Raw genomic sequence first — 57,092 nt, 5'->3', positions numbered from 1 at the left:
GTTGATAGGCCGGATCTGGAAGCACCGTGAGGTGTGGAGGTGACCGGTACTAATAGGCCGAGGGCTTGTCCTCAGTTGCTCGCGTCCACTGTGTTGGTTCTGAAACCACGAACAGCCCCATGCCCTGGGCCACAGGGTGTGGTGCGGCTGAACAGTTTCATAGTGTTTCGGTGGTCATAGCGTGAGGGAAACGCCCGGTTACATTCCGAACCCGGAAGCTAAGCCTTACAGCGCCGATGGTACTGCAGGGGGGACCCTGTGGGAGAGTAGGACACCGCCGAACAAATTTTAGGAAAGAGCCCCACACCTCACGGTGTGGGGCTCTTTCGCGTTTAGGACGCTTTTTGTATTCGCGGGGGAATTGGCAGGCCCACCGGCGGGCCTGCCACCGATTTTCAGAGCCGGCCCGCCGCTTTCAAGGCCAGGTATGCGTCGGCCAGTGCGGGAGCGAGATCTTCAGGCGTCGCGTCCACAACCGTCACACCGTGCCGACGGAGTTGCTCCGCCGTGCGGTGCCGTTCGCTCTGCGCCTGCGCTGCTGCCGCCGCCTCGTACACCGCGTCGGCGTTTCCGCGTGCCGTCGCCATACGGGCGACATGCGGGTCGGCCACAGAAGCGAGCAGAATTGTATGGCGTTGGGTCAGTTGGGAGAGCACGGGAAGCAGACCCTGTTCGACCGGTGCCGCGTCGAGCGTCGTCAGAAGGACGATCAGGGAACGGCGTGGAGCCGTACGGAGCGCCGTGGCCGTGAGCCCGCGCGCGTCCGTTTCGACGAGCTCCGGCTCCAGCGTGGCCATCGCGTTGACCAGGGACGGAAGGACATCGCCCGCAGCGCGGCCCTGGACGACGGCACGGACCCGGCGGTCGTAGGCAAGCAGATCCACGCGGTCGCCCGCGCGGGAGGCGAGGGCACCGAGGAGGAGCGCCGCGTCCATCGAGGCGTCCAGACGGGGGGCGTCGCCGACACGGCCGGCGGAGGTGCGGCCGGTGTCGAGGACCAGGAGGATGTGCCGGTCACGTTCGGGGCGCCAGGTGCGTACGGCGACCGCCGACTGCCGAGCCGTGGCTCGCCAGTCGATGGAACGGGTGTCGTCGCCGGGAACGTACTCGCGCAGGCTGTCGAATTCCGTGCCCTCGCCGCGGGTCAGGACGCTCGTGCGGCCGTCGAGTTCACGCAATCGGGCGAGTTTCGACGGCAGGTGCTTGCGGCTGGTGAACGGGGGCAGAACCCGTACGGTCCAGGGCACTCTGTGGCCGCCCTGGCGGGAGAACAGGCCGAGGGGGCCGTAGGAGCGGATCGTGACGCGGTCTGCCTGGCGGTCGCCACGGCGGGTGGGGCGCAGGCGGGTTGTCACGCGCCGGCGTTCGCCCGGTGGGACGGTGAGGTGGTGGCGTGAAGCGTCGATCTCCGAGCCGGGCTGCCAACTGCTGGGCGGCCAGCCGTCCCTGAGCCGGGCCCGGAGGGTGCGTCCGGACGGGTTGGTCACGGTGAGGGCGATGTCGGCGGTCTCGCCGAGGCGCGCGGACGTGTCACCGGAGCGGGACAGCACGAGGCGCCGTACCGGAGCAGCCAGGGTGAAGTCGCAGGCGCAGGCCAGGGCGAGCGGGCCGTTGACGGCGAGGAAGCCCGTCCAGCTCGGTTCCCAGATGCCGATGGGGATCGATCCGATGGCCGCGAGGAGGGCGGCGCGTCCGGTGAGGGGCATCAGCGGGGGACCGGGACGTGGGCGAGGATCGCGTTGATGACGGAGTCGGCCGTCACGCCCTCCATCTCGGCCTCGGGGCGGAGTTGGACACGGTGGCGGAGGGTGGGCAGGGCGAGGGCCTTGACGTCGTCGGGGATGACGTAGTCGCGGCCGGTCAGCCACGCCCAGGCGCGCGAGGTGGCAAGAAGTGCGGTGGCGCCGCGCGGGGAGACGCCGAGGGTGAGGGACGGCGACTCACGGGTGGCACGGCAGATGTCCACCACGTAGGCGGTGATCTCGGGGGAGACGGTCGTCTTGGCGACCGCGGCGCGGGCGGACTCGAGGTCGGCGGGGCCGGCCACCGGGCGTACGCCGGCGGCACGCAGGTCGCGTGGGTTGAAGCCCTCTGCGTGGCGGGTGAGGACGTCGATCTCGTCCTGGCGGGAGGGGAGAGGGATCGTCAGTTTGAGGAGGAAGCGGTCGAGTTGGGCTTCGGGGAGAGGGTATGTGCCCTCGTACTCGACCGGGTTCTGGGTCGCGGCGACCAGGAACGGGTCAGGGAGCGGGCGCGGTGTGCCGTCCACCGTGACCTGGCGTTCCTCCATGGCTTCGAGGAGGGACGACTGGGTCTTGGGCGGGGTGCGGTTGATCTCGTCCGCGAGGAGGAGGTTGGTGAAGACCGGGCCGGCCTGGAAGGAGAACTCGGCGGTGCGGGTGTCGTAGACGAGGGAGCCCGTGATGTCGCTCGGCATGAGGTCGGGGGTGAACTGGACTCGTTTGGTGTCCAGTTCGAGTGCCGAGGCGAGGGCGCGCACGAGCAACGTTTTGGCGACTCCGGGGACTCCTTCAAGTAGCACGTGTCCGCGGCAGAGGAGGGCGACGACGAGGCCGGTCACGGCGGGGTCCTGGCCGACCACGGCTTTGGCGATCTCGGCGCGCAGGGCCTCCAGGGAGGCTCGGGCGTCGGCCGGGTTCCCGGTGTTCCCGGCGTTGTCGGTGGTCGGGTCCATCATGGACGGCGTACCTCTCTTTCGAGGGCGTCGAGTTGGTCGGTGAGGGCGATGAGGGCCGTGTCGTCGCCGGGCGGCGGTCCGAAGAGAAGGGAGTGCAGGGCCTGACCGTCGCCGTGGAGGTGGGCGGAGAGGGCGGGGAGCAGGGCCTCGGGCGCGTCCGCCTGGGAGGCGGGGACGCCGACGAGGGGGGCGAGGCGGGTGCGGGCGGTGGAGCGAAGAGCGGCGGCCGCGCGGTCGCGGGCGTTGGCCTTGCGGTAGAGGCGGGCGCGGCCTTCGACGGTTTCGGAGGCGCGGATCGCCACGGGGAGTTTCTCGGGTACCAGGGGGCCGAGTCGGCGTGCCCGCCAGAAGGCGGCCAGGACCGCGGCGAAGAAGAGCTGGAGTGTGCCCCAGAGCCAGCCGGAGGGGAGCAGGTCGAACAGGGACTTCTGGTCGCCCGTACCGGTGGCCGAGGCGTCGGAGAGCGAGGGGAGGTACCAGACCAGATGGTGGCGGGAGCCGAGGAGTTGCAGGGCGAGCGAGGCGTTGCCCTGTTCGTCGAGCCGGTCGTTGAGCAGGATGTCGGGCGCGCCGAGGACGATGGTGTCGCCGCCTCCGGAGGCCGCGGGGATGCGGAGCAGCGTGGCCAGACGCTGGCTGGGGTAGCAGGAGTCGGCGTCGAGGTGGGTGGTGGTGTAGCGGATGCCACCGGTGTCGGCGCTGCCCGCGCGGCGGGCCTCGGCCAGGCCGCAGTGGGGGTCGAGCGTGGACTTCAGGCTGGTGGCGGGGTCGGCGGTGACGCCGGGGGCGAGCCGTTCGACGGACGTGCTGCCGGCGGCGACCAGGATCGTGCGGCCGCCCGATCCGGCGGTCGACACCCGCAGTTGGGACTGCTGCCCCGGGGTGAGCAGGTCGGGGACGGCGACGAGCAGGGTGGTGTCGCGGCCGGCCGCGGCCCGGGCCTCGGCCAGGGTGGTGACCACACGGGTGGACACGCCCCGGTCGGCCAGGAGTTCGGCGACCGCGCGGCTGCCGTAGGGGTCGGCGGAGCGCGGGTCGAGGTCTCCGTGCCTGCTGTCGGAGCGGACGACCGCGATGGCCACGGCACCGGCCAGCAGGAGCACCACGGCGAGGACGATGCCCCGGGTCCGGGTCCACACCTGACGGGTGGTGGGTGCGGTGGAGGTGGGCGGAAGGGCTACGCCGGTGGTCATTCGGCGGCCCCCTGGCGGGTGTTGTGGGCCGTGCTCGGGGTACTGCTGGCGAGCATCGGTTTGGTGCGTTCCAGGTCGCGGTCGAGTTCGGCGATGCGTTCGTACGACGCCTGGGTCGCCCTGCGGCCGCCGTACGTCACGTCGTCGAAGTCCCGGGCGGCGGCGCGCAGCCGGTCCGTGTGGGCGGGCAGGACGCGGCCGGCTTCGGCGGCGGCCTCGTCTGCGGTGCGGCCCGGGCGGGCGTCGAGCAGGGCGCGTTCCTCCAGGGCGCGGACGACGGCGCGCATGCGTTCCTGGAGTGCCTGGTTCCAGTGGCCCTGGGCGGCGTGCGCCTCGGCGGCCGCGCGGTGTTCGGCGGCGCTGCGGGGGCGGTCGTCGAACAGGGCGGCGGCGGAGACGGGCCGGCGGCGTGGGGTGCCCAGGCGCCACCACAGGGCGCCGAGGACGGCGATGACGGCCAGGACCACGACGACGAGGCCCAGCGCGCCTCCGGGCGTCGCGGACGAGGCGGCGGAGAGCATGCGGCCGACCCAGTCCAGGAAGGCGTTCAGGGCGCGCTGGAACAGCCCGGGGTCGTTCTCGTGGTACATCCGCTTGGACAGCTCATGCCGTGCCGCCTCCCGTGCGGGGTCGCGCGGGATCGTCACGGGCGGTTCGTCGCCCGAGCCGGCCAGCGACAGCAGGGCCGTCTCCCGGGCCCGTAGCAGGCCGCGTACGGCCTCTTCGGCGGCGCGCGGCAGGGCCGCGGGCACCGCTGTGAGAACTCCCCCCGTCGGACTCACCGCATCAGCTCCCCGGGACGGTGCCGGGGGTGCTGGTGCCGTAGTTCTCGACACCGGCGGCGCGGGCCAGTTCGAGGTCGAGGGCCTCGCGGCGGATGCGCTGGTCGATGTAGAGGAGCACGGTGACGCCCGCGTTGATCGGGAAGGTGAGCATGGAGCCGATCACCGAGCCGATGCCGCTGACGATGAGGAACGTCCAGCCGACGTGGGCGTTGGTGCTCTCGAGGAAGCCGGAGAAGCCGTCGCCGCTGAGGATGGCGGCGGCTACGGCGAAGGGGATGACGGCGATCGAGGAGACGATGTTGGCGATGATCGTCGCCAGGATCTGGATGCCGAAGACCCGCCACCAGGAGCCACGGACCAGCTTGACGGAGCGCCCCATCGACTTCGTGATGCTCTGCTTCTCCAGCATCAGGGCGGGGGAGGCCAGGGAGAAGCGGATCAACAGCCAGAGGGTGACGACGCAGCCCGCGAGGAGGCCCACGACGAGCAGTGCGGCGATGGCGCCGCCGGGGCCGCCGGCGATCGCGACGACGATGCCGGGCAGTGCGCCGACGAGCAGGACGCCGACCGCGATGAGTCCCATCAGGACGATGAGGCCGAACAGCTTGACGACCTGTGGGCGCGCGTCGCGCCAGGCCTCGCCGGTGGTCACGGACTTGCCGAGCACGGCGCGGCTGGTGACGGTGGTCAGCAGGGCCGTCGCGATGATGGTGCCGACCAGCGTGATCAGCAGGACGGCGCCCGAACTGGCCATGACCTCGCCCGCGGCGCGGGACACCTCGCTGAAGGAGGCGCTCGGGTCGTTGAGGGTGTCGGTGGTCTCGGTGTCGTTCAGGACGAGGCCCTGGAGGAGGATCACCGCGACCTGGGTGACGACGGCGACCGTCAGCGAGATGCCGAGGACCGTGCGCCAGTAGGTGCGCATGGTGGAGACGGCGCCGTCGAGGATCTCGCCGACGCCGAGCGGGCGCAGCGGGATCACACCGGGCTTGGCCGCGGGCGGGGGGCCGCCCCAGCCGCCGCCCCAGGCTCCGTATCCGCCGGGCGGGCCGTAGCCGCCGCCCGGACCGCCGTAACCGCCGGGCCCACCGGGCCCGCCGTAACCTCCGTAGCCGCCGCCGGGGGGCTGATTGCCCCAGCCGGGGCCGGGGGGTGGGGGCGGCGGTGCCTGGCCTGGTGCCGGGGCGCCCGTGGGCGCGGACCACTGGCCGGGCGGGGGCTGGTCCGTGGACCACTTCGAGCCGGAGCCCTGTGGGTCCGTACCCGGTTGCTCGGTGGGCTGCTCGGCAGGGCCTGCGGGGACGGGGCGGTCGGCAGGGGCGGACGCGCCGGGTTCCCGCCCGTCGGACGGGGCGGATCCGGGCGAGGCCCAGCCCGGAGTGTCGTTCATCGAAGCTCCTTCACGGTGCCCGTCCGCGGTCGCGGTGGCAGGTTGGCTGCCATCGTGCCATGGGGCGGTCACCCAGTGACCTGCCGCGGTACAGGCTCCGCACCTTCAATTGTCCGCCGGATACGGGGCAGACTGACCGCATGGCTGATCAGTACGCGCAAACCGGCGAGGACAAGCGGCCGACAGGAATGCCCGTGATCCGGTGGGAGGAGCCGCCCGAGGGCCCCGTAGTGGTCCTTCTTGACCAGACCAGACTGCCGGCCGAGGAGGTCGAGCTGGTGTGCACGGATGCGTCCGCGCTGGTGGAGGCGATCCGGACGCTCGCGGTGCGCGGGGCGCCGCTGCTCGGGATAGCGGGGGCGTACGGCGTCGCGCTCGCCGCCGTGCGGGGTTTCGACGTGGACGAGGCCGCGGTGGCGCTGGCGGGTGCCCGGCCGACGGCCGTGAATCTTTCCGTCGGGGTGCGCAGGGCCGTATCGGCCTACCGGTCGGCTCTGGCCAAGGGCGGTGACAGCGGGGCCGCGGCCGTGGCGGCACTGGTCGCGGCGCGGGCTCTGCACCGGGAGGACGCCGAGGCCAGCGTCCGGATGGCCGGGCACGGGCTGGCGCTGCTGGACGAGTTGCTGCCGGGCGGAGGGCACCGGATCCTGACGCACTGCAACACCGGGTCGCTGGTGTCGGGAGGCGAGGGAACGGCGTTCGCGGTGGCCCTCCAGGCGCATCGCGTGGGGCGGCTGCGGCGGCTCTGGGTGGACGAAACGCGTCCGTTGCTGCAAGGCGCTCGCCTGACGGCATACGAGGCGGCTCGCAGCGGCATGGCGTACACCTTGCTCACCGACAACGCGGCGGGTTCGCTGTTCGCGGCGGGGGAGGTGGACGCGGTGCTGATCGGGGCGGACCGGATCGCGGCCGACGGATCGGTGGCGAACAAAGTGGGGAGCTATCCGCTCGCGGTGCTCGCGCGGTACCACCATGTGCCCTTCATCGTGGTGGCGCCGGTGACGACGGTGGATCTGGAGACGCCGGACGGTGCGTCCATCGAGGTCGAACAGCGCCCCGGATATGAGGTGACCGAGGTCACAGCACCACAGGTGCCGGTGACGGGAGCGGGGGGCGGGATTCCGGTGGCGCCGCTGGGGACCCAGGCGTACAACCCGGCGTTCGACGTGACGCCGCCCGAGCTGGTGACGGCGATCGTCACCGAGGAAGGCGCCGTTTCGCCCGTGACGGCCGAGGCTCTTGCCGAGCTGTGTGCCAGGTCACGCCGGGTGACGATCAGCTGATCGGACGATGGCGGCTCGATCGACGGCAACGGCCTCGACCTGCGGTGATTCGCAGACGAAGGGGCCGTGACGTCAGAGGGTGACATCCGCGGGATGCTCCATCACCCGGTCGCCCGTCTGCGAACGGGCCGACACCGTCACTGACATCGACGTCGGCGGGCGGGGGCAGACAGTGACGGCCCCCTGCGGCTATCGTCACTGGCCGGTGACCCTGGTCACCTGCGCAACCTTCACTGTTATGAGAATGGGATGATGTCGTTTATGAAGGGACGAGTCCTTGTCGTCGACGACGACACCGCACTGGCCGAGATGCTCGGCATTGTGTTGCGTGGTGAAGGTTTTGAGCCGTCTTTCGTAGCCGACGGCGACAAGGCGCTGGCCGCTTTCCGTGAGACCAAGCCCGATCTGGTGCTGCTGGACCTGATGCTGCCCGGTCGGGACGGTATCGAGGTCTGCCGTCTGATCAGGGCGGAGTCCGGGGTGCCGATCGTGATGCTCACGGCGAAGAGCGACACCGTCGATGTGGTCGTGGGCCTGGAGTCGGGCGCGGACGACTACATCGTGAAGCCGTTCAAGCCGAAGGAGCTGGTCGCCCGGATCCGGGCCAGGCTGCGGAGGTCCGAGGAGCCGGCGCCGGAGCAGCTCGCCATAGGTGACCTGGTCATCGACGTGGCCGGGCACTCGGTGAAGCGGGACGGGCAGTCGATCGCGCTGACCCCGCTGGAGTTCGACCTGCTGGTCGCGCTCGCCCGCAAGCCGTGGCAGGTGTTCACGCGTGAGGTGCTCCTGGAACAGGTCTGGGGCTACCGGCACGCGGCGGACACCCGTCTTGTCAACGTTCACGTCCAGCGGCTGCGCTCCAAGGTCGAGAAGGACCCGGAGCGGCCGGAGATCGTGGTGACCGTCCGTGGCGTCGGATACAAGGCCGGACCGAGCTGACATGTCCGGAGACAGTGCTGCTTCGGCCCCCGGCCGGTCCGGGGACCGTCCGGAGCGGCCTGTCGGCGGAAAGAGGCCCCGTTCGCGCTGGGCGACGCTCTTCGAGGGCGGCCTGCTGCAGGGCGGGGTCCAGGGCAGCCCGGTGCTAAGGCTGTTCATGCGCTGGGTGCGGCGGCCGTTGCTGCCGGTCATGCGGTTGTGGCGGCGCAACATCCAGCTCAAGGTCGTCGTCACCACCCTGCTGATGTCGCTGGGCGTCGTGCTGCTGCTCGGATTCGTCGTCATCGGGCAGGTGCGCAACGGCCTGCTGGACGCCAAGGTGAAGGCCTCGCAGAGCCAGGCCACCGGGGGTTTCGCGGTGGCCAAGCAGAAGGCCGACGAAGCCGCGGCCGGCACCGGTGACACCGCTGTGTCGGCGGACGGCCGGCAGTCGCAGAACCTCACCCCGTGGATGAGCGATCTCGTCGAGTCCCTCTCCAGCGGTGGTCAGGGCGCCTTCGACGTGGTGACGCTGCCCGCGGGCGACAACAGTGGCGGCGGGCGCGGACCACGTGCCTCCGGCCAGGTCGACCCGACATCCAGCGTCCCCGACGACCTGCGCACGCGGATCAACGCCAGCATGACGGCCGCGCAGAGCTACACGCGGATCGTCTACAAGGACAGCGACAAGGAGTCGCAGCCCGCCCTGGTCATCGGCAAGCAGGTCAACGACCCGAACAGCGACCCGTACGAGCTGTACTACCTCTTCCCGCTCACCCAGGAGGAGAAGTCCCTCAGCCTGGTCAAGGGCACGCTCGCGACCGCCGGGCTCTTCGTCGTCGTACTGCTCGGGGCCATCGCCTGGCTGGTGGTGCGGCAGGTCGTCACGCCGGTGCGGATGGCGGCCGGGATCGCCGAGCGGCTGTCCGCCGGGCGGCTCCAGGAGCGGATGAAGGTCACCGGCGAGGACGACATCGCGCGTCTCGGCGAGGCCTTCAACAAGATGGCGCAGAACCTCCAGTTGAAGATCCAGCAGCTGGAGGACCTGTCGCGGATGCAGCGCCGGTTCGTGTCGGACGTGTCGCACGAGCTGCGTACACCGTTGACGACCGTGCGGATGGCGGCCGACGTCATCCACGAGGCGCGCGAGGACTTCGACCCGGTGACCGCGCGGTCCGCGGAGCTCCTCGCCGACCAGCTGGACCGGTTCGAGTCGCTCCTCGCCGACCTGCTGGAGATCAGCCGCTTCGACGCGGGCGCGGCGGCGCTGGAGGCCGAGCCGATAGACCTCAGGGAGGTCGTACGGCGGGTGGTCAGCGGGGCCGCGCCGCTCGCGGAGCGCAAGGGCACGCACATACGGGTGCTCGGCGACCTGCAGCCCGTGGTCGCCGAGGCGGACGCCCGGCGCGTGGAGCGGGTACTGCGCAACCTGGTGGTCAACGCCGTCGAGCACGGCGAGGGTAAAGATGTCATCGTCAAGCTGGCGTCGGCCGGCGGGGCGGTCGCGATCGCGGTGCGCGACTACGGTGTCGGGCTCAAGCCCGGCGAGGCGACCCGGGTCTTCAGCCGCTTCTGGCGGGCGGACCCGGCACGCGCGCGTACCACCGGCGGTACGGGCCTGGGGCTGTCGATCGCCCTGGAGGACGCGCGGCTGCACGGCGGCTGGCTGCAGGCGTGGGGGGAACCGGGGGGCGGTTCGCAGTTCCGGCTGACGCTGCCGAGGACCGCTGACGAGCCGCTGCGAGGCTCGCCGATACCCCTGGAACCCAAGGACTCCCGGCGCAACCGGGGCCTCAGTGACGCCGGTCTGCCGAGCGGCGGCGAGGGCAAGCGGGCCACCGTGCCGGTGCAGTCCGGCGGCGGACAGGGGGCGGCACTCGCGCCCATGGCACAGCGGATGGCCACCGTGGCCCCGACCGCCGACCCGACCGCGCTGCCCGGCAACGGTGCGCGGGTGGTGCCCAGGCCCAGCGGAGGCGCCCGGCGCCAGGAGGGCACGCCCGGGACCGGCCCGGCGGACGACGGGAGCGTCGGCGGGCAGGACGAGTCGAACAAACCAGGGGAGGCATTTCGTGGTCGCTGACCGCGAGGGGAGCGCGCGGCCAGGACCGGTGCGCGCGGCGGCGTACGCCGCCTGCGGGGCCGTACTGCTGGCGGGCTGTGCCTCCATGCCGGACAGCGGCGACCTGCGGGATGTCGAGTCCACGCCCCGGCAGGACACGCAGGTGCGGGTGTTCGCCATGCCACCCCAGCAGGACGCCTCCTCCACCGAGATCGTCCAGGGCTTCCTGGAGGCTCTGACCAGCGACGACCCGCGCTATGACACGGCGCGCAAGTATCTGAGCACGGCCGCCGCGAAGAGCTGGCGGCCGGAGTCGCAGGCGACGGTGCTGGCGAACGGGCCGAGCATCCAGACCGACCCGCGCCCGGCCGGCCGGGACGGCACGAACAGCATCACCTACTCGCTGCAGGGCAGCCGGGTGGCCACGGTCGACGCGCAGCAGGCGTACACGCCCGTCGCCGGGGCGTACCAGCGGACGGTGCATCTGACGAAGGACGCCAAGAGCGGGCAGTGGCGGATCGACGCGCTGCCGCAGGGCGTCGTGATGGGCAAGTCCGACTTCCAGCGCAACTACACGTCCGTCAACAAGTACTACTTCGCCTCGGACACGTCGGCCGGGGAGACCGGGCAGCCGGTGGCGGTCGCCGATCCGGTCTTCGTCCGCAGCCCGGTGGATCCGACGACCCAGCTGGTGCGTTCGCTGATCAAGGGCCCCACCACCTGGCTCGGCCCGGTGGTCCGGTCGAGCTTCCCGACCGGTACGGCGCTGAAGAAGGGTGTGTCCGGGCTGACGCCGGACGACCAGAACCAGGTCACCGTGCCGCTGAACGTCAAGGCGTCCCGGATCGGGTCGGCCAAGTGCACCGAGATGGCGACCCAGTTGCTGTTCACGCTGCGGAGCCTGACGCCCACCGTGGAGTCGGTCGCGCTGCATTCCGTCAACGGCGGCCGGATGTGCGACGTCACCGAGGATCAGGCCGAGGCCACCGCCTGGCGCCCGTCCGCCAAGCGGCCCGACTACCTTTACTTCCTCGACGGCAAGCACCGGCTGGTGCGGATGACGACCGGCGGTACCGGCACCAGCGCGGTCGCCGTGCCGGGCCCGTTCGGCGCGGGCACCAAGTCGCTGCGGTCGGTGGCGGTCGCCCGCGACGAGCGGACCGCGGCCGGGGTCACCGGCGACGCCAAGTCGCTGTACGTCACCTCGCTCGCGTCGGACGGCTCGCTGGGCGACGCCGTGCTGACCAGCCACGGAGCGACCGAGGGCGAACGGCTGACGGCGCCGAGCTGGGACGCCCGGGGCGACCTGTGGGTGGCCGACCGGGATCCCGCCAAGCCGCAGCTGTACATGCTGGCGCAGGGCGTCGGACAGCCGCTGGCGGTGCAGATCCCCGAGCTGGACGGCCGTATCGAGGACGTGCGGGTCGCCGCCGACGGGGTGCGGATCGCACTCGTCGTGGAGAAGGACGGCAAGCAGTCGCTGCTCGTGGGGCGGATCGAGCGCACCAAGTCCGATGACCAGCAGGAGGTTTCGGTCCTCGAACTGCGTTCCGCCACTCCTGGTTCCGAGGAGGTCACCGCGATGTCCTGGGCCGGGGACAGCCGTCTCGTGGTGGTCGGGCGCGAACAGGGCGGCGTGCAGCAGACGCGGTACGTCCAGGTCGACGGCTCCACGCCGGACGGGCTGGCGCCCGCGGCCCTCACGGGTGTCCTGGCGATCGCCGCGTCCGAGGACGACCGGGTACCGCTGGTGGCCCGCTCGCAGGACGACGGGATCGTCCGGCTGCCGTCCGGGGCGCAGTGGCAGAAGGTGGTCAAGGACGGTTCGGCGCCGGTCTATCCGGGCTGAGCCCGAAGGTGGCGTGAGAGCGGCCGTCCCGGTCCGGCGCGGAGCCGGCGGGGCGGCCGTCCTGTTCGGACGGGGCGCCCGTTGTCCGGGCGGCCGGGACGACCTTGTGCGGAGCGCCCGGGCGCTGTGGGCCCAGGGCGACCGTTCTCGGGTGGAACACCGGTCACCTCACCCGTGTGGGTGACGCGTCGTACGGGTCGTCTGGAGTTGTCCACACGCAGTTGTCCACAGGGGTGGCCGGTGCGGCCGGGCATGGGCACAGTGGACACATGCGGGGGTGGTGGCAGGACCTCACCGACCTGGTGCTCCCGGCCGAGTGCGGAGGCTGCGGTTCGCCTCGCACGGTGCTCTGTGCCGAGTGCCGTGCCGCCCTGGACGGGGCCGTACCGCGCCGGGTGCGACCGGTGCCGGAGCCGCCCGGGCTGCCGTCGGTGTACGCGGCGGCGCTCTACGCGGACGAGGTACGGGCGGCTCTCCTCGCCCACAAGGAACGGGGCGCGCTGGCGCTCGCCGGGGCCCTGGGCACGGCTCTGGCGGGAGCGGTACGGGCCGGGCTACGGGAGAGCCGGACGGCCCGGACGGCCCGGACCGTCAGGATCGTGACGTCCTGGGCCGACGGCGCGACGGGTGACGTCGGTGGCCCCCTGCTGCTCGTGCCGGTGCCCTCCGCGCCGTGGGCCGTGCGGGCGCGGGGACACGATCCGGTGCGCCGGATCGCCCTCGCGGCGGCCACGGAGCTGCGCCGCACCGGGGTCGCGGCCCGGGTCGCCCCGGTGCTGCGGCAGCGGCGGGCCGTGGCCGACCAGTCGGGGCTCAACTCACGGCAGCGGCTGGTGAACCTCGACGGCGCGCTGGAGGTGACGTCCGGCGGTGCCCGGCTGCTCGCGGGTGGCCGTGTCGTCCTCGTCGACGACCTCGTCACGACCGGCGCGACCCTCGCGGAGGCGGCGCGTGCGGTACGGGAGGCGACAGGGCCTGGATGGGCAGGAGAGGAGACAACGGCTGTGTATCGGCGCGCGGCTTGGGAAGGAAGGGAGGAACGGACGGCCGGACCGAGAGAAGAACGAGCGAGGTGGACACGGGACGCACCGGGAATGGCCGAGGGGAACTCCCTCGCATGGCCGCTCCGTGCGGCTGTGGTCGCGGCCGTACCGGATTCTTTCGAAATGAACCGGAACTGACTGCGAACGCTCATCGTTGCAGGTAGTGACCGGGCCAATTCACCTGAATGGAGGTACGCATCAGTAGAGGGTGACGACATCCGTCCGGGCGAGATATGTTCGGTTGTGAGGGAGAAAGCCGCAGGCCGTGCCTCCCGTATCCGAATGCCGTGCCGCGGGTTTTCCGCAATCATCGCGGTGCTGGGGTGCAGATCTTGCCCATGGGGGAGGAGGAGGTGAAGTCGCCGAGTCCGAGGCTCCGGGGTTCACCGGAGTCGGGTGCAAAAAGGGAGATGCTCCGCCAGTGAAGCGGAGCGCTCCGGGAACGGAGTTCTGCGTGGACATCGTCGTCAAGGGCCGCAAGACCGAGGTGCCCGAGCGGTTCCGCAAGCACGTGGCCGAGAAGCTGAAGCTGGAGAAGATCCAGAAGCTCGACGGCAAGGTGATCAGCCTCGACGTCGAGGTGTCCAAGGAGCCCAACCCCCGACAGGCCGACCGTTGCGACCGAGTGGAGATCACGCTCCGCTCCCGCGGTCCGGTGATCCGGGCGGAGGCAGCGGCCAGCGACCCGTACGCGGCACTCGACCTGGCGGCGGAGAAGCTGGACGCGCGGCTGCGCAAGCAGCACGACAAGCGGTTCTCGCGCCGTGGCGCACAGCGGATCTCTGCCGCCGAGGTCCCCGACCACGTCCCGGACGCGGCGACGCTCAACGGGAACGGCAGCCCCGTCCGGGCGGAAGAGCCCGATGGTGTGCCCACCAAGAAGATCGGTTCCCTGGAGGTGAAGGGTGAAGGCCCCCTCATCGTCCGCGAGAAGACCCACGTCGCCTCCCCGATGAGCCTCGACCAGGCCCTCTACGAGATGGAACTGGTCGGACACGACTTCTATCTGTTCGTCGACTCCGAGACCAAGGAGCCGAGCGTCGTCTACCGGCGACACGCGTACGACTACGGCGTCATCCACCTCAGCACGGACCCGATGGTCGCCCAGGTGCAACCCCCGGCGGCGGGAGGCACGCTGGGCGGCTGACCCGCCCGCCCGGCAGCTGAGCCTGTGCCCCTGGAAGCGTGTGTGCGCCCCCGGGGGCACCGGTGTGCGACCACTTTGCGTCCCGCTCTGTCTCCGCGTTGCCGCCCGGGCATGGAATCATGGCCGCAACGGTCCAACCGGTGGGCCGCTGCCTTGGGTTGGCGATGGCACAGCACCACAGGCCACAGCCTTCAGGGGGAGGAACGATGGCGGACAGCTTCGGACCGATGCAGGACGACGCCGACGGCGGCGTCGTCGGCCTGGGCCCGGACGCGGGGGCCACTTCGCGCAAGGAACCGATCCGAGTCCTTGTCGTGGACGACCATGCCCTCTTCCGCCGCGGTCTGGAGATCGTGCTCGCCGCCGAGGAGGACATCCAGGTCGTCGGGGAGGCGGGCGACGGTGCCGAGGCCGTCGACAAGGCCGCCGACCTGCTGCCGGACATCGTGCTGATGGATGTCCGGATGCCCAAACGCGGTGGTATCGAGGCCTGCACCTCCATCAAGGAGGTCGCGCCCAGCGCGAAGATCATCATGCTGACGATCAGTGACGAAGAGGCCGATCTCTACGAGGCGATCAAGGCGGGCGCGACCGGATATCTCCTCAAGGAGATCTCGACGGACGAGGTGGCCACCGCCATTCGCGCGGTGGCCGACGGGCAGTCGCAGATCAGCCCTTCCATGGCGTCGAAACTCCTCACCGAGTTCAAGTCGATGATCCAGCGCACCGACGAGCGCCGGCTGGTGCCGGCGCCACGGCTCACCGACCGAGAACTCGAAGTACTCAAACTCGTCGCCACGGGCATGAACAACCGCGATATCGCGAAGGAGTTGTTCATCTCCGAGAACACCGTGAAGAACCATGTGCGCAACATCCTGGAGAAGCTGCAGCTGCACTCCAGGATGGAGGCGGTGGTCTACGCGATGCGGGAGAAGATCCTGGAGATCCGCTGAGTCCGCCGACCCCGGTCAGCGCAGCGCGGTCATCAGCGCGCGGGTGACGTCCCGGACGAGCGGCTCGCGCAGTTCCGGGGTGTCCACCCGCTCCACGCGCACCGTCGTGCAGTTCACCCAGCTCGCCGCTTCGGCGAGCGCCTCGGCCACCGCCGGAACCGCCTTCGGGCCGTCCAGCGTGACCTGGCGTGCCACCAGGATGCCGCCGGCCTCACGCGCCGGGTCGACCCGGCCCACCAGGCGGCCGCCGGCCAGCACCGGCATCGCGTAGTAGCCGTACACCCGCTTGGGCTTCGGGACGTACGCCTCCAGACGGTGGGTGAAGCCGAAGATCCGCTCGGTGCGAGCCCGGTCCCAGATCAGGGAGTCGAAGGGGGAGAGCAGAGTCGTACGGTGCCGGCCGCGCGGAGGTGTGGCCAGGGCCGCCGGGTCCGCCCAGGCGGGCTTGGACCAGCCCTCCACCTCCACCGGGACCAGGCCCGAGTCGGCGATCACCGCGTCGACCTGCTCGGCCTTGAGCCGGTGGTAGTCGGCGATGTCCGCGCGCGTGCCCACGCCCAGCGACTGACCGGCCAGCCGGACCAGGCGGCGCAGGCACTCGGTGTCGTCCAGATCGTCGTGCAGCAACGTGTCCGGGACCGCGCGCTCGGCGAGGTCGTACACCCGCTTCCAGCCGCGCCGCTGGACGCACACCACCTCGCCGTACATCAGCGCGCGCTCCACGGCGACCTTGGTGCCGGACCAGTCCCACCACTCGCTGGTCTTCTTCGCGCCGCCCAACTCCGTGGCGGTCAGCGGGCCTTCGGCGCGCAGCTGCTTGATGACCTGGTCGTAGGCGCCGTCGGGGAGTTCGTGGCTCCAGTGCGGGCGGTCGCGGTAGGCGCGGCGGCGGAAGGCGAAGTGCGGCCACTCCTCGATCGGCAGGATGCAGGCCGCGTGCGACCAGTACTCGAACGCGTGGGGTCGTGCCGGAGGCGCGCCGAGAGATCCTGCCGTCCAGTAGGCGGCCTCGACCGCCTTGCGGCCGACGGCGCCGAGGCGGGCGTACGGGATGAGTTCGTGGGAGCGGGCGAGGACCGAGATGGTGTCGAGCTGGACCGCGCCGAGGTGGCGGAGCACGCCCCGCACGCCCGCGCGGCGGTCGGGGGCGCCGAGGAAACCCTGTGCCCTCAGGGCGATACGGCGGGCTTCGTCCGCCGAGAGGGCGGCGGTGGGGCGCGGAAGGGTCGTCATGGCTCGGACGATAGAGGGTGGCACTGACAGTCCCGTACGACCTGGGGTTTCATCCCTGCGAAGGGCCCGGCAGGTACGGCGCGGCGGAGGGCAGGCCCAGGTCCGACGGCAGCAGGGAGCCCACCCAGCCGTCGCGTCGTACACCCTTGTTGTTGAGGGCGGAGCGGAGGGTGCCCTCGATGGTGAAACCGGCGCGTTCCGCGACCGCGCGGGAGCCCTGGTTGCCGACCTCGGCACGCCACTCGACCCGGTCGATCGCCAGTTGCGTGAACCCCCACCGGGCGGCCGCGAGGGTGGCCTCGGTGATGTAGCCGCGGCCGCGGAACTCCTTGGCGGCCCAGAAACCCACCTCGGCCGTCCCCAGGGAGCGCATGGTCAGGCCGAGCATCCCGGCCAGCTCCCCCGTCGGCAGGAAGACGCCGAAGGTGAACATCGAACCCTCGGCCCAGCCGTCGGGGACCAGCTGCTCGGTGAAGCTCCGGGCGTGTTCCGGGAGATAGGGCGAGGGAATCGTCGTCCAGCGCTGGATGTCCGGGTCCTGGACGGCCGTGTACACCGCTTCGGTGTCCTGCGGGCCGACCGTGCGCAGCAGCAGGCGGGGGGTGACGAGCGTGACGGGTTCCATCGGCTGATTCTGCTCGGCCCGGCGCCCGGCACGCCATCCATTTCGCGTTCCGTGACCGGGTGATCACGGTTCGCGCAATTCCTCGGCGGATGCGGCACTATCCACATGCCCCGGCCGTTGTCCCCTGTGAAGCGGCGATGAAGCGGAAAACAACCGGGCGACACCAACCGGCACAACCGAATACCCACCCGGAGGAGTCGCACGAAGGGGGCTCGTGGAGCCCTCGGGAAAGCAGCGGACGGCCGTCGTGCCGCCAGGCCTCCCGGCGCGGCCGGGTCCTCGCATACGATGGCCGTTGCTCAGTACGTCCAATGGAAACCGACCGTCCCAGGCCCGACCGGCAAGGAGACAAACCCCCGTGTCCGTCCTCTCGAAGATCATGCGTGCAGGCGAAGGCAAGATCCTGCGCAAGCTGCACCGCATCGCGGACCAGGTCAACTCCATCGAAGAGGACTTCGTCGACCTCTCCGACGCCGAGCTGCGGGCCCTCACCGATGAGTACAAGCAGCGCTACGCCGACGGAGAGAGCCTCGACGACCTGCTCCCCGAGGCGTTCGCCACCGTCCGCGAGGCCGCCAAGCGCGCCCTCGGCCAGCGCCACTACGACGTGCAGATCATGGGTGGCGCCGCCCTCCACCTCGGCTACGTGGCCGAGATGAAGACCGGTGAGGGCAAGACCCTCGTCGGCACCCTCCCCGCGTACCTCAACGCGCTGTCGGGCAAGGGCGTCCACCTCATCACGGTCAACGACTACCTGGCCGAGCGCGACTCCGAGATGATGGGCCGTGTCCACAAGTTCCTGGGCCTGAACGTCGGCTGCATCCTGGCCAACATGTCGCCGGCCCAGCGCCGCGAGCAGTACGCGGCGGACATCACGTACGGCACGAACAACGAGTTCGGCTTCGACTACCTGCGCGACAACATGGCGTGGTCCCAGGACGAGCTCGTCCAGCGCGGCCACAACTTCGCCATCGTCGACGAGGTCGACTCCATCCTGGTCGACGAGGCCCGTACGCCGCTGATCATCTCCGGCCCGGCCGACCAGGCCACCAAGTGGTACGGCGACTTCGCCAAGCTGGTCCTGCGCCTGAAGCGGGGCGAGGCCGGCAACCCGCTCAAGGGCATCGAGGAGACCGGCGACTACGAGGTCGACGAGAAGAAGCGCACGGTCGCGATCCACGAGTCCGGCGTCTCCAAGGTCGAGGACTGGCTGGGCATCGACAACCTCTACGAGTCGGTCAACACCCCTCTGGTGGGCTACCTGAACAACGCCATCAAGGCGAAGGAGCTCTTCAAGAAGGACAAGGACTACGTCGTCATGGACGGCGAGGTCATGATCGTCGACGAGCACACCGGTCGTATCCTCGCCGGCCGCCGCTACAACGAGGGCATGCACCAGGCGATCGAGGCGAAGGAAGGGGTGGACATCAAGGACGAGAACCAGACCCTCGCCACGATCACCCTGCAGAACTTCTTCCGCCTCTACAAGCGCCACGACCACGACGGCAAGGAACAGCCCGGCCTGTCCGGCATGACCGGTACGGCCATGACCGAGGCCGCCGAGTTCCACCAGATCTACAAGCTCGGCGTGGTCCCGATCCCGACGAACAGGCCGATGGTCCGCAAGGACCAGTCGGACCTGATCTACCGCACCGAGGTCGCCAAGTTCGAGGCGGTCGTCGACGACATCGCGGAGAAGCACGAGAAGGGCCAGCCGATCCTCGTCGGCACGACCTCCGTCGAGAAGTCGGAGTACCTCTCGCAGCAGCTCTCCAAGCGCGGCATCCAGCACGAGGTGCTCAACGCCAAGCACCACGAGCGGGAGGCGTCGATCGTCGCGCAGGCCGGCCGCAGGGGCGCCGTGACGGTGGCCACCAACATGGCCGGCCGTGGTACCGACATCAAGCTCGGCGGCAACCCGGACGACCTCGCCGAGGCGGAGCTGCGCCAGCGCGGCCTCGACCCCGAGGAGCACATCGAGGAGTGGGCGCAGGCGCTGCCCGGGGCCCTGGAGAAGGCCGAGCGCGCGGTGAAGGCCGAGTTCGAAGAGGTCAAGGAACTCGGCGGCCTGTACGTCCTCGGCACCGAGCGGCACGAGTCGCGCCGGATCGACAACCAGCTGCGCGGTCGTTCCGGCCGTCAGGGCGACCCCGGTGAGTCCCGCTTCTACCTCTCGCTCGGCGATGACCTGATGCGCCTGTTCAAGGCCCAGATGGTGGAGCGCGTGATGTCCATGGCCAACGTGCCGGACGACGTGCCGATCGAGAACAAGATGGTCACCCGCGCGATCGCGTCCGCGCAGTCGCAGGTCGAGCAGCAGAACTTCGAGACCCGTAAGAACGTTCTGAAGTACGACGAGGTGCTCAACCGCCAGCGTGAGGTCATCTACGGCGAGCGTCGCCGCGTCCTGGAGGGTGAGGACCTGCAGGAGCAGATCCAGCACTTCACTGACGACACGATCGACGCGTACGTGGGTGCGGAGACCGCCGAGGGCTTCCCGGAGGACTGGGACCTCGACCGTCTGTGGGGCGCCTTCAAGCAGCTCTACCCGGTCAAGGTGACCATCGACGAGCTGGAGGAGGCGGCCGGCGACCGGGCCGGTCTGACCGCCGAGTACATCTCCGAGTCCATCAAGGACGACATCCGCGAGCAGTACGCGTCGCGCGAGGCGCAGCTCGGCTCCGAGATCATGCGTGAGCTGGAGCGCCGGGTCGTGCTCTCGGTCCTCGACCGCAAGTGGCGCGAGCACCTCTACGAGATGGACTACCTCCAGGAGGGCATCGGCCTGCGCGCGATGGCCCAGAAGGACCCCCTGGTCGAGTACCAGCGCGAGGGCTTCGACATGTTCACCGCGATGATGGACGGCATCAAGGAGGAGTCCGTCGGCTACCTGTTCAACCTGGAGGTCCAGGTCGAGCAGCAGGTCGAGGAGGTCCCGGTCGAGGACACCGAGGCGATCGCGGAGAGCGTCCAGGACGCGGTGCCGGCCCAGGCGGGCTCTCGTCCCGAGATCCGTGCGAAGGGGCTGGAGGCGCCGCAGCGGCGGGGCATGCACTTCTCCGCGGCCACCGTGGACGGCGAGGGCGGCATCGTCGAGGGCGACTTCGACTACGACGACGAGGAGCCGGCCCGGTCCGAGGCGGACGGTCTCACCCGCGCCGAGCGCCGCAAGCAGGCGAAGAGCCGCCGCGGTCGCAGGAAGTAACGCCAGCACCGACAGCGATTCACCAGGGCCGGCCACCCCGCAAGGGGGGCCGGCCCTTCGGTCTGTGACCGGGCTGGTGGGCTTTCGGCCTGTGGCCGGGGGTTCGGCGGACTTCCGCTCGTGACGTGGGTCCGGCAGTTCTTCGGCTCGTGGTGGTGCGGGGGCTGGGACGGGTCTGCCGCAGCCGTGGCCCCGGCCCCGACCTGGGACGGCCGCCGCGCGGTCTAGCCGCCGTGCGGTGTGCGGGGGCCGCCCAGTTCCACCGCTGTGCAGCGCCAGCGCAGGTCCTGGCCCTGTTCCAGGCGGAAGGCCATGGCGCGCAGCTGGTCGCCGGCGGCGACGCGGGCGAAGACCTCCAAGGCGCCGGCGCGAGGGACGTAGTAGCCGATGTCGCGGACGACCGGGTCGGTGCCGCGGGTGCGCAGGGGGCCGAGTTCGGCGAGGCGGGCGAGTTCGTCGTAGGCGGGTCCCGCCGTGTGCCGCAGCATCCAGTGGACGGGGCGGCGGCCGCTCAGGACGGCCAGCAGGCGCTCCGCGAAGAGGTCGGTGGGGCGCGGGCCCGGCGGGGCCGCCGGAGGCGTCAGAGGCCTGCGGGAGGACGCGCCGGGGCGGCGGGAGTCACGGCGGCCGGGCGGGCGGGTGCCCGGGCGGAGCTGGGCGGTCCTGGTCATGACCTTGTTCATGGGGGATCCCCGTTCGGCGGGCCCGGCGGGTACCAGGCGGTAACTTGCGGTTGGGGATCTTGTACGGGGGCCGGGACGGCGGCGGCAAGGCGGTGCCGCCCCGTGTCGAGGGCCTGGGAGGGTTCACCTATCCGAGTGATCGGGGGTGCGGGAAACCCGCTGGGCGGGCGGCGGTGCCGGGTGAATCGCCGGGCGCCGGGTGGACGTCCCCGACGTCACCGCCCGGGACCCGAAAGGGGACGCCCGCACGTATCCTGAAGGCCCTCCGGGAGGCGCCAGGCCCTTCGGGAGACGCAGAGTCGAAGAGTCCGGAAGAGAGCGGCCACCCATGCGCGTCTACGTCCCCCTGACCCTCCCCGGGCTCGCCGAGGCGCACAAGACGGGCGAGCTGGGGACCGGTCCGTTCGTCGCCTACGCCGTCACGCCCGCGCTGCGCGAGTGGTACCTCTCCGACGACATAGAGGAACTGGAGTACGCCGCGCTCAACCGGGCCGCGCTCGCCTCCCTGCGGCTGCTGGCCGCCGACCAGGGCGCGCCGCGGCGCCGGGTCGTGGTCGCCGTGGACGTCCCCGACGGCACGGCGGCGGCCGACCCGGACCGCGGGCTCGACCCGGCGGCGCTGGGCGAGGTGCGGGTCACCGGGACGGTCGCGCTGGCCGAGGCGGCCTCCGTGCACGTCGACTCCGACGACGCGGAGCAGGACGTGACCGCGGCGGCCGGGGCTCTTCCGGCGGCGGACGGCGGGGACGACGACGCGCAGTTCGTCGTGGACGGGGCCGAGGACCACGAGCTGCTCTGGTACGCCACGCAGGAGATCCCGAACCTGGTGGGGCTCGGCGGCTGAGCGGGGCCGACGGGGCCCGTTCGAACACCCGTGACCTGCGGTGATGCGTCGCCGGTCTTGATTGTCAGTGCGGGCGGGTAGCGTTTTTGGCATGGGGAAGCACGGAAGCGCGCACATCGTCTGGGACTGGAACGGGACCCTGTTCCACGACAACGACGCGATCATCGGGGCGACGAACGCGGCATCGGCCGAGCTGGGCCTGGCGCCGATCACGCTGGAGCAGTACCGGTCGCTGTACTGCGTGCCGGTGCCGAAGTTCTACGAGCGGCTGATGGGGCGGCTGCCGAGCGAGGCCGAGTGGGAGGCCATGGACGAGATCTTCCACCGGTACTACGCCGAGCACCGCGGCCTGTGCGGGCTGACCGACGGGGCGGTCGAGCTGCTGGCCGGGTGGCGTACGGCGGGGGGCAGCCAGTCGCTGCTGAGCATGTACGCGCATGACGAGCTCGTGCCGTTGGTGCGCGGATTCGGGATCGAGCCGCACTTCATACGGGTCGAGGGGCGGGTCGGGCCGTCCGGGGGCAGCAAGGCCGAGCACATGGTGCGGCATCTGCTGTCGCTGGGGGAGGTGCAGCCCGGGCGGACCGTGGTGATCGGGGACGCGTCGGACGACGCGGTGGCCGCGCGAGCCGTGGGGGCGAAGGCGGTGCTGTACACCGGGGGGTCGCACGGCAGGGCGAGCCTGGAGGAGGTCGGGGTGCCGGTCGTGGACTCCCTGGCGGAGGCGGTCGAGGAGGCACAGCGGCTCGTGGCGTGACCGGTTGGGCGCGGGCGCCGGTGCGGTGGGGCTCGGGTGAGGGTGGGGTCGTTCACCGGCGCTCACCGGCGCTTGCCGGGTGCCGCCCGTGCCCGCCCGTGCCCACCCGTGCCGCCCCAGCGGCACGACGGCCCGCGACTGTGTGGGAGGCGGCTGGGGTAGCGCCCCTTCAGGGACGCGGGGAACCGCGCGACCGGCCCCCACTCACCCGCAGCCGGACTTCGGTCCCGCCCACCCCGCCCTCGGCCAAGCCGGCGCCGCGTCGCTGTGCAGAACGTCAAAGTTCCACCCCCTCTTTTGTACACATACGGCTCATGACGGCTCCCGGGTGAGGAGCGATAGCCTTGGTGGCGTGATCAGCGCGATAGTTCGCGGGGGCGTCGACGCCCCTGCCCTGCGCCCGGTGAGCACGGAACACCTCCGTGACCGGGCGGCGGTGGCTGGTCTTCGCGGGCGGAGGGCACCCGAAACGGCCCTGGTAGCGGCGTTGCCGAGAGCGACGTCACACCCTCGGGGCATGTCGAGAATGGCCGAATACCCCCCGCTCGTCTCACCTTGCGGCATAGCGTCGGAGCAGACCGGAGACCCCGGCCGTGGCGTCGAGCCGCAGGGGGAAGAGCCCGTACTTCCTTCTACGTCACGCAATGGCGCGCGACAGGAGCCAGAGGACAATGCAGACCAAGCTGGACGAAGCCAAGGCCGAGCTGCTCGAACGGGCTGCCCGGGTAGCTGAGAACAGCCCGGCAGGGGGGCACCTACCGACTGGGACGACGGGGACGGCGGACCAGGAGTCCGTGTTCACGTTCCTTCAGCGCTACTACCTGCACACCGCGCCAGAGGACCTCGCCGACCGTGACCCGGTCGACGTCTTCGGCGCAGCCGTCTCGCACTTCCGTCTCGCCGAGACCCGTCCGCAGGGCACCGCGAACGTCCGGGTCCACACCCCGACCGTCGAGGAGAACGGGTGGACCTGCAGCCACTCCGTGGTGGAGGTCGTCACCGACGACATGCCCTTCCTCGTCGACTCGGTCACCAACGAGCTGACCCGGCAGGGGCGCGGCATCCATGTCGTGATCCACCCGCAGTTCGTGGTCCGCCGCGACCTCACCGGCAAGCTCATCGAGATGCTGCCCACTCCGGCCGCCGGCGAGGAACTGCCGCACGACGCGCACATCGAGTCCTGGATCCACGTAGAGATCGACCGCGAGACCGACCGCGCCGACCTCAAGCAGATCACCGTCGATCTGCTGCGGGTGCTGTCCGACGTCCGCGAGGCCGTCGAGGACTGGGAGAAGATGCGGGAGGCGGCGGTCCGTATCGCCGAGGACCTCGCGGCCGAACCGGTCCCCGGCGACCTGCCCCGCCCCGAGGTCGAGGAGGCCCGCGAGCTGCTGCGCTGGCTGGCCGCCGACCACTTCACCTTCCTCGGCTTCCGCGAGTACCAGCTGCGCGAGGACGACTCGCTGGGCGCCGTGCCCGGCACCGGCCTCGGCATCCTGCGCTCCGACCCGCCCCACGCCGGCGAGGAGGGCCATCCGGTCAGCCCCTCCTTCGAGCGGCTCCCGGCCGACGCGCGCGCCAAGGCCCGCGAGCACAAGCTCCTGGTCCTGACCAAGGCGAACAGCCGGTCGACCGTGCACCGGCCGTCGTACCTGGACTACATCGGGGTCAAGAAGTTCGACGCGGACGGCAACGTCGTCGGTGAGCGCCGCTTCCTGGGGCTGTTCTCGTCCGCCGCGTACACCGAGTCGGTGCGCCGGGTGCCCGTCATCCGCCGCAAGGTCGACGCGGTGCTCGAGCGGGCCGGCTTCTCGCCCAACAGCCACGACGGCCGCGACCTGCTCCAGATCATGGAGACCTTCCCGCGCGACGAGCTGTTCCAGACCCCGGTCCCCGAGCTGGAGTCGATCGTCACGAGCGTCCTCTACCTCCAGGAACGCCGGCGGCTCCGCCTCTACCTGCGCCAGGACGAGTACGGCCGCTACTACTCGGCCCTCGTCTACCTCCCCCGGGACCGCTACACCACCGGTGTCCGGCTGCGGATCATCGACATCCTGAAGGAGGAGCTCGGCGGCACCAGCGTCGACTTCACGGCCTGGAACACCGAGTCGATCCTCTCCCGGCTGCACTTCGTCGTCCGGGTCCCGCAGGGCACCGAGCTGCCCGAGCTGTCCGACGCCGACAAGGACCGCATCGAGGCCCGCCTGGTCGAGGCGGCCCGCTCGTGGTCCGACAGCTTCGCCGAGGCGCTCAACGCCGAGTGCGGCGAGGAGCGCGCGGCCGAGCTCCAGCGCCGCTACACCAACTCCTTCCCCGAGGGCTACAAGGCCGACCACACCCCGCGTGCGGCGGTCGCCGACCTGGTCCACCTGGAGCGGCTCACCGAGGAAGCGGGCAACGACTTCGCGCTCAGCCTCTACGAGCCGGTGGGCGCCGCCCCCGACGAACGCCGCTTCAAGATCTACCGCAAGGGCGCGGCGATCTCCCTGTCGGCGGTGCTGCCGGTCCTGAACCGGCTGGGCGTCGAGGTGATCGACGAGCGGCCCTACGAACTGCGCTGCTCGGACCGGACGACCGCGTGGATCTACGACTTCGGCATGCGGATGCCGAAGACGGCGGGCGGCGGCAACGGCGACTACCTGGGCGACGACGGGCGTGAGCGGTTCCAGGACGCCTTCGCGGCGACCTGGACCGGCCTGGCGGAGAACGACGGCTTCAACGCGCTGGTGCTGAGCGCCGGGCTGAGCTGGCGGCAGGCGATGGTGCTGCGGGCGTACGCCAAGTACCTGCGGCAGGCCGGTTCCACGTTCAGCCAGGACTACATGGAGACCACTCTCCGTCACAACGTCCACACCACACGGCTGCTCGTCTCGCTCTTCGAGGCGCGGATGTCGCCGGACCGGCAGAAGGCCGGCCTGGAGATCACCGACGCCCTCCACGAGGAGCTGGACGCCGCCCTCGACCAGGTGGCGAGTCTCGACGAGGACCGCATCCTGCGCTCCTTCCTGACCGTCATCAAGGCGACGCTGCGCACCAACTTCTTCCAGGAGACGGTGGAGGGCGCCCCGCACTCGTACGTCTCCATGAAGTTCGACCCGCAGGCCATCCCGGACCTCCCCGCGCCGCGCCCGGCGTTCGAGATCTGGGTGTACTCGCCGCGCGTCGAGGGTGTGCACCTGCGCTTCGGCAAGGTCGCGCGCGGCGGTCTGCGCTGGTCCGACCGGCGTGAGGACTTCCGGACCGAGATCCTCGGCCTGGTCAAGGCGCAGATGGTCAAGAACACCGTCATCGTGCCGGTCGGCGCCAAGGGCGGGTTCGTCGCCAAGCAGCTGCCGGACCCGGCGAAGGACCGGGACGCGTGGCTCGCCGAGGGCATCGCCAGCTACAAGACGTTCATCTCGGCGCTGCTCGACATCACCGACAACATGGTGGCCGGCGAGGTCGTGCCCCCGCAGGACGTGGTCCGGCACGACGAGGACGACACCTACCTGGTGGTCGCGGCCGACAAGGGCACGGCGACGTTCTCCGACATCGCCAACGAGGTCGCCGGGAGCTACAACTTCTGGCTCGGCGACGCCTTCGCCTCCGGCGGCTCCGCGGGCTACGACCACAAGGGCATGGGCATCACCGCGCGCGGCGCCTGGGAGTCCGTGAAGCGGCACTTCCGGGAGCTGGGCGTCAACACGCAGGCCGAGGACTTCACGGTCGTCGGTATCGGTGACATGTCCGGTGACGTGTTCGGCAACGGCATGCTGCTCAGCGAGCACATCCGCCTGGTCGCCGCCTTCGACCACCGGCACATCTTCATCGACCCGACCCCGGACGCGGCCACCGGCTACGCCGAGCGCCGCCGTCTGTTCGACCTGCCCCGCTCCAGCTGGGGCGACTACAACACCGAACTGCTCTCGGCGGGTGGCGGGATCTTCCCGCGCAGCGCCAAGGCGATCCAGGTCAACAGCCATATCCGCGAGGCGCTCGGCATCGAGGAGAAGGTCGCCAAGCTGACCCCGGCCGAGCTGATGAAGGCGATCCTCAAGGCGCAGGTCGACCTGCTCTGGAACGGCGGCATCGGCACCTACGTCAAGGCGTCGACCGAGTCGAACGCGGACGTCGGCGACAAGGCCAACGACGCCATCCGCGTCGACGGCGCCGACCTGCGCGTCAAGGTCGTCGGCGAGGGCGGCAACCTGGGCCTGACCCAGCTCGGCCGGATCGAGTTCGCCCGCCAGGGCGGCAAGATCAACACCGATGCCATCGACAACAGCGCCGGCGTGGACACCTCCGACCACGAGGTGAACATCAAGATCCTGCTCAACGGTGTGGTCGCGGACGGCGACATGACGGTCAAGCAGCGCAACAAGCTGCTCGCCGAGATGACCGACGAAGTCGGCTCGCTGGTGCTGCGCAACAACTACGCGCAGAACGTGGCGATCGCCAACGCGCTGGCCCAGTCCAAGGACATGCTCCACGCCCAGCAGCGGTTCATCCGCCACCTGGTCAGGGAGGGCCACCTCGACCGGGCGCTGGAGTTCCTGCCCACCGACCGCCAGATCCGCGAGCGGCTCGGCTCCGGCCAGGGCCTGACCAGCCCGGAGACGGCCGTCCTGCTGGCATACACGAAGATCACGGTCGCCGACGAGCTGCTGGCGACCTCGCTGCCGGACGACCCGTATCTGAGCGGCCTGCTGCACGCGTACTTCCCGACGGCCCTGCGCGACCGGTTCGCCGCCGCGCTCGCCACCCATCCGCTGCGCCGTGAGATCACCACCACCGTCCTGGTCAACGACACGGTCAACACCGGTGGTACGACCTATCTGCACCGGCTGCGCGAGGAGACCGGGGCGTCCCTGGAGGAGATCGTCCGGGCGCAGACCGCGGCGCGTGCGATCTTCCGCTCCGCCCCGGTCTGGGACGCGGTCGAGGAGCTGGACAACAAGGTCGACGCGGCCGTCCAGACCCGCATCCGGCTGCACTCCCGCCGTCTGGTGGAACGCGGCACCCGCTGGCTGCTGAACAACCGGCCGCAGCCGCTGGAGCTGATCGAGAACGTCGACTTCTTCTCCGAGCGGGTCGAACAGGTCTGGCAGCAGCTGCCCAAGCTGGTGCGCGGTGCGGACCTGGAGTGGTACCAGCACGTGTACGACGAGCTGTCCGCGGCCGGGGTCCCGGACGAGGTGGCGACCCGGGTGGCGGGCTTCTCCTCGGCCTTCCCGGCGCTGGACATCGTCTCGGTGGCCGACCGCATGGGCAGGGAGCCGCTGGACGTCGCCGAGGTCTACTACGACCTCGCCGACCGTCTCGGGGTCTCCCAGCTGATGGACCGGATCATCGAGCTCCCGCGTGACGACCGCTGGCAGTCGATGGCCCGCGCCTCCATCCGCGAGGACCTGTACGCGGCCCACGCGCTGCTCACCGCCGACGTGCTCGCCGCGGGCGACGGTACGGCGACGCCCGAGCAGCGCTACCAGGCCTGGGAGCAGAAGAACGCGGCCATCCTGGGCCGGGCCCGGGCCACGCTGGAGGAGATCCGCAGCTCGGACTCCTTCGACCTGGCCAACCTGTCGGTGGCCATGCGGACGATGCGGACGCTGCTGCGCACGCACTCGTAGTCGCAGGTGTAGTCGCAGCCGCAGTCGTGCGACATGAAGGCGCCCCGGGCCGGTGACGGCTCGGGGCGCTTTCTTTCCCGGCGGTGACGGTTCGTGTCGGCCTGGGTGTTCCGGACGGACACGAGCCGCGCCGTGTGGGACGGCGCGGCTCGTGGCGTAGATCTGCGTCAGGAGGGCTGAGTGACCTTCGGAGCGTCGGCCTGCTTCGGCGGCGCGGCCTTCGGCTTCGGCTTGGCCTTCGGCTTCGCCTTGTCGCCGGTGAAGGCCTCGTACTCCGCGAGGACTTCCTCGGTCGGCCCGTCCATGCGCAGCACACCGCGTTCCAGCCACAGCACCCGCTCGCAGGTGTCGCGGATGGACTTGTTGTTGTGGCTGACCAGGAACACCGTGCCGGCGTGCTCGCGCAGGGCCCGGATGCGCTCCTCGGAACGCATCCGGAAGGCCGCGTCACCGGTGGCCAGCGCCTCGTCGATGAGCAGGACGTCGTGGTCCTTGGCGGCGGCGATGGAGAACCGCAGCCGGGCGCCCATGCCGGAGGAGTAGGTGCGCATCGGGAGGGTGATGAAGTCGCCCTTCTCGTTGATGCCCGAGAAGTCGACGATCTCCTGGTAGCGCTCCTTGATCTCCTCGCGGGACATGCCCATGGCGAGGCCGCCGAGGTAGACGTTCTTCTCGCCGGTCAGGTCGCCCATGAGGGCCGCGTTGACGCCGAGGAGGGAGGGCTGCCCGTCGGTGTAGATGGCGCCGTTCTCCACCGGGAGCAGGCCGGCGACGGCCTTGAGGAGGGTGGACTTGCCGGAGCCGTTGGTGCCGATGAGGCCGATCGCCTCGCCCTTGTAGGCGACGAAGGAGACGCTCTTGACGGCGTGCACCTTGCGGACCCCGGCCGCCTTCTCGGCCTTCTTGCCGCGCAGCATGCGGTTGAGGGCGGCGGTGGCGGAGCCACGGCCGGCGCCGGTGCCGTTGACCCGGTAGACGATGTCGACGCGGTCGGCGACGACGGTGGGGATGCGGGTGTCGCTCACGCTGCGGGTGTCGCTCACGCTGGGGGTGTCGCTCACGTTCTCAGCCACGGCCGTACGTCTCCTCAGCCTTCCAGAAGTAGATGAAGCCGCCGACGCCGAAGACCAGGGCCCAGCCGGTCGCGATGAACCACACGTGCGGCGGCAACTGGCTGGCGTGGAAGCTGTCGATCAGGGAGAAGCGCATCAGGTCGATGTAGACGGCGGACGGGTTGGCCTTGAGTACCGGGGCCACCCAGCTCGGCAGACCCTTGTGCTGGCCGGTCAGCTTGTCGATGCTCCACATGACACCGGAGATGTACATCCAGGTGCGCAGCACGAACGGCATCAGCTGGGCGATGTCAGGGGTCTTGGCGCCCCAGCGGGCCATGATCAGCGACATGCCGGTGTTGAAGGTGAACTGCAGGATCAGCGCGGGGATGGCCAGTACCCAGGACGCGGCGACCGGAACGCCGAAGCAGAGCAGGATCACGATCAGGGCGGCCATCGAGAACAGCAGCTGCTGGAGCTGCTGGAGGCAGAAGGAGATCGGGAGCGCCGCCCGCGGGAAGTGCAGGGCGCGGACGAGACCGAGGTTGCCGGAGATCGCGCGGGTGCCGGTCATGATCGAGCTCGACGTGAACGTCCAGATGAACACGCCGGTGACCAGGAACGGGATGTAGTCCGGCACGTTTCTCTTGGTGCCCAGCAGGATGCCGAAGATGAAGTAGTACACCGTGGCGTTCAGCAGCGGGGTCATGACCTGCCACACCTGGCCGAGCTTCGCCTGGGCGTACTGGGCGGTGAGCTTGGCGGTGGCGAACGCGGTGATGAAGTGCCGTCGCGCCCACAGCTGGCGGACGTACTGCGGCAGAGAGGGACGGGCGCCGCTGACCGAGAGTCCGTGCCGGGCGGCGAGCGCCGCGAGGTCGTCCTCGGCCGTGACCGGGGTCGGGGGCGGTGTGTGGAGAACCTGGGTCACATCCGCTGCTTTCACTCGGGGGGTGGGGGTGCGGCGTCCGGCTGGGCACCGGCCCGTCATCCGGCGTTTCCTTACGCTTCTCTTCACGTTTTCTTACGTCGGGACGGGACCGTATCGTCGCAACGGGAGCGTAGGCGGAGTTGGCGTCGGAACGCAACCGTTTCGTCGTCACGGACAGGTGTGTGCCGTAACACTTCCGAGGTCGGGGCGCGACCGATTCGTTGCGGGGGGACGAGTCGGGCTCGTGTTCGGTACGGCGATGAGCTGGGAGTCGTTCAGTGCGGCCGTGTTGCGACGATCGGGTGGTGGGCCTCGTCGGGACGCAACCGTTTCGTCGTTACGCCCCTATGCTGGGTGACATGACGACGAACGCCGAGGAGTCCCAGACGCGTCCGCGCCGACGAGCCCCCGCCGGGGCGGCCGTCCTCCGCGAGGACGTGACCGAGGCCATCCGGGCCGCCGTCTTCGAGGAACTCGCGGCGGTCGGGTATGCCCGTATGTCCATCGAGGGCATCGCGCGCCGCGCGGGCGTCGGCAAGACCGCGGTCTACCGCCGTTGGCGCTCCAAGCTGCACCTCGTCCTCGACGTCGTCTCGGCCCTCGCGGTGCTGGGCCTGCCGGTGCCCGACACCGGCTCCCTGGAGGGCGACCTGCGGCTCCTGTACGAGGTCACCTCCCGTGCGCTGCGCCACCCGGTCGCCTCGCAGATCATCCCGGACCTCCAGGCCGAGGCGGCCCGCAACCCGGAGATCGCCGAGGCCATGCAGAAGACGCTGCGCGAGGGCCAGGACGGCGTCGCCAGCAAGATCATCGAGGCGGCCCAGCGGCGCGGTGAACTCGCCGCGAACCTTGACGACGACCTGGCCATGGACCTGATCTCCGGCCCGCTGTACTGGCGGTCGGTGGTGATCCGCACCCCGAAACTGCCGAAGGGGTATCTGGCGGCGCTGGCCCGTGGCACCACGGAGGCGCTCAAGGCGCTGTGAACCACTCCGCCGGGGATGTCACAGGCGGGGCCGCCGTCTCGTCGTAGGGGCGCAGGCATCCTCGATCAAGGAGTGGACGATGAACCTCGCCCTGTGGATCGCCGCCGGACTGCTCGCCGCGGTGGCCCTGACCGGTGGGATCAGCAAGACGTTCGTACCCCGGGAGAAGCTGGCTGCCGCCCACGGCGGGGGCTGGACCGGAGACGCGGGCACCGGCTTCGTCAAGACGCTCGGTGTGCTGGAGCTCCTGGCCGCGGCGGGCCTGGTGCTGCCCGCGGCCGTGGATGTCGCACCGGTCCTGGTGCCCGTGACGGCCGCCGCCTGGATCCTGCTGATGGTCGGAGCGATGATCACCCACGGCCGGCGCGGCGAGCGGGCGTTCGTGGCACTGAACCTGGTCTACCTCGTGCTCGCACTGGTCGTCGCGTTGGGCCGGTTCGGCCCCGCGTCCTTCTGAGCGGCCGGTTCATGGATGTCGAAGGGGGAGTCGGGGGAGAAGGGGGAAATGGGGGAGTGGACATGAACAGGACCGAGGAGTTCCAGGAGCTGCGGCCGCTGCTGTTCTCGATCGCGTACCGCATCCTGGGCAGCGTCAGCGAGGCGGAGGACGCGGTCCAGGAGAGCTGGCTGCGGTTCGAGCGCTCGCCGACGGAGGTCAGGTCGCCGAAGGCGTTCCTGTCGGCCGCGGTCACCCGGATCTCGATCGACGTACTGCGCTCGGCCCGCGTCCGGCGCGAGGAGTACGTCGGCCCGTGGTTCCCGGAGCCGCTGCTCGCCGACCCCTACGAGGATCCGGCGCGGTCGGCGGAGCTGGCCGACTCGGTGTCGATGGCGGCCCTGCTGCTCCTGGAGCGGCTCAGCCCGCTGGAGCGGGCCGTCTTCGTGCTGCGCGAGGTGTTCGACTTCGGCTTCCCCGAGGTCGCCTCGGCGGTGGGCCGCTCCGAGGCCGCGTGCCGTCAGCTCGCCGTACGGGCCCGGCGCCACATGGCCGAGGGCCGCCCCCGTTTCGAGGCGGACCGGAGGGAACGCGACGAACTGGCGGCACGCTTCTTCGAGGCCCTCCACGAAGGTGACCTGGCCGGCCTCCAGGACCTGCTCGCCGCCGACGTGTCCCTGGTCGGCGACGGCGGCGGCAAGGCCCCGCAGCTGGCCCGGACGATCGTCGGCGCCCAGAACGTGGCCCGCCTGCTCGCGGCCGTCTTCCCGCTGCTGGACAGGGTCGAGGTGAACTGCGAGCAGCACGAGGTCAACGGCCAGCCGGGCGCGATCTTCCACGACCGCGACGGCAAGGTCCTCCAGACCTTCTCCCTGGACATCCTCGACGGCCGGATCCAGACGATCCGCCTGGTCCTCAACCCCGACAAACTCGCCCACGTGGGCCCGGTCGCCGACGCCTGGGCGATCGCGGAGGAGGTCAAACGAGCCCGGCGCCCCGGGGACTGACGCCGCCTCACGTACCCAGCCGCCGGGGGCGGCGGCTGGGGAAGCGGCGGGGCGGTGGGGGCGTGGCTCAGGTCCGAGCTGCTTCCGGATGGTGGCGGAGCCAGCCTTGCCAGGCCGAGGTGATCATGTCCTGGACGTCGTGTTTGGCCTTCCAGCCCAGTTCTGTGGCGATGCGGTCGGCGGAGGCGACCACGCGGGCCGGGTCGCCGGGGCGGCGCGGGGTGACGGTCGGGGGGCGGTCGTAGCCGGTGACCGCGTTGATGCGGTCGATCATCTCGCGGACCGAGACGCCCTCGCCGCGTCCGATGTTGAGGGTCAGTTCGCGGCCCGCCTCGGCCTGGAGGGCGCGGGCCGCCGCCACATGGGCCTCGGCCAGGTCCACCACGTGGATGTAGTCGCGGACGCAGGTGCCGTCGGGCGTCGGGTAGTCGTCGCCGAAGACGCGCGGCGGCACGTCCTCCGTGAGCTTCTCGAAGACCATCGGGACGAGGTTGAAGACGCCCACGTCGGCGAGTTCGGGGCGGGCCGCGCCGGCCACGTTGAAGTAGCGCAGCGAGGCTGTGGAGAGACCTGTGGCCCGGCCCGTCGCGCGGACCAGCCACTCACCCGCGAGCTTCGTCTCGCCGTACGGCGACATCGGCACGCACGGCGTCTCCTCCGTCACCAGCTCGACGTCCGGCATGCCGTAGACCGCCGCGGAGGAGGAGAAGACGAAGGACGGGACCCCCGCCTCCGTGACCGCCTGGAGCAGGACACGCAGACCTTCGATGTTCTCGCGGTAGTAGTGCAGGGGGCGCTCCACCGACTCGCCCACCTGTTTCTTCGCCGCCAGGTGGACGACCCCGGTCACCTCGTGCTCGGCCAGGGCGCGCGCCACCTTCTCGCCGTCCAGCGTGGAGCCCACCACCAGCGGGACATCCTCCGGCACGCGCTCTGCGACGCCGGTGGACAGGTCGTCGTACACCACCGTCCGCTCGCCCGCCTCGGTCATCGCGCGTACGACATGCGCCCCGATGTAACCGGCGCCGCCGGTGATGAGCCAGGTCATGTATGCCCGTCCCCTCCGTCAGTTGGCCCGTGGTGTTCGTCAGCCGCGGTCACCCTTCAGTGAAGCAGGTGCCGCCGACGTCAGCGGACGGCCGAGGTGGTGTCCCGCGCTCACGGAGGGGCGCGTGACGGCCTGCGGGCGGCGCGTGGCGCGCCACAGGCGGGTGAGGGAGAGGACGGCGGCGGTGGCCAGCAGGCCGTTGCGGGCGAGCATCAGCAGACAGCCGGTCCAGGTGCCGTGCACGACCTCGGCGTAGAACGTGGGATAGGCGACGGCACTGAGCGCGGTCGCCGTCACGACCAGCACGGCGACCGGACGCTGGGTGGTGTGCCGGCTGGTCAGGCAGACGGCGGTCAGGCCGAGCAGCCAGATCAGGTACTGGGGGCTGATCACCCGGCTGGTGACGGTGAAGAGGAGCACCGCGCTCAGCGCCGCGTCGTACGGGGTGGCCTCGGTCCAGCGCCGGGCCCGCACCCGCCACAGCAGCAGGAACGCGAAAGCGACGGCGGTGAGCGCGAGGGAGGCGGTCGCGACCGCGTGCACATGCGGGCCCACCAATTCCATCGCGCCGTACTGGTAGCGGGTCGTGCCCCGCCAGCCGGCGTGCCGGGCGAGGCTGAGCGCGGTGCCGCCGAGGGACTCGACCTGTACGCCCCGGCCGCCCTGCTGCCGGAGGAAGGCGAGCGGGTTGCGGAAGGAGAGCAGGAACGCGGTGAGGGTCGCGGCCCCGGTCGCGGCTGCCCAGGTCCACGTCGTGCGCGTCGCGCGCCCGCGCTCGACGCCCAGCAGCACCAGCGCGGGCCACACCTTCACCAGCGCGCCCAGCGCCGCGAGCGCCCCGCTCGCGCGCTTGGCGCGCTCCAGCGCCAGCAGGGAGAGCACGGCGAAGGCGGTGACCGCCACGTCGTAGCGGGCGAGCGGGAGGTGCAGCAGGAGGGGGAGGGCGCCGGTCCACAGGGCCGCGCCCAGCAGCGTGCGCCCGGGGCGCGTGCCCGCGCGCACGAGCGCCACCGTGATCAGCGCGTCGGTCGCCAGGGTGAGCGCCACGAACGCCTGGAAGTAGCTCAGCCCGGGCACAAGGCCCGGCGCGAGCAACACCGCGCCGGCGCCCGGCGGGTACTGCCACAACGTGTCGTGCGCCGGGAACGCGCCCTGCGACAGGACGCCGTACCAGTGGAAGTAGAGCCGCCACACTTCGCGCGCGACCGCTCCGTGTCCCAGGACTCGCTCGTTGTTGTGGGCGAGGAGCCACAGCATCAGCGCGCGCGTGCCGAGCCAGACACCGGCGAGCCAGAGGGGGCGCGCGAGGCGCGGCGCGCGCGGGGGGCGTGCGGTGCGCGCGGGGCGCCGCAGGCGCGGGAGTCGAACAGGCGGGGCGAACGGGGCGGGTGGGAGCGGGAAGTAAGAGCGGCGATTCATCAACCGCGAGCGTAAGCCGCGCGGATGGTGTATCCATGCCGATACGCCGTCATTACCCGGCAAAGGTTGGCTAATCGCAAAAGATCGGGCCGTGGTGAGTATCGGGCCTCTCGTAAAAGCGCATCCGCGGACAACGCGAACGACAGCAACCGGCCGGCCGACTCCGTCGAGTCGGCCGAAGCCGTTGGGGGGACCCCCCGACGGTCCGCCGGGCCGCGCGCGCCGTGCCGTCGTCGTGGCCGTCCCGGCCGCCGTGATGCTCGCGGTCGGCCTCTGGGGGCTGCACCGCGGCGGGATGTGGCGCGACGAGGCCGTCACCTACCAGGTCGCCAGGCGCACGGTGCCGCAGATCTGGCGGCTGCTGCACGGTGTGGACGCGGTACACGGCCTGTACTACCTGCTGATGCACGTCGTCCTCGCCGTCGCCCCCGGCCGGCCGGGCGAGGTGGACCTCCGGCTGCCCTCGGTGTGCGCGGCGGCCGTCACCGCGAGCTTGGTGGCCGCCCTCGGCACCCGCCTGGCCCGGCCGCGCGTCGGCCTGTGGGCCGGACTGATGTACGCGGTCACCCCCCTGGTCGGCCACTACGCGCAGGAGGGCCGCTCCTACGCCCTGGTCGCCGCGGGCGCGACCGGCGCGACCCTGCTGTTCGTACGGGCGGCGACCGAAAGGGAGGCCGGGGGAGAGACCGAGGCGGAGGCGGAGGCGGAGGCCGGGGGAGAGTCCGAAGCGGCAGCGGCAGCGGAGGCCGGGGAAGAGGCCGAAGCGGCGGCCGGAGGGCGGTGGCGGGTCTGGTGGTGGTACGGCGCCGTCCTCGGAGTCACCTGCTGGCTGCACGAGTTCGCGGTCCTGCTGCTGCTCGCGCACGCGGGAACTCTGGCGCTGGCCCGATCGTCGGGAAGGGTGTGGCGGGGGTGGGGCTGCGCGGCCGCGGGTGTGGCGCTGTCCCTGGCTCCGATGGCCGTCGTCTCGCACGCGCAGTCGGCTCAGCTGGCGTGGTTGTGGGAGCCGGACCTGGAGACCGCGCAGGTGCTGCTGCGCCAGTACCTCGGACCGACCGACGGGGTGTACTGGGCGTGCCTCGCGCTCGGTCTGCTGGGGCTGACCCGGCTGGTGGGCCGGCGCGGCGAGGTGACCCTCGCGGCGGTGACGCTGCCGCTCGCGGTGCTGCCACCGGTGGCGTTGATGCTGGCGTCGCAGCTCACCCCGCTGTACGTCGACCGGTATGTGCTGTACGCGCTCGCCGGGGCGCCCCTGCTGGTGGCGCTCGGCGCGGACCGGGTCGCCGGGGCGCTCGCTCGGCTCTGGTCGCACGGCACGGCGACCACGCTCAGGTCGCCCGCGCTCACCCTGGCGGGGGTCCTGGCGCTGATGCTCGCCTTCACCCACCAGGTGCCGCTGCTGCGGCACGACCGGGTGCCGACGAACCGGCCCGACGACCTCGGCGCGGTCGCGGAGGCGGCGGCGCGGGTGCTGCGGCCAGGCGATCCCGTGCTGTACCTGCCGGCCCACGCGCGGGGGACGGAGCTGGCCTACCCCGACGACTTCAAGGGCACGCGGGACGTCGCGCTGGCCGAACCGGCTGCGGCGTCCGGGACGTTGTACGGGCGCGAGGTCGGGGCGGCGACGCTGCGGCGGCGTCTGGCCGGAGTGGACGAGGTGTGGGCGGTGATGGAGAAGTACGCGCTGGTGAGCGGGTACCGGCCGCGGCTCGCCACGGAGCGCGCCAAACTCGCCGTGCTGAACCAGCAGTTCGTGCTGCGGGAGGAGATGGTGATCGACCGGATCGCGCTGCGGCTGTATGTGCGGCCGATTCGGAGCGGGTTGGGCTGAGTGCCGGCTGCGGGTCGCTGGGGGCCGGTCGCGCCCGCGCGGCGGTGGCCGCGCCATCGATACCGCCCCGCACCGCCGACGAGGGGCGCTCAGCGCGCCCCTTCCTCTGGCCGGGGACTCGGCGCTCCCTTTCGTCCGACGAGGCGCTCAACGCGCTCCCTTTCGTCCGACGAGGCGCTCAGCGCGCCCCCTCCTCCGAAGCCGCCGTGTCCAACGCCCCCGTCAGCTGGTCCAGGCGGGCCTTCAGATCCCGAATCTCGTCCACGTCGAAGCCGGTCGCGGACATGATCCTGCGCGGCACCTCGAACGCCCGCTCCCGCAGCTCCGCACCCTGCTCCGTCAGTCGTACCTCCACCGAGCGTTCGTCGCGGGCGCTGCGCTCCCGGTGGACCAGACCCGCCGCCTCCAGGCGCTTGAGCAGGGGTGACAGCGTGCCGGAGTCCAGGCGCAGGTGTTCGCCGAGCTTCTTGACCGGCAGGTCGCCCTGTTCCCACAGCACCAGCATCACCAGGTACTGCGGGTAGGTGAGCCCGAGGTCCTTGAGGATCACGCGGTAGACGCTGTTGAAGGCGCGGGACGCGGCGTGCAGGGAGAAGCAGATCTGGCGGTCCAGCCGGAGCCACTCTGCCTCGGGGGCCGGGGTCGGGGTCGTCGCGGTCATGGCTCCATCGTACCTCTTGTGAGTCATTTAGTTGTGTGCAATTGAATTGTGTGCTCTACTTGTCGTCGTGAGGGCGGCAGGAACGGAGCCGCCGGAACACCGAAACTTCGAGAGGGATGGTCTTCCATGGACGCGCTCTACACCGCAGCCGCCACCGCCACCGGCCGGGAGGGACGGGCGGTCAGCTCGGACGGGCAGCTGGACCTCGCGCTGGCGTTCCCGCCGGCTCTCGGCGGCAACGGACAGGGCACCAACCCCGAGCAGCTCTTCGCCGCCGGTTACGCCGCCTGTTTCGCCAGCGCGCTCGGCGCCATCGGCCGCCAGGCCAAGGTGGACACCGGCGAGATCTCCGTCACCGCCGAGGTCGGCATCGGCAAGGACGAGTCCGACGGCGGCTTCGCGCTCAAGGTCACCCTGCGCGTCGAGCTCCCCGAGGAGCTCGCCAACGAGACCGGCGAGAAGCTCGTCCACCAGGCCCACGAGTACTGCCCCTACTCCAAGGCCACCCGGGGCAACATCCCGGTCGAGCTCATCGTCGAGTAGTCACCCGAGCAGTCACCCGAGTAGTCAGTCGGGCAGCCGGCCGAGCGGCCACCGGTACGTCCTTCGTCCGGGTGAGCCGTGCGAGCACCTCCCCGGTCCGCCGGCTCCAGTCCACGACCACCGCATCCCCGGGCAGCCGCTCGCGCCGCGTCAGCAGCAGCCAGCGCGCCCGGGGGCGGTGGTCGTGTGCGTCGGCCAGCTCGATGCCGTATCCGGGGAGCAGGCGTACGGCGTAGTAGGCGTCCGTGACCACCGGTTCCCCGGGGCCGATGTGCCGGGCCGCCCAGTCGTACGACGGCCAGCGCGGCGGCTGGACGAAGCCGACCGGGTCCAGTGACCGCGGTACGACCGCTCCGGCCTGCGCGGTCAGGAAGCCCAGGCAGACCCCGCCGGCCACGGCCCAGCCCAGCGCCCGCCGCCGGACCGGCCAGGGCCGCTCCGCCGCCAGCTCCACCGCGAGCGCGCACTGCGGCGCCAGGAGGGCGGGGCCGAGCAGCTCGCCGAAGCCGTGGCGGACGCCGTATCCGGCCAACAGGGCCCCCATGGGGAACAGCAGTACGAGCGGATCACGCCAAGCCGCGGACCGCCCCACGTCCCCTCTCGCGGCCGATCCCGCGACCCCTCTCGCGGTCCCTCCCGCGGCCGTTTCCGCGACCCCTCCCGCAGCCGGTCCCGGGGCCGATGCCGCGGCCCGCGCCCGCAGCCACAGCGCAGGCACGCCGAGCAGCGCCAGCCAGCACTGCCCGACCACCCCGCCGTAGGCCCCGTACACCCCGGCCACCCCGTCCAGTCCGGCCAGCCCGTCCAGTCCGTCCAGCCCGTGCGCCTGGGGCAGCACGCGCGCGTGGGTGCCGCAGGCGATCAGCCCGGTCGCCACCGCGCCCATCAGCCCCCACCGCCCCCACACCGCGCCCTGCCGGCCCCGCTGCCACCCCGCCACGAACGCCACCGCCCCGGCTGCCGCCGCCACGCCGAGCAACGGGTCGACCAGCGCCATCACCCCGTACAGCACCCCGAGCGCGGCGTATCCGGAGAGGCTGCGCAGGCCGCTCGGGCCGACATAGCGCACCCGGCGCAGATCCCGGGCCCGGGCGCCGGTCAGGGCCCAGGCCCAGAGGGTGAGGCCGAGGGCGAACGCGGAGGGGTAGCCGAGGCTGCCGGTCAGGGGCAGCAGGGCCAGCGAGCCGCCGCCCCACCCCGGCCGGGTGCCCCACAGCACGGACACGAAGGCCAGCGCCAGCACCGGCGCCCAGGGGCGCGGGGTGAGCACGCGGACCAGCCGGCCGAGCCCGGTCAACAGCACCAGCAGGTTCAGCGGGCCGCACACCCGCAGCAGCTGCCACCCGCTGAGCCCGGTCAGCCGCGCCAGCGCGTCCTGCGCGAGCACGTACGGGGAGGCGGCGGTGTCCGCCGGGCCCGCCCGCAGCAGCCGCTCCACCGCCGCCGCGTGCTGTCCGGCCTCGCAGCAGGGCGGTACCCGCCAGTACGCCAGGGTCATCACCAGCCAGAACAGCAGGCCGAAGACCTGGTACGGGGTGAGTCGCCGGACGCGGCCGCCGCGCAGGGCGGTGGAACCGCGTGCGGCGCGCCGGACCAGGGCGCCGGTGCTCACCGGAGAGAACGGACAGGGCGGACCATTTGCCGAGTGTTCCCGCCCGCCCCGCCGGCATCCCGGCCGCTCTGCCGCCCGTCACCTCATCGAGTGAGCCTCCGCCAGGCCCACATCGCGCACGTCATCGACTGAGCCTCCGGCAGCCCAGCCCAGCCCAGCCCAGCCCCGCTCACCGAGTCGACTGAGCCTCCGGCAGCCCCGCCCCGCTCACCTCGTCGAGTGACCCCTGCGGGGGAACCGGAATCACCCGGTGCGCCAGCCGCTCGAGAAGCAGTGGCATGCCCACCACCGGCAGCAGCCAGGCCAGCACGATCAGCCGGTCGCCCCCGATGGTGATGTCCGGATGCCCGGCCTGGGTCAGGATCCCGGTGCCCGCGGCCGCCAGCAGGAAGGCCCCGAAGGCCGGCCGCCGCCGCGCTCCCCATGCCCCGGCCGCCAGCGCCGCCGGGAACAGTGGGGCCGACAACTGCCGGCGCAGCCACTCCACCCAGAAGTCCCACTCCAGATGGAGGAACTCCGGCCAGGGCCGCACCCGGTCCGGACGGCTGTAGTGGTCGGTCAGCAGGTCCTGCATGCTCTCCGCCTCGGAGGGATAGTGCAGCAGCCGGGCCAGCAGCAGGGTGCCGGCGACCGCCACACAGCCCGCCGCCGCGATCGCCGGCACCCCTCGCCCGGCCGCCCGGCCGCGCCGTCGCCGTCCGAGGGCGACCGCCGCTCCCGCCCCGGCCAGGCACATCCCGAGGAACAGCGCCTGCGCGTGCTTCACGGCGAACAGTGCCGACAGCGCGCCCGCCACCAGCGCGGTTCCCGCCCGCGCCCGCCCGGTGAGGGCCAGCGCGCAGCCCCACACCGCCGTCAGGGTCAGCGCCAGCAGCAGGCCCTCGGTCATCGGCCGCATCGCGGTCGCGCCCACCGGCAGGACGTAGTACAGGGCCTGCCCGGTCAGCGCGAGCGGCACCGGTACCGACAGCGTCCGCAGGACCAGGAAGGCCAGCACCCCGCCCGCGACCGTGACCAGTACACCCGCCAGCCACACCCCCCAGGTCACCCCGAGCACGGTGACGAACGGCAGCAGGAACACCGGATAGCCGGGCCGCACTTCGAAGATGGCCCGCAGCCGGGGACCCACGAAGGGCACGATGTGCCCGTCGGTCTGACCGGCCGCCAACCGGGTCTCCACGCGCCGCAGTTCGGCCTCCCGGCACTCGGCGAAGACCCGCCCCGCCGGGCTCGGCGCGTGGAAGCGCACGACGTTCACGCGCTGCGCGCGGGCCGCCTCGGACGCCTGGCCGGCGCACGCCCAGTCGACCGTCCGGGCCGCGGCCGCCCGCTGGTCCGCCCCGCCCAGGGTCAGCGCGTAGGACACGTAGTTCTTGGAGTCGGAGGTGTCCCGGCCGGTGACGTCGGCGAGTTGCAGCACAGCGAACACGGCGGCCAGGACCAGCACCCAGGTACGCGGTCTCACGTCGACGCCAGCAGATCGCGCCCCGGGGCGGGTTCCGGGACCCGCACGTCGGGGGCCGGCATCGACTCGCCGAGCAGCAGCGTCCGTACGACCCGTTCGGCGGCCCTGCCGTCGTCGAACTCGCAGAATCGGGAGCGGAAGTCGGCCCGCAGCCGTGCCGACTCCTCGTCCCGCCAGCCGCCCGAGGCGAACAGCCATGCCAACTCCCGGTAGGAGTGAGAGACATGGCCCGGCGCCTCGGCGGTGATGTCGAGATAGGCGCCCCGGCTCGCGGTGTACGCGGCCCAGTCGTCGGCGTGCACGACGATCGGCCGGTCCAGGTTGGCGTAGTCGAACATGATGGAGGAGTAGTCGGTGACCAGCGCGTCCGCCGCCAGCAGCACCTGCTCCCCGTGCGGTTCGCCGGTCGCGTCGACCACGATCCCGCGCCGGTGCAGCTCGGCCAGGCCCATCCCGCGCGCCGGACCGGTCGCCAGCGCCGGATGCAGCCGGACCACCAGGGTGTGGCCCGCGCCGAGGTCGGCGGCGAACCGGGCCAGGTCGATCCGCTCGACATGACCGCCCCGGACGTAGTCCCGGCGGGTCGGGGCGTAGAGCACGACCGTGTGGTCGGCGGGAATGCCGTACCGGGCCCGGAAGTCCGAGGGGCCGCCGTGGACCAGGACGTCGTTGCGCGGGCTGCCCGTACGGGCCGACGTGAAGTGGCAGGGGTAGGCCCGCTCCCACACCAGTTCGGAGTGACGGTTGGCGACCAGGCTGTGGTCCCAGCGGTCGGCCCGGCGCAGCATCTGCGGCACGTCGAGACCGAGCCGGGCGCCGGGCTTGCCCAGCAGGTCGGCGCCCAGGTACTTCAGCGGGGTGCCCCGATGGGTGTGGATGTGCACGCTGCCGGGCCGCTTGACCAGCGACCCGGGCCAGTTGACGTCGTTCACGAGGAACTTCGCGCGGGCGGTGAGCCGCCGGTACTCCGGGGAGTCCAGCAGTACGTGCTCCACGTCCGCGGGCAGCGCCGCCGCCGCCTCCGCGTCCTTCACCACCCAGACGCCCCGCAGCCCCGGCGCGATCTCCCGGGCCTTGCGGTAGACGGCCGCCGGGTCGCCCCGCAGGCCCCGGTGCGAGGACGCCGAGTACAGGACAAGACGCTCGTCCAGCGCACGGTGGCCGCCCAGCCCGGTCAGTGCGCGCCGGGCCCGGGCGCCCGCCGCCCGCCGCACGCGCAGCGCCTGCCGTCCGCTCTCCCGGCCGGCCCGCCCGGCCTGCTGCCGCAGCAGGTACGACGCGTACGAGCCGCCCAGCACTCCGAGGTCTGCGCCCTCGGGCCGGTACGCCCGGTACAGCGCCGCCGTGCGCCGGAAGAACTCGCCCTTGGCGGCGGGCGGCAGCCGGTCCGGTTTGGCGAGGATGTCCAGGCAGTGCTCGCCCATCTTCCGGTGCAGATACGGGCGCCAACTCGCCAGATCCGGGCGCGAGTCGACGTACTCGAACACCCTCCGGTACTGGTCGTGGATGTCGAAGTGCTTGCGGCTGGTGGTGGAGAGGATGTTGCCCTGGCGGCGCTGGCGGTAGTTCAGGCAGATCCGGTCGAGGGTGGCGATCCGGCCGGCGCCGAGCAGGACGGGGAAGGTCCAGGGGGTGTCCTCGTAGTAGCCCGGCGGGAACCGGAAGCCGTTCTCCGCGACGAAGTCACGCCGGTAGGCCTTGTTCCACACCACCATCAACAGGTCCAGGATCTCCGGGTGTTCGGCCGCGGTGAAGACGCCGTCGGTCGAACTCAGCACCTCGGCGAGGGCGTTGCGCCGGGTCCCGCCCCACCAGTAGGTGCGGGCGTAGTCGAAGACCAGGACGTCCGGGTCGCCGGTCTCCGTCAGCCGGTCGGCGATCGCCTGCAGCGCGCCCGGGGTGAGGGTGTCGTCGCTGTCGAGGAAGAGGAGGAAGTCGCCGCCGGCGTGAGGGAGTCCGGCGTTGCGGGCACGGCCGAGGCCGACGTTCTCGGGCAGGTGCAGGACCCGTACCCGCGGGTCGCGGGCCGCGTACTCGTCGAGGATCGCGCCGCTGCCGTCGGGGGAGCGGTCGTCGACGGCGATCACCTCGATGTCGTGGAAGGACTGCGCCAGGACCGAGTCGAGGCATTCGCGCAGAAAGCCCTGCACCTTGAAACAGGGCACGATCAGACTGAAGCGGGGCACGGTCAGCTCCTCACGAAGGCGGTGGTGGCCGGCGCGGGCAGGCGTTCCGCGAGGGGGATCAGCGGCGGGAGCGACTCCGGCGGCTGGCCGAGGAACACCCGGCGTACGACCCGTTCGGCGGCCAGACCGTCGTCGAACTGGCAGAAGCGGGCCCGGAACTCGGCCCGCAGCCGCTTGGCCTCCGGGCTCCGGTGGGAACCCTCGCGGAAGATCCGGGCCAGTTCCTCGGGGGTGCGCGCGACCGGGCCCGGCGGCTCGGCCATCAGGTCGAAGTAGACGCCCCGGGTCTCCCGGTAGACCTCCCAGTCGTCGGCGTAGACGACGATCGGCCGGTCCAGGTTGGCGTAGTCGAACATGATGGAGGAGTAGTCGGTGATCAGCGCGTCCGCCGCGAGACACACGTCCTCGGCGGAGCGGTGCGCGGTGACGTCGATGACCCGGCCGGTGCCGGCGAGGGCGCCCCGGTCGTAGAAGTAGTGGGCGCGCAGGAGGACGACGACGTTCTCGCCGGCCGCCTCGCAGAACGCCTCCAGGTCGAGGCCGGGCTCGAAGCCGCTGTGGTGGTCGCGGTGGGTGGGGGCGTACAGCACGGCCGTGCTGCCGTCCGGCACGCCCAGGCCGCGGCGGGCCCGGACCACGTCGTGGGCGGACGCCGTGTAGTAGACGTCGTTGCGCGGATAGCCGTACTCCAGCGCCTCGTACGAGCCGGGGAAGGCGCGCTCCCAGGTCTGGGTGGAGTGGCGGTTGGCGGAGAGGTTGAAGTCCCAGCGGTCGACGCGGCCGAGCAGCTTGGTGAAGCTGCCGGTCTGCGCGGCGACCACCGGGTACGTCGACTGGTCGACGCCCATCTTCTTCAGCGGGGTGCCGTGCTGTGTCTGGAGATGCACGCTGCCGGGCCGCTTGACGACGCCCTCCGCGAAGTTGGCGTTGTTGACGAGGTACTTGGCGCGGGCCAGCACCTGCCAGTAGCGGCGGCTGCCGATGACGGCGTACTCGACGTCCCGGGGCACGGTGTGTTCCTGGCCGGCCTCGACGAGGAACACCGAGCGCAGCCGCGGGACGAGCTGGCGGGCCGTGGCGTGGATCGCGGCCGGGTTGCACGCGTAACCGCGTCCCCAGTAGGCGCAGTACACGGCGAGGTTCGCGTCGAGCGGGCGGCGCAGTTCGAGGGCGTAGCGCAGCCGGGTGAGCGGCAGCCGTGGGCGGGGCAGCCGTGCGGCCGCCCGGACCGCCGCCCGGTTGGCCCCGCGCAGCGCCCGGAACGCGGTGTACGCGCCCGCGGCGAGCAGCCGGTGCTGCACCCCGAGACTGCCGCCCGGCATCCGGAACCCGGCCGGCCGGTACGTGCGGTACAGCCACCCCGCCCGCCGGAAGAACGCCCGGTGCCCGGACGGCAGCCGCTGCGGGTGGGCGGCCGTCCTCAGCACGGCCTCGAAGAGCTGCTCGAACAGCGGCCGCGCCCGCTCGCCCGGGAGCTGCGCCGCGCCCGCCCCCGCCAGCACCAGCTCGACCTGGTCGAGGAGTTCGTGCTGATGCGCACCCGGCAGGTTCAGCCTGCTGCCCTGCCGGCGCAGCCGGTGGCGTACGACCACCGCACGCAGCACCGCGACACGGTCGGCGGCGACAGTGGTCCGGCCACCCCAGCCGAGGTCCGTGAAGTGGCCGTCGGGGAAGCGGAGCCGACGGTCCGTGAGGAAGGCGCCGCGGTAGGCCGCGCTCCACGCCGGCAGGGTCACGCCGGTCAGCGCGGGTGCCTCGGCCGGGGCGAAGGCGTCCTGCGGGGTGCCCGCCGGCAGCGTCGCCGCCGGATTGGCCGGCTCGCCCTCCCACCAGGGCGCCCGCTCGTGCTCGAAGTACAGCACGTCCACGTCGCCGGTCTCGGCCAGCCGAGCCGCCAGCCGCGCCAGCGCGCCCGGCACCAGGACGTCGTCGCCGTCGAGGAACAGCAGGTACGTGCCCCTCGCCGCCCGCATCCCGGTGTTGCGGGCCCCGCTCAGCCCGGCGGACGGCGGCGAGTGCACCGGGGCCACCCGGGAGTCCCGCTCGGCGTATCCGGCGGCGACCGCGGCGGCCGGGGCGTCGGGCGCGTCGCAGACCGGGATCAGCTCCAGGTCGCCGAAGGACTGGGCGAGGACCGAGTCCAGCGCCTGGGACAGCCGGCCGGCGACCCCGTGGGACGGGACGATGATGCTGAAGCGGGGCATGCTGCTCTTTCTCAGGTGTCCATGCGGCCCGGCCTCCCCGTGGGGCGCCAGGTGGACGGCCGGGACGGAGTGGGCCGCGAGGTGTTGGGGGGCATGAGGGAACTCCCTGGAAGGCAAACGCCGGTCAGCGGCTCTCGGTGACGGGCAGGTGACCAGAAGGTTGCGGAACGGTGGCCAGCGGGGAGTGGGTGAGCCCCGAGGCCGCCGACGGAACAGGGTGTCGCTCGTCCAGGGGGATGAACTCCGGCAGTCCGGCCGTCTCACCGAGCACCACATGCCGTACGACCCGCTCGGCGGCGCGTCCGTCGTCGTACCGGCAGAACCGCTCGCGGAAGGCGGTGCGCAGCTGCGCGGAGCGGGAGCCGCGCCAGTGGCCGCTGGCGAAGATGTCGATCAGCTCGTCCTCGCTGCGGGCGACCGCGCCCGGCGGGGTGGAGCGCAGGTCGAAGTAGGTGCCGCGGGCCGCGTGGTAGGCGTCCCAGTCCTCGGTGTGCACGACGATCGGGCGGTCCAGGTTGGCGTAGTCGAACATGATCGACGAGTAGTCGGTGATCAGCGCGTCCGAGGCGAGGCAGAGGGACTCCACGCTCGGGTGGTCGCTGACGTCGATCACCCGGGCCCCGGCCGCGAGCGGGCCGCCGTGCCAGTAGTGGGCGCGGGCCAGGACCACGAAGCGCGGGCCGAGCCGGCGCACGATCCGGTCCAGGTCGAGCGCGGGGCGCTGGGTGCGCCGGTAGTCGCGGTGGGTGGGCGCGTACAGCAACGCGACCGTGCCCTCGGGGACGCCGAGCGACTCGCGGATCCGGGTCACGTCGGCCGAGGTGGCCTGCTGGAAGACGTCGTTGCGCGGATAGCCGTATTCGAGGGTGGTGTAGCCGCCGGGGTAGACGCGCTCCCAGGTCAGGGTGGTGTGGCGGTTGGCGGACAGGAGGTAGTCCCACTTGTCGACGCCCCGCAGGAGCTCCTCGAAGTCCATGTCGGCGCCGGCCGCCGGGTGTTCCTGGAGGTCGAGGCCCATGTGCTTGAGCGGGGTGCCGTGCTGGGTCTGCACGAACACCTGGCCGGGGCGCTTCTTCAGCCGCCGCTCGAAGTTGACGTTGTTCACCAGGTACTTGGAGCGGGCCAGCGCGGTCCAGTAGCCGAAGGTGCCCGGGCGCAGCCGGCGCGGGCCCGGCGGGACGTCGTGCTGGTGCTCGGGGCGGGCGATCCAGGCGGTGCGGATGTGCGGGGCGTGGCTGCGGAACGCCGCCTCCAGCGCGCCCGGGTTGCAGCTGTGGCCGCGGTTCCAGTAGGCGGCGAAGACCGCGCGGTCGGCGCGCAGCGGCAGCCTCAGCTGGACGCGGTAGTGCAGCTGGAGGAGGGCCGAGCGCAGGCCCCGGAGGGACTTGACGCCGGCCTTCACCGTGCGACGGCCCGCGAACCGGCCCAGCTGGAGGGCGCGGTAGGTGCGGTGCAGGCCGTAGTGGACGAGGCCGTGGCGGAGCCGGGTGGGCCACGGGACCGGGGCGCCCTCGGCCCGGTGACGGCGGTAGTGGGCACGGGCCCTGCGCAGGAACTCGGCGCGGGTGCCGCGGGGCAGCCGCTCCCGCCTGGTGAACACCGTCGACAGGTGGTCGATCATCCGCCGGAACAGCACCGGCCGCCAGTGGGCCAGTTCGGGCCGCTCGTCGAGGAACGCGAAGACCCGGTCGTACTGGTCGAAGATGTCGAAGTGGCCGCGGCTGGTGGTGGAGAGGATGCTGCCCTGCCGTCGCTGCCGGTAGTGCACACAGACCCGGTCCAGGGTCGCGATCGACCCGGCGGTCATCAGGACCGGGTAGGTCCAGGGGGTGTCCTCGTAGTAGCCGGGCGGGAAGGCGAAGTCGTGCTCCGCCACGAACTCCCGCCGGTACGCCTTGTTCCAGGCCACCATGAGGACGCGGAGGAGGCCCGGCCGGTCCTCCAGCCGGAAGGGCGCCGGGCCCTGCTCGATCAGTTGCGGCGCGACCTTGTTGCGTTCCGCCCGGCCCGTCCAGAAGGTCCGCGCGTAGTCGTAGACCAGCACGTCCGGCTCGCCGGTCTCCTTGATCCGGTCGGCGATCGCCCGCAGCGCGTCGGGGGTGAGCGTGTCGTCGCTGTCCAGGAAGAGCAGGTAGTCGCCGCGCGCCTGCTCCATCCCGGCGTTGCGGGCACCGCCCAGGCCCTGGTTCTCCGGCAGGTGCACGGGCCGTACGCGCGCGTCGCGGGCCGCGTACTCGTCGATGATCGCGCCGCACGCGTCCGGCGAGCGGTCGTCGACGGCGATCAGTTCCAGATCGGGATACGACTGCGAGAGCACCGAGTCCAGGCACTCGGGCAGATACGCCTGGACCTTGTACGCGGGGACAATGACACTGAACCTGGGCAAGGGGCATCCATGGGTCGGTCGGCGCGGGCGTTCTGCCCGGGAACGGCCAATGGAGTGATTTGGTTACGGTTCCCTACGTCATGTGGGTTACGTTCCGTGCTGTGCTTTCCGGGGGACACCCTCGAACCCCCGGCGAAGGACGAGCCGATGGCCGGCCCGCCCTTCTTCGAAGCGCCCGGTGCGGTTATTTGACCGCGCCCGCCATCACCCCCGTCACGAACTGCCGCTGGAACGCGAAGAACACGGCCAGCGGGATCACCATCGAGATGAAGGCGCCGGGGGCCAGGACGTCGACGTTGTTGCCGAACTGGCGGACCTGGGTCTGGAGCGCCACCGTGATCGGCTGGGTGCCCGACTTGGTGAACACCAGCGCGACCAGCATGTCGTTCCACACCCACAGGAACTGGAAGATGCCCAGACTCGCGATCGCCGGCCCGCCCAGCGGCATCACCACCCGGGTGAACAGCCGCAGTTCACCGGCGCCGTCGAGGCGGGCCGCCTCCAGCAGCTCCCGCGGGATCTCCGCGAAGAAGTTCCGCAGCAGGAACACCGCGAACGGCAGACCGAAGCCGACATGGAAGAGGACCACCCCGAGGATCGTCCCGAACAGGCCGATCTTGCCGAAGAGTTCGGCGATCGGGATCAGCGCGACCTGGACGGGGACCACCAGCAGGCTGACCACGATCAGGAACCACCAGTCCCGGCCCGGGAACTCCATCCACGCGAACGCGTAACCGGCCAGCGCCCCGATGATCACCACCAGCACCGTCGCCGGAACGGTGATCAGGACCGTGTTCCACAGCGAGTTGGTGATGTCGCTGTTCTCAAGGAGGTTCTGGTAACTGTCGAACGTCAGCTGGGACGGCTTGGCGAACACCTTCCACCAGCCGCTCGCGCTCATGTCCTCCGGGGAACGCAGGGAGGAGGCGAGCAGCCCGATCGTCGGCACCAGCCAGAACAGGCCGACGACGATCAGGAAGATCCGCACCAGACCGCCGTTGATCTTCTCCAGCAGCCAGCTCATCGCCGTTCCTCCCGTCGGAGCCTGCGCACGTTGAACCACATCACCGGGATCACGAGGAGCAGCAGGAACACCGCGATCGCGCTCGCGATGCCCGGCTGGCCCTCCGAGAAGCCCTTGCGGTACAGCTCCAGGGCGAGCACGTTCGCGTCGTCCTGCGAGGAGCCCGGCGCGATGATGTACACGAGGTCGAAGACCTTCAGCACGTTGATCATCAGGGTGACGGTGACCACCGCGAGGACCGGCGCGAGCAGCGGCACGGTGACCTTGCGGAACACCTGCCACTCGGTGGCCCCGTCGACGCGGGCCGCCTCGAGGAGCTCCCGGGGGACACCTGCCAGTCCGGCCGCGATCAGCACCATCGCGAAGCCCGCCCACATCCAGATGTACGACCCGATGATGGCGGGCGTGACCAGGGACGGGCCGAGCCAGTCGACGCCGTTGTAGGGCTGCTTGAAGTTGCTTGCCGGGAGCCTGAGTCGCGCTCCGTCGGCGGCGGCGGGGAGGGTGAAGGTGCCGTCGGCGGCGGCCGTGGCCGAGGCCACCACCTTGCCGTCCTTCACCGCCTCGACGCGCATCCCGTCGTACCCGACCTCGGACGGGTCGGGGGCGCCGAGCCTGCCGACGCCCTTGCCGCGGGTGAAGTCCTGCCAGGTGGTGCCGGTGATCCTCCCGGGGTCGGGCTTCGCCGCCACGGCCTTCTTCGCGCCGTCGGGCATCTGGTCCGGGGCGACCCCGACCAGGGGGAGAGCGACGGTCTGCCCGGTGTGGACGGTGGCCGTGGTGACGAAGCCGCCCTGGTCCGGCTTGAGCGGTGACTCGCGGCCCGGGTGGGCGTTCGGGAACGCGGAGGACTGGGCGAAGGTGTCGTGGATCCCGACCCAGACCGCGTTGGCGACGCCCTTGTCCGGGTCCTGGTCGTAGACGAGACGGAAGATGATCCCGGCGGCCAGCATCGAGATCGCCATCGGCATGAAGACGACCAGCTTGAACGCCGTGCCCCAGCGGATCCGTTCGGTCAGCACCGCGAAGACCAGACCGAGGGCGGTGGAGATCGTCGGCGCGAACACCACCCAGATGATGTTGTTCTTCAGGGCGGTGCGGATGCCGTCGTCCGTGAAGATCGCCTTGTAGTTGTCGAAGCCGGCGAAACCGTCGCCGTTCGCGTTGTAGAAGCTGCGGATCAGTGAGTACCCGATCGGGTAGACCACGAGCGCGCCGAGCAGCACCAGGGCGGGCAGGAGAAAGAGGAACGCCACGGTCCTGCGGGTGCCGGTCACGCTCTTGCGGCGGCCCGGTGGAGCGGGGGCCGTCGTCGTGGGTGCGGCCATCGCCCGGTCAGCTTCCGCTGCCGTAGGCGGCCGCCGCGTCCTTCTCCAGCTTCGCCTGGGTGCCCGCGACGTCCTTCGGGTTCTTCAGGAAGTCCTGCAGGTCCTTCCACTCGCCCTTGCCCGGGGTACCGCCGAACGCCTGCGGGGCCTGGTCGGACATGTCGAAGCGGAAGTCGTCACCGGAGGCGATCAGGGCCTTGGCGATGGTGCGCTGCACCTCGTTCGGATACGCCGAGTTCGGCACGCTCTTGTTCGGGGAGAGATAGCCGCCGAGCTTCGCCTGGATCGTCGCCGCGTCCGGGGAGGCCAGGAAGGTCGCGAGGGCCTGGGCGCCCTTGGAGTCCTTGAAGATGACGGCCGCGTCACCGCCGGAGACCACGGGGGCGGCGGAGCCGACCGCCGGGAACGGGAACACCTTGGCGCCCGTGCCCACCTTCGCCTTGGTCTCACCGATGTTGACCTGTACGAAGTCGCCCTCGTAGACCATGCCGGCCTTCGGCTGGTCGCCGCCGGTGAAGGTCTGGGTGACCGAGGCCGGGAACTCCGTCTGCAGCGCGCCGTCGGCGTCGCCCGCGACGTACCCCTTCTTGCCCCAGATCTGGGCGAGGGTGGTCAGCGCCTGCTTCACCGACGGGTCGGTCCACTTGATCTTGTGCTGGGCGAGCTGGTCGTACTTGTCCGGGCCCGCCTGCGAGAGATAGACGTTCTCGAACCAGTCGGTCAGCGTCCAGCCGTCGGCGCCGCCGACCGAGAACGGCGTGACACCCGAGTCGTACACCGTCTGCGCGGTCGTCAGCAGGTCCTGCCAGGTCTTGGGTTCCTTGGCGCCCGCGTTCTCGAAGACCGTGGTGTTGTACCAGATCAGCGACTTGTTGGCGGCCTTGTAGTAGACGCCGTACTGCTTGCCGCCGACCTTGCCGATGTCCTGCCAGCCCTGCGAGTAGTTCTTCTGCACTTCCTTGAGCGCGTCCGCGCCGAGCGGCTTCGCCCAGCCCTTCTGCACGGCCTGTTTGATCGCGCCGGGCTGCGGCAGCAGCGCGATGTCCGGCGGCTGACCACCCGCGATCTTCGACCCCAGGAAGTTGATGATCGGATCCTGGGCGGGCACGAAGGTGACCTTCGCACCGGTGCGCTTCTCGAACTCCGCGAGCACCTGCTTGAAGTTCTTCTGCTCCTGTCCGGTCCAGACGGCCGCCACCTCGAGTGTGGTGCCGTCCAGCTTCGGGAGGGTGAGGGTGGAACCGGACGTACTGGCGCTGCTCCCCGAGCCGTTGTCGTCCTTCTTGTCGTCACTGCCTCCGCACGCGGTGAGCACGAGGGCTCCCGCGAGGAGTGCGGTGAGTGTCGTGAGGGCCCTGTCTGTCCGGATGGTGTTGCTCATGGCGCGCATCACTTCCCCGTTCGTCGTTCTTCGTTGAACGTCAGAACTCTGTTCCGTGCGCTCCGGTGTACGCGGGGGTCGCCTGTGCGGCAAGGGTGCGTACAGGTGAGGGCCGTAGATCGTGATCGCCTCGTGATCAGTGACCCGGGTTCGCCCCCGCTCACAGCAGCGAGGGAACCTCCGCCGCCGAGACCTCTTTCGCCGCTCTCTCCACCGCGCTCGCCAGCAGCGCCAGGTCCGTCGGGCCGTTGCCCAACTCCCTTACCGGGCGGCGGGTCGGGGGGTCGCCCATGCGGGGCCAGTCGAGGGGGACGACCGTGGGGCGCTGGGTCGCCGTGCGGGGGATGCGGCCGGTGACGCGGCCCGCCTGGAACGCCGTGACACGGCCGTCCGGTGTGGTCAGGCGGCCGCGGCCCGGTGCCGGTTCGTCGGGTCCCGCGGCCGGTGGGTCCAGGGTGACGCGCAGGGTGGCCCGCCGGGCCGGTTCGGTCTCCGCCGTACGACCGCCCGTGCCGGCCGCCGCGATCAGGTGGACGCCGAGCCGGTCGCCCTCCTTCGCCACCGCCTCCAGCGCCCGCATCACGGAACCGGCGGCCGGCCGGCCCGGTGAGCCGAGGGCGGGGGAGACCAGGGCGTCCAGATCGTCGACCACGACGACCAGGCGGGGCAACGGCGGTGGCGCCTCGGTGCGTTGACGGGCGGCGGCCCCGGCCGACGGGCGCAGCCGGATCGTGGAGCTCGGCGGTGCCTCTATGTCGGCGGCGCCCGACGCGGCGGGGCGGCCGCGCTGGGCGACGATACGGCCCGAGATCTCCCGCTGGGCGTGCCAGTCGGTGAAGTCGGAGCGGCCCAGCAGCTCGGCCCGCCGCTTCAGCTCGGCGCTCAGTGACTGCGCCAACTCCCGCATCCGCACCGGGTCGTTGACGGAGAGGTGGGTTGTCACATGCGGTATGTCGGTGCACACCCGCAGGCCCTCGCCGAGTCCCGCGCCGGAACCGGTGCCGACGCCGTCGCGGCCGTCGATCAGGACGATCCCGAGCCGGTCGGGGCGCTCGGCGGCGGCCAGCGAGGCGACCATCGCCCGCAGCAGCTCGGTACGGCCGCTGCCGGGCGGGCCCTCGACCAGCAGATGCGGTCCCTCGGCCACCAGGTCGGCGCCGAGCGGGCCGCGCGGTCCGGCGCCGAGCACCGCCCGGGCCCGGCCGCCCAGCGACTCCGTGTCGTCGGCCGCGTCCGCCCAACGGGCCATCAGCGAGGCCGGGGTGGCCCGGGCCAGCCCCAACTCGTCCAGCAGGCGGGCGGACTGGGGGAGCGGGGCGGCCACGCGGGTGTGCCGGTCGCCGGCCGGCCCGTCGGGGCGCAGCGGGGCCATCGCCCTCGCGAACCGCTCGGCCCAGGCGGGGGAGACCGCGTCCACCGCGGCCAGGGTGCCGGGGCCGAGGGGGCCCGCCGCGTCGGTGCGGGCCACCCGCAGCAGATGCAGAGCGGTCGCCACGTCCCCGCTGAGCAGGGCCACGGCCCCGCACTCCCGGAACGTCGGCGTCACCGCGCACGCGGCCTCGTAGGTCTGGGCGACCGGCGAGGTGGGCGAGGTGGGTGCCGTCTCCGCCAGGCAGATCACATGCACTCCGGCGCGCGGCCCGGCGACGGTCAGCCGTGCCACCGCGTCCCGCAGCGCGGAGCCGCCGGGATCGCCGTCCACGACGACGACCGTGTAGGGCCCCGGGAAGCCGCTGCTGCCGTCGCCGTCGTCGGCGCCGAGGTCGCCGCGGGCCCAGGAGGGGCGGTGGGCGGCCTCGGCGGACGGGGCGTCCGTGGTCGTACCGGCCAGGTTCGGGCGGTCGGCGGCGCCGGCCGGTCGTCGGGGCGCGGACAGGTCCTCCACCCTGCGGAGCAGTTCCTCCACGCGGGCGGCGGCCTGTTCGCGGTCGTAGGCGACCAGGAGCCGGCAGTCCTGGCCGTGTCCGGGGCGGACGTGCGGGAGCCAGCCGAGCCAGGACCACTCGGCCGTGCGCTCCTCCAGGGGGCGGGCCCGGTCCGCGCTGATCAGCACGATCTCCAGCAGGTCGGGGGAGTGCAGCGCGGCGAGCTGGGCCAGTACCGCGCGGGCGAGGCCGGCGAGGCGGGTGCGCGGGCCCGCGAGACCGAGGGCGCCGGCCTCGCGCAGGTCGGCGGTGACCGGCACGGCGGGGAGCAGCCCCGGGCCGCCGGGCGCCGGGCGGTCCGCGGTGCCGAGCCGGACCGTGAGCGTCTCCGGGTGGCCGGGCCCGCGCTCCCAGAGACGGGGGCCGGGGCCGAGCGCGGTCAGCAGCAGGGCGGCGGGATCCGGCCAGGTCTCGGGCTGGGCGGGGACATCGGCCGCTGCCGGGCCGCCGACCTCGGCCGCGGGCTCGCCGTCGGCGGCCGACGGGAGCTCACCCCGCCCGCCGGCCAGCCGCCGCGCCCAGGCCCCCAGCCCGCCGCGCCTGCGGGCGCCGGGCAGAGCGGGGGCGTCGGTGCCGCGGAGGGGGGTGCCTTTGCGTTTCGCGGAGGGGGCGGGATCGTCGGAGGCGTCGCCGTCCGGAGGGACGCCGTCCGGGGAGGGCCGGTGGCGCGCTGCCGCTGGATGATCGAAGGGTGCGGGCCCGGCGGGGTCGCCGTTTCGGGCAGCGGGGCCGCCGAGAACTCCGGAGCGGCCGACGTGGGTGTCGCCGGAGCGTTGCCTGGGGGCGGAACCGGCGCGTGGGCCGGGCAGCCCGCCGTGCTGTCCGACCGACGAAGCCTCGTACCCGCGTCCGGCCGACGGGGACGGGTCGTGCCCGGCCGCCGGTGATCCCTCGCTGCGGCCGGTGCCGACCGGCAGCCCGCCGGGGTGCCCGGCTCCGGCCGCCGGGACCCCGCTTTCCCACCCGGCCCGCGGCGGGCCGCCGCCCTGGCCGGCCGTCGGCAGCCCACCCCGGCTCTCGATCCTCGGCGCTTCGCCCTGCGCGGGTACGACCGGTGACTCCGCCGGCCCGTGTTCCTGGCCCCCGGCCGCTCCGCCCGAGGCTCCCCACCCCGCCGTGCCGTAGGCGTGATGGGTGCGGCCCGCGGGGCCGGTCCGGCCGTCGGCCGCGGCCGCCCCGCGCGCGGAGCCCGCGAAACCGCCGGCGCCGGCCGCGAAGCCGCCGCTCCCGTCGTCCGCGTCCGCGCCCTCACCGCCGAGCAGCACTCGTACGCAGCCCTCCCCGTCCGGTGCCGTGTCCACCCGGGCTCCCGGTCCCCCGGACGGCGTAAGCCGCAGGGCCGATTCCCCGATGCGCAGGAGCGCTCCCGCGGCGAGGCGGACCGGGCGGTCGGTGACGCGGGTGCCGTCCAGGGCCGTGCCGTTCGTGGAGTGCAGGTCGGCGACCGAGACGTGGCCGTCGGCGGCGACCGTGACGGCGCAGTGCAGCCGCGAGACGTCCGGGTCGTCGAGCGGGACGTCGGCGTCGGCGGAGCGGCCGATGGTGATCTGGCCGCCGTGCAGGAGGTGGACCCCGCCCGCGTCGGGCCCGGCGATCACATGGAGCTGGGTGGGGGCGTCGTCGAGTTCGGGATGCGGCTCGGGGGCGGCCGGCGCGCCCAGGGACAGCACGGCGCCGTCGACCAGCGGGGGCTCGCCCAGGGTCCGGCGGCGGGCGTCCAGCCGCTCGGTCCCCGCATACAGCACCACCGGGGCGCCGCTCGTCTCCCGGCCGCCCGGGCCGCCGTCACCGGTGACCGCCGAGGCCAGCGCGGAGGCCACCGCGGCCAGATCCGTGCCCGCGGGCGCCGTCACCAGCACGTCCCGGCTCACGGCCCGGCCCCGCTGCGCGGCAGGGCCCAGCGGGTCTACGACGGTCAGCCGGATCTGCATCGCCGTCAGCGGTCCCTTCTGCGCGGGCGCGGAATTCCCCCCACCGCCACGAGCACGTCGGCCAGTTCTGCTGTCGCACGCATCCTCGCACCTGCCACTGACAACGCGCCCACGCCCCGATGGTAAGTGATCTTGATTGGTCAGCTCTGCCCCCAAAAGTGCCTGACCAATACCGCGCGGGCGATCACTTGAGATCGGTCACGTCCGGACCCGGCAACCACCGGACCGAAGCGAGCGTCTTTCCATCGAACAACTGCGGGAACGCCTACGTATGGGGATACGTCCGGAACACTTATCGGCTGCCTACGGTGCGGGGGAAAGCACAGCCGGACGACAGCCCGGTGCCGGGGACCACGGCACTACAGTGGGTCGGACACAAGAACCGGACACACCAGCAAGCAGCAGGGAGCGGATGACGTGCGGCCGGTAGGCAGCAAGTACCTCCTGGAGGAGCCGCTCGGACGCGGCGCCACCGGCACCGTCTGGCGTGCCCGCCAGCGGGAGACCGCGGGCGCCGAGGCGGCCGTGCCCGGCCAGCCCGGGGAGACCGTCGCGATCAAGGTCCTCAAGGAGGAGCTCGCGAACGACCCCGACATCGTGATGCGGTTCCTGCGGGAGCGCTCCGTGCTGCTCCGGCTGACCCACCCGAACATCGTCCGGGTCCGTGACCTGGTCGTCGAGGGCGATCTGCTGGCCCTGGTCATGGACCTCGTCGAGGGCCCCGACCTGCACCGCTACCTGCGTGAGAACGGCCCCTTCTCGCCGGTCGCCGCCGCGCTGCTGACCGCCCAGATCGCCGACGCGCTCGCCGCCAGCCACGCCGACGGCGTCGTGCACCGCGACCTGAAGCCCGCCAACGTGCTGCTCCAGCAGTACGACGGCCAGATGCATCCGCTGCTGACCGACTTCGGCATCGCCCGGCTCGCCGACTCCCCGGGCCTGACCCGCACCCACGAGTTCGTCGGCACGCCCGCGTACGTGGCGCCGGAGTCCGCCGAGGGCCGCCCGCAGACCTCCGCCGTCGACGTCTACGGCGCCGGCATCCTGCTGTACGAGCTGGTCACCGGCCGCCCGCCGTTCTCCGGCGGCAGCGCCCTCGAAGTCCTCCACCAGCACCTCAGCGCCGAGCCGCGCCGCCCGTCCACCGTCCCCGACCCGCTGTGGACGGTCATAGAGCGCTGCCTGCGCAAGAACCCCGACGAACGGCCCAGCGCCGAGAACCTCGCGCGCGGCCTGCGGGTCGTCGCCGAGGGCGTCGGCGTGCACGCGAACTCCGCGCAGATCGCCGCCGCCGAGGGGGTGGGCGCGCTGCTGGCCCCCGACCCGGCGCCGACGGCCGTACCGGGGTCGGCCGACCCCACGCAGGTGCTGCCGAACACCGGCGCGTTCGGGTCGTACGACCCATGGACCGTGGTGACCCCGTGCTCGTCGGCGTACCCGGCCATCTCCACGGCGGCCC

The 57,092-nt window shown here is 71.9% G+C and carries 39 protein-coding genes and 1 rRNA gene; 18 read left to right on the top strand and 22 right to left on the bottom strand.

Translation table 11 applies throughout. The annotated features are described in order from the left end of the window. Nucleotides 1–166: 166 nt before the first annotated feature. Nucleotides 167–283: ribosomal RNA gene (gene rrf / locus ABZ642_RS29990) — 5S ribosomal RNA — on the top strand. A 112-nt stretch (nt 284–395) separates the two neighbouring features. On the opposite strand, the gene ABZ642_RS29985 is transcribed toward rrf, so the two are convergent. From ABZ642_RS29985 to ABZ642_RS29965, 5 genes are read right to left on the bottom strand one after another with little or no spacing between them, the layout of a single operon-like run. Continuing rightward, nucleotides 396–1,706: a DUF58 domain-containing protein gene (locus ABZ642_RS29985; RefSeq protein WP_360489553.1), complete on the bottom strand. Its 1,311-nt coding sequence runs from the start codon at nt 1,704–1,706 to the stop codon at nt 396–398. After that, complete coding sequence (locus ABZ642_RS29980; RefSeq protein WP_360489565.1) at nt 1,706–2,695, bottom strand: MoxR family ATPase; 990 nt, start codon at nt 2,693–2,695, stop codon at nt 1,706–1,708. Before ABZ642_RS29980 ends, ABZ642_RS29985 begins: the two co-directional genes overlap by 1 nt. Beyond that, the gene (locus ABZ642_RS29975; RefSeq protein ID WP_360489552.1) at nt 2,695–3,891 is read right to left on the bottom strand and encodes a DUF4350 domain-containing protein; all 1,197 of its coding nucleotides are present in this window, start codon (nt 3,889–3,891) and stop codon (nt 2,695–2,697) included. The genes ABZ642_RS29980 and ABZ642_RS29975 overlap by 1 nt, the downstream gene beginning before the upstream one ends. Further along, nucleotides 3,888–4,643: a DUF4129 domain-containing protein gene (locus ABZ642_RS29970; RefSeq protein WP_360489551.1), complete on the bottom strand. Its 756-nt coding sequence runs from the start codon at nt 4,641–4,643 to the stop codon at nt 3,888–3,890. Before ABZ642_RS29970 ends, ABZ642_RS29975 begins: the two co-directional genes overlap by 4 nt. Nucleotides 4,644–4,677: 34 nt before the next feature. Next, the gene (locus ABZ642_RS29965; protein WP_360489550.1) at nt 4,678–6,066 is read right to left on the bottom strand and encodes a hypothetical protein; all 1,389 of its coding nucleotides are present in this window, start codon (nt 6,064–6,066) and stop codon (nt 4,678–4,680) included. A gap of 140 nt (nt 6,067–6,206) precedes the next feature. On the opposite strand from ABZ642_RS29965, the gene mtnA reads away from it, so the two are divergent. From mtnA to ABZ642_RS29930, 7 genes are all read left to right on the top strand, one after another. Further along, nucleotides 6,207–7,349, top strand: coding sequence for an S-methyl-5-thioribose-1-phosphate isomerase (mtnA, locus tag ABZ642_RS29960; protein WP_360489549.1), 1,143 nt, complete (start codon nt 6,207–6,209; stop codon nt 7,347–7,349). A gap of 249 nt (nt 7,350–7,598) precedes the next feature. Continuing rightward, nucleotides 7,599–8,288 carry a two-component system response regulator MtrA gene (gene mtrA / locus ABZ642_RS29955; RefSeq protein WP_015659998.1) on the top strand — a complete coding sequence of 230 codons (690 nt, stop codon included), beginning with the start codon at nt 7,599–7,601 and terminating at the stop codon, nt 8,286–8,288. A 1-nt stretch (nt 8,289) separates the two neighbouring features. Then, complete coding sequence (mtrB, locus tag ABZ642_RS29950) at nt 8,290–10,350, top strand: MtrAB system histidine kinase MtrB (RefSeq protein ID WP_360489548.1); 2,061 nt, start codon at nt 8,290–8,292, stop codon at nt 10,348–10,350. Next, nucleotides 10,340–12,178, top strand: coding sequence for an LpqB family beta-propeller domain-containing protein (locus ABZ642_RS29945; protein WP_360489547.1), 1,839 nt, complete (start codon nt 10,340–10,342; stop codon nt 12,176–12,178). The genes mtrB and ABZ642_RS29945 overlap by 11 nt, the downstream gene beginning before the upstream one ends. A 269-nt stretch (nt 12,179–12,447) precedes the next feature. Then, nucleotides 12,448–13,359 (top strand): ComF family protein, encoded by a 912-nt coding sequence (locus ABZ642_RS29940; protein WP_360489546.1) that lies wholly within the window; start codon nt 12,448–12,450, stop codon nt 13,357–13,359. A gap of 283 nt (nt 13,360–13,642) precedes the next feature. Next, complete coding sequence (gene raiA / locus ABZ642_RS29935) at nt 13,643–14,368, top strand: ribosome-associated translation inhibitor RaiA (protein WP_360489545.1); 726 nt, start codon at nt 13,643–13,645, stop codon at nt 14,366–14,368. 206 nt (nt 14,369–14,574) lie between these two features. Beyond that, nucleotides 14,575–15,321: a response regulator transcription factor gene (locus tag ABZ642_RS29930; protein ID WP_360489544.1), complete on the top strand. Its 747-nt coding sequence runs from the start codon at nt 14,575–14,577 to the stop codon at nt 15,319–15,321. A 15-nt stretch (nt 15,322–15,336) separates the two neighbouring features. On the opposite strand, the gene ABZ642_RS29925 is transcribed toward ABZ642_RS29930, so the two are convergent. After that, on the bottom strand, nt 15,337–16,554 hold the full coding sequence (locus tag ABZ642_RS29925; protein WP_360489543.1) for a crosslink repair DNA glycosylase YcaQ family protein: 1,218 nt from the start codon (nt 16,552–16,554) through the stop codon (nt 15,337–15,339). 49 nt (nt 16,555–16,603) lie between these two features. Beyond that, nucleotides 16,604–17,179, bottom strand: a complete 576-nt coding sequence (locus tag ABZ642_RS29920) for a GNAT family N-acetyltransferase (RefSeq protein ID WP_360489542.1) — start codon at nt 17,177–17,179, stop codon at nt 16,604–16,606. A 358-nt stretch (nt 17,180–17,537) separates the two neighbouring features. On the opposite strand from ABZ642_RS29920, the gene secA reads away from it, so the two are divergent. Further along, the gene (secA, locus tag ABZ642_RS29915; RefSeq protein ID WP_360489541.1) at nt 17,538–20,384 is read left to right on the top strand and encodes a preprotein translocase subunit SecA; all 2,847 of its coding nucleotides are present in this window, start codon (nt 17,538–17,540) and stop codon (nt 20,382–20,384) included. Between the two features lie 224 nt (nt 20,385–20,608). On the opposite strand, the gene ABZ642_RS29910 is transcribed toward secA, so the two are convergent. Then, nucleotides 20,609–21,067, bottom strand: coding sequence for an Rv3235 family protein (locus ABZ642_RS29910; protein ID WP_360489540.1), 459 nt, complete (start codon nt 21,065–21,067; stop codon nt 20,609–20,611). Nucleotides 21,068–21,395: 328 nt separating this feature from the next. Between ABZ642_RS29910 and ABZ642_RS29905 the strand changes: the two genes are divergently transcribed. From ABZ642_RS29905 to ABZ642_RS29895, 3 genes are all read left to right on the top strand, one after another. Next, nucleotides 21,396–21,911: a hypothetical protein gene (locus tag ABZ642_RS29905; protein WP_360489539.1), complete on the top strand. Its 516-nt coding sequence runs from the start codon at nt 21,396–21,398 to the stop codon at nt 21,909–21,911. Nucleotides 21,912–22,002: 91 nt separating this feature from the next. Next, on the top strand, nt 22,003–22,668 hold the full coding sequence (locus ABZ642_RS29900; RefSeq protein ID WP_360489538.1) for an HAD family hydrolase: 666 nt from the start codon (nt 22,003–22,005) through the stop codon (nt 22,666–22,668). 671 nt (nt 22,669–23,339) lie between these two features. After that, entirely contained in the window at nt 23,340–28,277 is a 4,938-nt protein-coding gene (locus ABZ642_RS29895) for an NAD-glutamate dehydrogenase (RefSeq protein WP_360489537.1), read from the top strand. Nucleotides 28,278–28,444: 167 nt separating this feature from the next. Here the strand turns inward: ABZ642_RS29895 and ABZ642_RS29890 are convergent, their stop codons facing one another. Together ABZ642_RS29890 and ABZ642_RS29885 are read right to left on the bottom strand one after the other, a co-directional pair. After that, nucleotides 28,445–29,350 (bottom strand): ABC transporter ATP-binding protein, encoded by a 906-nt coding sequence (locus ABZ642_RS29890; protein WP_360489536.1) that lies wholly within the window; start codon nt 29,348–29,350, stop codon nt 28,445–28,447. After that, nucleotides 29,343–30,260, bottom strand: coding sequence for an ABC transporter permease (locus tag ABZ642_RS29885; protein ID WP_360489535.1), 918 nt, complete (start codon nt 30,258–30,260; stop codon nt 29,343–29,345). The genes ABZ642_RS29890 and ABZ642_RS29885 overlap by 8 nt, the downstream gene beginning before the upstream one ends. 359 nt (nt 30,261–30,619) lie before the next feature. Between ABZ642_RS29885 and ABZ642_RS29880 the strand changes: the two genes are divergently transcribed. The 3 genes from ABZ642_RS29880 to ABZ642_RS29870 all read left to right on the top strand — a co-directional run bounded on the left by ABZ642_RS29880 (nt 30,620) and on the right by ABZ642_RS29870 (nt 32,689). Then, nucleotides 30,620–31,246 (top strand): TetR/AcrR family transcriptional regulator, encoded by a 627-nt coding sequence (locus ABZ642_RS29880; protein ID WP_351701481.1) that lies wholly within the window; start codon nt 30,620–30,622, stop codon nt 31,244–31,246. Between the two features lie 79 nt (nt 31,247–31,325). After that, the gene (locus ABZ642_RS29875) at nt 31,326–31,703 is read left to right on the top strand and encodes a DoxX family protein (RefSeq protein WP_360489534.1); all 378 of its coding nucleotides are present in this window, start codon (nt 31,326–31,328) and stop codon (nt 31,701–31,703) included. 62 nt (nt 31,704–31,765) lie between these two features. Further along, nucleotides 31,766–32,689, top strand: coding sequence for an RNA polymerase sigma-70 factor (locus tag ABZ642_RS29870; protein ID WP_360489533.1), 924 nt, complete (start codon nt 31,766–31,768; stop codon nt 32,687–32,689). A 67-nt stretch (nt 32,690–32,756) separates the two neighbouring features. Here the strand turns inward: ABZ642_RS29870 and galE are convergent, their stop codons facing one another. Further along, complete coding sequence (gene galE, locus ABZ642_RS29865) at nt 32,757–33,737, bottom strand: UDP-glucose 4-epimerase GalE (RefSeq protein WP_360489532.1); 981 nt, start codon at nt 33,735–33,737, stop codon at nt 32,757–32,759. Between the two features lie 39 nt (nt 33,738–33,776). Then, entirely contained in the window at nt 33,777–34,994 is a 1,218-nt protein-coding gene (locus tag ABZ642_RS29860; RefSeq protein WP_360489564.1) for a glycosyltransferase 87 family protein, read from the bottom strand. A gap of 418 nt (nt 34,995–35,412) precedes the next feature. Between ABZ642_RS29860 and ABZ642_RS29855 the strand changes: the two genes are divergently transcribed. Continuing rightward, nucleotides 35,413–36,987 carry a glycosyltransferase family 39 protein gene (locus ABZ642_RS29855; RefSeq protein ID WP_360489563.1) on the top strand — a complete coding sequence of 525 codons (1,575 nt, stop codon included), beginning with the start codon at nt 35,413–35,415 and terminating at the stop codon, nt 36,985–36,987. 178 nt (nt 36,988–37,165) lie between these two features. On the opposite strand, the gene ABZ642_RS29850 is transcribed toward ABZ642_RS29855, so the two are convergent. Further along, nucleotides 37,166–37,648 (bottom strand): MarR family transcriptional regulator, encoded by a 483-nt coding sequence (locus tag ABZ642_RS29850; RefSeq protein ID WP_360489531.1) that lies wholly within the window; start codon nt 37,646–37,648, stop codon nt 37,166–37,168. Nucleotides 37,649–37,774: 126 nt separating this feature from the next. On the opposite strand from ABZ642_RS29850, the gene ABZ642_RS29845 reads away from it, so the two are divergent. Beyond that, complete coding sequence (locus tag ABZ642_RS29845; RefSeq protein ID WP_360489530.1) at nt 37,775–38,191, top strand: organic hydroperoxide resistance protein; 417 nt, start codon at nt 37,775–37,777, stop codon at nt 38,189–38,191. Here ABZ642_RS29845 and ABZ642_RS29840 read toward each other — a convergent pair. From ABZ642_RS29840 to ABZ642_RS29800, 9 genes are all read right to left on the bottom strand, one after another. Next, nucleotides 38,178–39,803 carry a hypothetical protein gene (locus ABZ642_RS29840; RefSeq protein ID WP_360489529.1) on the bottom strand — a complete coding sequence of 542 codons (1,626 nt, stop codon included), beginning with the start codon at nt 39,801–39,803 and terminating at the stop codon, nt 38,178–38,180. The genes ABZ642_RS29845 and ABZ642_RS29840 overlap by 14 nt on opposite strands. 169 nt (nt 39,804–39,972) lie before the next feature. After that, nucleotides 39,973–41,268, bottom strand: coding sequence for a hypothetical protein (locus tag ABZ642_RS29835; RefSeq protein ID WP_360489528.1), 1,296 nt, complete (start codon nt 41,266–41,268; stop codon nt 39,973–39,975). Continuing rightward, on the bottom strand, nt 41,265–43,454 hold the full coding sequence (locus ABZ642_RS29830) for a CDP-glycerol glycerophosphotransferase family protein (protein WP_360489527.1): 2,190 nt from the start codon (nt 43,452–43,454) through the stop codon (nt 41,265–41,267). The genes ABZ642_RS29835 and ABZ642_RS29830 overlap by 4 nt, the downstream gene beginning before the upstream one ends. A gap of 2 nt (nt 43,455–43,456) precedes the next feature. Beyond that, nucleotides 43,457–45,658, bottom strand: coding sequence for a bifunctional glycosyltransferase family 2 protein/CDP-glycerol:glycerophosphate glycerophosphotransferase (locus ABZ642_RS29825; protein ID WP_360489526.1), 2,202 nt, complete (start codon nt 45,656–45,658; stop codon nt 43,457–43,459). Nucleotides 45,659–45,782: 124 nt separating this feature from the next. Continuing rightward, complete coding sequence (locus ABZ642_RS29820) at nt 45,783–48,044, bottom strand: bifunctional glycosyltransferase family 2 protein/CDP-glycerol:glycerophosphate glycerophosphotransferase (RefSeq protein WP_360489525.1); 2,262 nt, start codon at nt 48,042–48,044, stop codon at nt 45,783–45,785. Nucleotides 48,045–48,228: 184 nt separating this feature from the next. Beyond that, nucleotides 48,229–49,068 (bottom strand): carbohydrate ABC transporter permease, encoded by an 840-nt coding sequence (locus ABZ642_RS29815; protein ID WP_360489524.1) that lies wholly within the window; start codon nt 49,066–49,068, stop codon nt 48,229–48,231. Then, nucleotides 49,065–50,396, bottom strand: coding sequence for a sugar ABC transporter permease (locus ABZ642_RS29810; protein WP_360489523.1), 1,332 nt, complete (start codon nt 50,394–50,396; stop codon nt 49,065–49,067). Before ABZ642_RS29810 ends, ABZ642_RS29815 begins: the two co-directional genes overlap by 4 nt. Before the next feature lie 7 nt (nt 50,397–50,403). Then, nucleotides 50,404–51,786: an ABC transporter substrate-binding protein gene (locus ABZ642_RS29805; RefSeq protein ID WP_360489522.1), complete on the bottom strand. Its 1,383-nt coding sequence runs from the start codon at nt 51,784–51,786 to the stop codon at nt 50,404–50,406. 151 nt (nt 51,787–51,937) lie between these two features. Next, nucleotides 51,938–55,633: an FHA domain-containing protein gene (locus tag ABZ642_RS29800; protein WP_360489521.1), complete on the bottom strand. Its 3,696-nt coding sequence runs from the start codon at nt 55,631–55,633 to the stop codon at nt 51,938–51,940. Between the two features lie 417 nt (nt 55,634–56,050). Here ABZ642_RS29800 and ABZ642_RS29795 point away from each other — a divergent pair. Beyond that, nucleotides 56,051–57,092: serine/threonine-protein kinase (locus ABZ642_RS29795; protein ID WP_360489520.1), on the top strand; the 1,042-nt coding region annotated here is incomplete at its 3' end.

Source organism: Streptomyces sp. NPDC007157 (assembly GCF_040634235.1).
In the GTDB taxonomy this organism is placed as follows: Bacteria; Actinomycetota; Actinomycetes; order Streptomycetales; family Streptomycetaceae; genus Streptomyces.
This window is presented reverse-complemented; position numbering and strand designations above follow the sequence as displayed.

Excerpts from the sequence above, each read along its gene's own strand:
- ABZ642_RS29850 (WP_360489531.1), bottom strand. The coding sequence starts at position 37,648 with ATGACCGCGACGACCCCGACCCCGGCCCCCGAGGCAGAGTGGCTCCGG.
- ABZ642_RS29980 (WP_360489565.1), bottom strand. The coding sequence starts at position 2,695 with ATGGACCCGACCACCGACAACGCCGGGAACACCGGGAACCCGGCCGAC.
- ABZ642_RS29900 (WP_360489538.1), top strand. The coding sequence starts at position 22,003 with ATGGGGAAGCACGGAAGCGCGCACATCGTCTGGGACTGGAACGGGACC.
- ABZ642_RS29985 (WP_360489553.1), bottom strand. The coding sequence starts at position 1,706 with ATGCCCCTCACCGGACGCGCCGCCCTCCTCGCGGCCATCGGATCGATC.
- ABZ642_RS29895 (WP_360489537.1), top strand. The coding sequence starts at position 23,340 with ATGCAGACCAAGCTGGACGAAGCCAAGGCCGAGCTGCTCGAACGGGCT.
- ABZ642_RS29810 (WP_360489523.1), bottom strand. The coding sequence starts at position 50,396 with ATGGCCGCACCCACGACGACGGCCCCCGCTCCACCGGGCCGCCGCAAG.
- ABZ642_RS29920 (WP_360489542.1), bottom strand. The coding sequence starts at position 17,179 with ATGGAACCCGTCACGCTCGTCACCCCCCGCCTGCTGCTGCGCACGGTC.
- ABZ642_RS29845 (WP_360489530.1), top strand. The coding sequence starts at position 37,775 with ATGGACGCGCTCTACACCGCAGCCGCCACCGCCACCGGCCGGGAGGGA.
- galE (WP_360489532.1), bottom strand. The coding sequence starts at position 33,737 with ATGACCTGGCTCATCACCGGCGGCGCCGGTTACATCGGGGCGCATGTC.
- ABZ642_RS29930 (WP_360489544.1), top strand. The coding sequence starts at position 14,575 with ATGGCGGACAGCTTCGGACCGATGCAGGACGACGCCGACGGCGGCGTC.
- mtrB (WP_360489548.1), top strand. The coding sequence starts at position 8,290 with ATGTCCGGAGACAGTGCTGCTTCGGCCCCCGGCCGGTCCGGGGACCGT.
- ABZ642_RS29925 (WP_360489543.1), bottom strand. The coding sequence starts at position 16,554 with ATGACGACCCTTCCGCGCCCCACCGCCGCCCTCTCGGCGGACGAAGCC.
- ABZ642_RS29870 (WP_360489533.1), top strand. The coding sequence starts at position 31,766 with ATGAACAGGACCGAGGAGTTCCAGGAGCTGCGGCCGCTGCTGTTCTCG.
- mtnA (WP_360489549.1), top strand. The coding sequence starts at position 6,207 with ATGGCTGATCAGTACGCGCAAACCGGCGAGGACAAGCGGCCGACAGGA.
- ABZ642_RS29815 (WP_360489524.1), bottom strand. The coding sequence starts at position 49,068 with ATGAGCTGGCTGCTGGAGAAGATCAACGGCGGTCTGGTGCGGATCTTC.
- ABZ642_RS29800 (WP_360489521.1), bottom strand. The coding sequence starts at position 55,633 with ATGCAGATCCGGCTGACCGTCGTAGACCCGCTGGGCCCTGCCGCGCAG.
- ABZ642_RS29805 (WP_360489522.1), bottom strand. The coding sequence starts at position 51,786 with ATGCGCGCCATGAGCAACACCATCCGGACAGACAGGGCCCTCACGACA.
- ABZ642_RS29860 (WP_360489564.1), bottom strand. The coding sequence starts at position 34,994 with ATGCTGTGGCTCCTCGCCCACAACAACGAGCGAGTCCTGGGACACGGA.
- ABZ642_RS29825 (WP_360489526.1), bottom strand. The coding sequence starts at position 45,658 with ATGCCCCGCTTCAGCATCATCGTCCCGTCCCACGGGGTCGCCGGCCGG.
- ABZ642_RS29940 (WP_360489546.1), top strand. The coding sequence starts at position 12,448 with ATGCGGGGGTGGTGGCAGGACCTCACCGACCTGGTGCTCCCGGCCGAG.
- ABZ642_RS29875 (WP_360489534.1), top strand. The coding sequence starts at position 31,326 with ATGAACCTCGCCCTGTGGATCGCCGCCGGACTGCTCGCCGCGGTGGCC.
- ABZ642_RS29910 (WP_360489540.1), bottom strand. The coding sequence starts at position 21,067 with ATGAACAAGGTCATGACCAGGACCGCCCAGCTCCGCCCGGGCACCCGC.
- ABZ642_RS29965 (WP_360489550.1), bottom strand. The coding sequence starts at position 6,066 with ATGAACGACACTCCGGGCTGGGCCTCGCCCGGATCCGCCCCGTCCGAC.
- ABZ642_RS29855 (WP_360489563.1), top strand. The coding sequence starts at position 35,413 with ATGCTCGCGGTCGGCCTCTGGGGGCTGCACCGCGGCGGGATGTGGCGC.
- ABZ642_RS29880 (WP_351701481.1), top strand. The coding sequence starts at position 30,620 with ATGACGACGAACGCCGAGGAGTCCCAGACGCGTCCGCGCCGACGAGCC.
- mtrA (WP_015659998.1), top strand. The coding sequence starts at position 7,599 with ATGATGTCGTTTATGAAGGGACGAGTCCTTGTCGTCGACGACGACACC.
- ABZ642_RS29975 (WP_360489552.1), bottom strand. The coding sequence starts at position 3,891 with ATGACCACCGGCGTAGCCCTTCCGCCCACCTCCACCGCACCCACCACC.
- ABZ642_RS29905 (WP_360489539.1), top strand. The coding sequence starts at position 21,396 with ATGCGCGTCTACGTCCCCCTGACCCTCCCCGGGCTCGCCGAGGCGCAC.